This window comes from Candidatus Planktophila sp. (genome assembly GCF_044232745.1).
GTDB lineage: Bacteria > Actinomycetota > Actinomycetes > Nanopelagicales > Nanopelagicaceae > Planktophila.
This window is the reverse complement of the sequence record NZ_JBIILI010000005.1, coordinates 1-57,671: the sequence shown is the minus strand read 5'-3', so window position 1 is coordinate 57,671 and position 57,671 is coordinate 1. Positions and strand designations below refer to the sequence as shown.

The following is a 57,671-nucleotide window of genomic DNA, read 5'->3' as shown; positions in this document are numbered from 1 at the left end:
GAAAATTCTAATTCAGGCCTTAGTAGATGAGGGTGAATTCCTAGAAGTTCATGCGCTATATGCACCAAATATTGTTGTTGGATTTGCACGCATCGAAGGCGAGTCAATTGGAATTATTGCTAACCAACCTAATCAATTAGCTGGAACCCTTGATATAAATTCTAGTGAAAAAGCAGCGCGATTCTTACGTTTCTGCGATGCCTTTAATATCCCGATTCTTACCCTTGTCGATGTTCCGGGTTTCTTGCCAGGTACAGAGCAAGAATGGGATGGCATTATTCGGCGTGGTGCAAAATTGCTCTACGCGTACGCAGAAGCTTCAGTGCCACTAGTAACACTTATTACACGCAAAGCCTACGGAGGAGCGTTCATTGTAATGGGCTCTAAGTACCTTGGTAGTGACATTAACTTTGCCTGGCCAAGTGCCGAAATCGCAGTCATGGGTGCACAAGGTGCAGTAAATATCTTGTATCGAAAAGATTTAGCAGATGCAAAAGATCCTGATGCAAAGCGCGCCGAGTTAGTTAAGGATTACAACGAATCATTGGCCAACCCTTACTTAGCTGCAGAGCGCGGAACAATTGACACAGTTATCGAGCCAAGTCAGTCTCGTGCATACATAACTAAAGCATTTAGAACACTTAAGACAAAGCGGGATGTTTTGCCGGCTCGCAAGCACGGAAATATTCCTCTGTAATGAAATTTGAAATAATTAAGGGTGTTCCTACCGCTGAAGAGTTATTGGCAATTCAAGCGGTCATGTCTCAACACAAACGTGAAGAGCTCACACCAGTTATTCGACGCAGCGTGTATGGCTTGCCTCAATTGCGCCAGCCGCTTCCGCAGCAAATTACATTTGGCGCAAGAAGGTTTGGATAACTATGCCAACAATTGTTTTAGCTTCTCAATCAACTAGCCGACGCCGTTTACTAGAGTCTGCTGGATTGTCACCAAAGATTATTGTGAGCAATGTTGATGAAGAAACAGATTTTTTCAACTCGATGCACCCTGCAGACATGGTTATAGCCCTGGCAATTACGAAGGCGCACACTGTCCGCGAACAGCTTGATTTTCCAGCAATTATCATTGGGTGTGACTCAACCTTTGAATTCGACGGAGTTTCACTAGGAAAGCCAGGTACACCAGCTATCGCAACTGAGCGCGCGAAGCGAGTTCGAGGCAACTCCGGTTTGCTACACACAGGTCATTGCATAATTGATACCGCAAAAGATGTTGAAATTTCAGATCGTGTTACAACTCGTGTCACATTTGATCATATGAGCGATGAAGAAATTGCAGATTACGTTGCGACGGAAGAGCCGCTACATGTTGCCGGCGGTTTTACTCTTGATGGATTTAGCTCTCCTTTCATCCCTTCTATTGAAGGTGATTACACAAATGTTGTTGGTATTTCAATGCCATTTGTGCGTAAAGCATTTGCCCAGCTTGGATACACATGGCCGCAGGCAAAGGTGATGAAATGAAACGGGTACTTATTGCTAATCGCGGTGAAATTGCAGTTCGCATTATCCGCGCCTGTAAGGATCATGGCATCGAAAGCGTCGCCGTGTATTCCGATGAAGATCGCACATCTCTACATGCGCAGATGGCAGATGCGGCTTACTCGCTACATGGCACAACAGCCACACAAACATATTTAGATATTGAAAAACTAATCGCTGTTGCTAGAGAATCTGGCGCAGATGCTGTTCACCCTGGTTATGGATTTCTTTCAGAGAACGCACACTTTGCACAAGCAGTTATAGATGCAGGTCTTACCTGGATTGGACCACCGCCAGCTGCAATTAGAGCATTAGGTGACAAAGTTTCTGCCCGAAAGATTGCAGCAAAAGCTGGTGCGCCGCTTGTTGCAGGTACACAAGATCCTGTCGCAGGCCACGAAGAGGTAACTGCTTTTGCAAAGGAACATGGCTTGCCTGTTGCAATAAAGGCTGCTCACGGTGGTGGTGGACGTGGTTTAAAGGTTGCACGAACCATGGAAGAGATTCCAGAATTATTTGCATCTGCCGTACGAGAAGCAATCTCGGGATTTGGCCGTGGTGAGTGCTTCGTAGAGCGATATTTAGATAAACCCCGACATGTTGAAACACAGGTACTAGTTGATAAGCACGGTCATGCCGTTGTAGTTAGTACGCGCGACTGTTCTCTGCAACGTCGACATCAAAAACTTGTCGAAGAAGCCCCTGCTCCTTTTTTGACACAAGCACAAAATGATGAGCTCTACCGATCTAGTAAAGCAATCATGAAAGAAGCGGGTTATGTAGGCGCAGGAACTTGCGAGTTCTTGATTGGCGTCGATGGAACAATTTCATTTCTTGAAGTAAATACACGTTTACAAGTTGAGCATCCTGTTAGCGAAGAAGTAACGGGACTAGATCTTGTGCGTGAACAGTTTCGAATTGCAGATGGTGAAGCACTCGGCTTTGATGACCCAGTAATTCGTGGACATTCAATTGAATTCCGAATTAACGGTGAAGATCCTGGACGTTCTTTCTTACCGGCACCTGGTCGCATCACTGAATGGGCAATTCCTACCGGTCCCGGTGTGCGTGTAGATGCAGGTTTCCAAGGTGGCGACACCATTGGCGGCAACTTTGATTCACTTCTTGCAAAGTTAATTGTTACCGGCGCAAACCGCGAACAAGCTATTGATCGTGCTCGCCGCGCACTATCTGAATTCACAGTTGGTGGATTAGCAACTGCGATTCCATTTCATCGTGCAATTCTTGAAGATCCTGCATACACAGAAAATTTCAAGGTGTACACGAGTTACATTGAAAATGAGTTTGATAATCAAATCCCTGCATTCACATTTACTGTGCCGCCTATTGAAACGCATATGGCGCCTGAATATCTTGTTACCGAAGTTAATGGAAAACGATTTGAAATACTTGTTCACGCACCAAAGCCTGTTATAAAGCGACATCGCGCAAAACAAACTATGGCTGGCCGATCAAGTGGTTCTGGACTTACTAGTCCAATGCAAGGCACCGTTGTTAAAATTGCAGTAGAAGAAGGTGCCCACGTCGAAATCGGTGATCTCATCTTTGTTTTGGAAGCGATGAAAATGGAGCAGCCGTTAACGGCGCACAAGGCGGGCATAATCTCTAATCTGACAGCAGTAATTGGAACCACTGTTTCAAGTGGAACTAATCTCTGTGACATTATCGATAAATAACCTGACTTCTCAAAGCTTTGCCGCGAAGTTACTCTAAGCACATGGATCAATCATTAGTGGCCGAAGTTCAGGCCTGGATAGCAGATGACCCAGATCCAATTACAGCTTCTCAATTACAACAGTGGCTAGATACAGCTAACGAATCCGAACTTCGAACATCATTTAATGGCTTTTTGCAATTTGGAACAGCAGGATTGCGTGGTCCTAACCGCCCCGGTCCATCTGGGATGAACCGAGCGGTCGTTGGTCGTGCCGCAGCTGGAATCGTTACTTACATGAAAGAGCGCAACTTAACTTCTGTTGTTATTGGTCGAGATGCACGTTATGGATCAGAAGATTACACATTTGAAACCGCAGAAATTATGAGCGGTGCTGGGATGAAGGTTTTTGTGCTACCGCGCCCGCTACCAACACCAGTTTTAGCTTTTGCGACTAACGAGCTGGGTTGCGATGTAGGAATCATGGTTACCGCTAGCCATAACCCACCACAAGATAATGGCTACAAGGTTTATCTCGGAGGAACCGTAGATGGAATCGAATATCGCGGATCCCAAATTGTTTCACCAACCGATGTTTCAATTGCGCACGCTATTGATGCAATCACATCTTTGAAGGCTCAGCCACGTGGAAAAGCATGGACAGTCTTAGGGGAAGAGATAATTGATAAGTACATCCAACGCACCGCATCGCTTGCAACTAACCCAGGCACATTAAAAATTGTTTACACGGCTATGCACGGGGTCGGAACTGAAACACTTCAACGAGTTTTTCATAAAGCTGGTTTTTTAGCACCTATTTTGGTTGATGCGCAGGCTGCACCAGATCCTGATTTTCCAACAGTTGCCTTTCCAAATCCTGAAGAACCCGGTGCAATTGATTTAGCACTTGAAACAGCCAGAAGCTTTGATGCTGATCTAGTTATTGCAAATGATCCAGATGCTGATAGATGCGCTTCCGCAATTAAAGATCCTATTGCGGGCTGGAGAATGCTTCGAGGCGATGAATTAGGAGCAATTTTAGGCGAATCTATTGCTCGAAAAACTAGCAGCGGCATTTTTGCTAATTCGATTGTTTCCTCATCAATTCTAAAAAAGATTGCTGAGCACTACAACCTCGAATTCAAAGAGACTCTGACCGGCTTTAAGTGGCTAGCAAAAATTAAGGGTCTGACCTTTGGTTATGAAGAAGCACTTGGTTATGCTGTTGATGCAAAGACAGTCAATGATAAAGATGGAATTTCGGCAGCAATAACTTTGGCTCAAATAGCAACGGATCTTGCAGCTGATGGAAAGACTCTTCTTGATTTATTGGATGAGATTTGGGCTCGTCATGGATTCCATGCGACAGAACAGATTTCTGTTCGCCTCAGTGATCTATCAAAAGTAGATGTGATTCTTGGTGGGTTGCGTAAGAATCCACCACACACTATTGCGGGTCGTGCAGTTACATCAATTGATGACCTCGCCGCTCCAACGGATGGACTGCCACCAACAGATGGTTTAAGAATCTGGTTAGCTGGCGGAATTCGTATCATTGTTCGTCCTAGCGGTACCGAAGCAAAGATGAAGTGTTACATTGAGGTAATTGAAAAGGATTCCAAAACCGCTCAAGTAGTATTGGATCAACTGCGACCATCGCTTAAGGAATTGTTATCGTGAGTTTTTATGGTTTAGTGGATGGCACTGATGCCTCCCTAAAGAGTTACCTCGGTAATCTTTCGGGTGTAGACCAGGTCGGCGCTGAAGCTCGCGCAGCAATGCTTGCAACCAGAAGCATCAAAACAACTTCGAAGCGCTGGGCTATTGATACCGCGATTACGATGGTGGACTTAACAACTCTGGAGGGTGCAGATACACCCGGCAAAGTAAAAGCTTTGTGCACCAAAGCTGTGCGACCAGACCCAACTGATGCCACCGTTCCTAGCGTCGGCGCTGTGTGTGTTTACAATGACATGGTCGGCGTAGCTCGCAAACACCTAGATTTAATTGGTGGCCAGCATGTCCCAGTAGCAGCGGTTTCAACTGCTTTTCCATCGGGTCGCGCATCCATGCCGGTCAAGATCCAAGATACACAAGACGCTATCGATGCAGGCGCAGCAGAAATCGATATGGTGATTGATCGTGGCGCATTTCTGGCAGGTCGCTACATCGATGTTTTTAATGAGATTGTTCAGATCCGACAGGTTTGTGGTGATAAAGCACATTTGAAAGTAATTTTCGAAACAGGCGAATTAGTGACATATGACAATGTTCGCAAAGCATCATTTTTGGCAATGGCAGCAGGTGCCGACTTCATTAAGACATCGACGGGCAAGGTTGCACCGGCTGCAACTCCCCCAGTCGTCTTAGTAATGCTCGAAGCGGTTCGTGACTTCTACGAAATGACTCAGGTACGAATCGGCGTTAAACCTGCCGGCGGAATCAGAAACACTAAAGATGCAATCAAACAATTAGTTTTGGTCAATGAAACTGTTGGACCAGATTGGCTCAATCCGAAACTCTTTCGAATTGGCGCTAGTGCTTTGCTCAATGATCTATTGATGCAACGCATGAAGATGGATGATGGTTATTACACTAGCCCTCAGTATGTGACGATGGATTAATGGAGACGACTATGACCTTCGAATACGCCCCGGCGCCAGAATCTCGCGCGATTGTCACAATCAAGCCGAAGTATGGCCATTTCATCGGCGGCAAGTTTGTTGCTGGCGGCAAACACTTTCCAACAATTAATCCAGCTACTGAAGAAGTGCTTAGTCAGATCGCACTTGCCGGTAAAGCAGATGTTGATGCAGCAGTAAAAGCGGCACGTAAGGCATACACAAACACCTGGTCAAAAATGTCAGGCAAAGAGCGTGGAAAGTATTTGTACCGAATCGCTCGCATCATGCAAGAGCGTGCCCGTGAATTTGCAGTACTAGAGACTCTTGATAACGGTAAGCCGATTCGTGAGTCACGCGATACCGATATTCCATTGGCCGCAGCTCACTTTTTCTATCATGCAGGCTGGGCAGACAAGCTTGAATACGCTGGCCTAGGCACATCTCCAAAGCCACTGGGTGTTGCAGGACAGATTATTCCTTGGAACTTTCCCTTATTGATGTTGGCCTGGAAGGTTGCACCAGCACTTGCTGCTGGAAATACCGTTGTTCTAAAGCCCGCTGAATCAACACCACTGACCGCATTGTTATTTGCCGAAGTGTGCCAGCAAGCAGAACTTCCAGCGGGTGTAGTCAACATTGTCACAGGTGATGGATCAACGGGTGCATTAATTGTTAACCATCCTGGTATCGACAAGATTGCATTTACCGGATCTACCGAAGTTGGAAAAATTATTGCTCGCGCTGTGGCACCAACTAACAAGAGCGTTACTTTAGAACTCGGTGGCAAAGCAGCCAATATTGTTTTTGATGATGCCCCAATAGATGAGACTGTCGAAGGAATTGTTAATGGCATTTTCTTTAATCAAGGACATGTATGTTGCGCCGGTTCTCGCCTGTTGCTACAAGAAAATGTAGCTGAAGAGGTTTTACATAAGTTAAAGAATCGTATGGAAAAGATTCGTGTGGGTGATCCAATGGATAAAAACACAGATGTTGGTGCGATTAATGGCAAGGAACAACTTGCAAAAATTATTGAGCTCGCCGCTGTTGGCGATTCAGAAGGCGCAGAACGCTGGAGCCCAGAATGCAAACTGCCAAGTAAGGGATTCTGGTTTGCACCAACAATCTTTACTGGCGTCACACAGGCACATCGAATTGCGCGTGAGGAAATCTTCGGTCCAGTTCTATCTGTTCTGACATTTAGAACACCTGCCGAGGCCATAGAAAAGGCAAATAACACCCCCTTTGGACTATCTGCCGGCATCTGGAGTGAAAAAGGATCTCGCACACTGTGGGCAGCTCAACAACTTCGCGCAGGTGTTATTTGGGCTAATACCTTCAATAAGTTTGATCCGACATCACCATTTGGTGGCTATAAGGAATCGGGGTGGGGTCGCGAAGGCGGACGCCACGGCCTGGCTGCATATTTGAAGGGAGTAAGCCATGAGTAATCGCATTGATGTGAAGAAGACTTACAAGCTATATATCAATGGAGCTTTCCCGCGCACAGAATCCGGTCGTACCTACGAAGTTAAAAATGCCAAGGGCGTCTTTGTCGCAAACCCATGTCTTGCTTCACGAAAAGATTTGCGAGATGCAGTTGTTGCTGCACGCGCAGCACATGCCGGATGGAATAAAGCCACTGCATATAATCGTGGACAGATTTTGTATCGCATCGCCGAAATGCTCGAAGGTCGTCGTGGGCAATTTGTAGAAGAAATCGTTAACGTCACCGGTGCAACAAAGGCAAAGGCTGACAAAGAGGTAACTGAAGCTATTGATCGTCTTGTTTGGTATGCAGGGTGGACAGATAAAATTGCATCTCTTGCAGGATCGACTAATCCAGTTGCTGGTCCTTTTTACAACTTTACGATCCCAGAAAGTATGGGGGTCGTAGCTGCAATCGCACCTGAATCTCCTTCACTACTTGGGTTAATTGATGCGATTGCACCAATCATTACCTCAGGAAATACAGTTGTTGTTCTGGCAAGTACAAAAGCACCATTGTCTGCAATGACATTTGCTGAAGTCCTTGCAACAAGTGATCTGCCGGCAGGTGTAATAAATATTCTGACAGGCAAAAAGGATGAAATTGCGCCATGGATGGCATCTCATATGGATATCGATGCGTTAGATATTTCTGGATTATCTTCAAAGAAGCATGCTGAGATCAAGGTTGCTGGAGCTGAAAACTTAAAGCGAATTCATTCATTTAAGTCAGCAGATCCTGGTCGCATAATTGCCTTTATGGAAGCTAAAACTGTTTGGCACCCAATAGGCCTTTAATTAGCCTGGATTGCTACGCTTTCATAACCTCGCAAAACAAAGGTAGGGCGACGAACAGCATCGCCTGCTAATTGCATATCCGGATATTTTTCCCACAATGCCGGCAAGGAAACACTCATTTCGAGTCGAGCCAATGGCGCACCAAGGCAGAAATGAATACCTGCACCAAATCCGATATGCGGATTTGGATCACGGGTTAAATCCATCAATTCTGGGCTTGAAAACACTGTTTCATCGCGGTTTGCCGAGCCAATAAGGGCTGCAATCTTTTGCCCCTGTTTGATCTGGACTCCCCCAAGTTCGGTATCTGCCGTTGCAGTACGTTCAAACAAATGTAGTGGCGCATCAAAACGCATGAACTCTTCAAGTGCGGTGTCAGTTATTTCGCGGGCACTGGTGCGGAGCAAAGCGACTTGATCCGGTCGCTGAAGGGCGGCAACCATTCCATTTCCAAAAGCGTTCACACTTGCCTCGTGACCTGCGTTAAGAAGCAGTACACATGTCGCAACTAGTTCGTGCATATTCAACTTCTCGCCATTTTCTTCAACCGATGCAAGATCTGAAATCAAATCCGCACCTGGAGTTTTTTTACGACTTTCAGCTAAATCTCGTACATAATCTGCAAACTCGCTGGCAGCAATCTTTGCCTCGTTTTGATATTGCACACTTGGATTGACTTCATACATCTTTACAATCGCTTGTGACCAAGGTCTAAGCAAGTGCTCTTCAGACTCTGGAAAACCTAGAAGATCGGCAATGATCTTTACCGGCAATGGTTCGGCATAATCTGCAATCAAATCAAAAGTTTGACCGGATTTTACCTTTTCATCAATAGCATCAAGTAATTGAACGGTGATGCGCTCGACTGCAGGGCGCATGCCTTCAATTTTTTGACGATTAAAAGCTTTTGCAACTAAAGATCGCAGTCGAGTGTGCTTTGGTGGTTCGCTATCTAGAATCGAATCAGCGTGTAACCAATTAAAGATTTCCCATTCGAACTCTGGACTTTTTTCCTTGAAAATTCTACCGAGGGCCTTGTTGCGAAATACATCATTAGCATCACCATGGCGTGCAGCAAGAAACATCTGCATTCCTTCATGCCAGACAGGTTGTCCTGCAGCACGAAGTTCTTTCAGTGCTGGGTATGGATTAGATACAAAAGCTGGATCATTAAAATCAATCATGAACCAGCTGAAACCTTTGCATACCCTGGTTTGATTACTTGCTCGATAATTTTTAGACGCTCTGGGTATGGGATAAATGCACTTTTCATAGCGTTAATAGTGAGTCTTTGTAGCTCTGCAAAATCCCAATCAAATGCTTTTACCGCCTCTTCCATTTCAAAGGACATCGAAGTTTGGCTCATCAAACGGTTGTCCGTATTAAGAGTTACGCGAAAACGAAGTTTGGCTAACGCGCCAATGGGATGTTCGGCATAACTTGCCGCAGCACCAGTTTGTAGATTTGACGTTGGGCACAGCTCTAGCGGGATACGTCGATCTCGAACGTAGGATGCAAGTCGACCCAGCTTTGGTTCAGCACCAGAAAAATCGATGTCATCGATGATTCGAACACCGTGACCTAGTCTTTCGGCTCCGCAGAGTTGGATGGCTTCCCAGATGGAGGGGATTCCATACGCTTCACCAGCATGGATAGTAAAATGGGCATCTTCTTTACGAAGATAATCAAAAGTATCTTTTTGATCAGATGGCGGAAAACCATCTTCAGGGCCAGCGATATCAAATCCAACAACTCCTTTGTCTCGGTACTTAACAACAAGTTCGGCAACTTCTTGCGAGTTTTTATTCTGACGCATTCCACACAACAGTGAACGAACAACAATTGGATGACCTTCGGCAGCTGCCTCTTTCATTCCAATTTCATATCCTTCAATTGTTGCTTCTACAACATCTGCCATAGACAAGCCTTGTCCTGTAAATAATTCTGGCGCGCCACGAACTTCGGCGTACACAACTCCATCGCGGGCAAGATCTAGTGCGCATTCACGAGCGACACGGATAATGTCTTCGCGGCGTTGCATCACTGCAATTGTGTGATCAAAGGTTTCTAGGTAGCGAACCAATGATCCTGAATCACAGGCTTCGCGAAACCACGTCGCTAGTTCGGTTGCATCCTCAGTTGGAAGAGCGGTGTAACCAATTTCTTTGGCGATTTCAATAATTGTTTGTGGTCGCAAGCCGCCATCAAGATGATCATGAAGCAATACTTTAGGTACTAATGCGATCTGATCTTTTGTAGGAATACTGTTCATTGACATTTTTTACCCCTGTGTCCCTTAATCAACAATACGTTCAATAACTAATGGCAAGCGATCAATTCCGCCGGCAGGTACTGCTCCAATACTCACAGAGTTCTCTAGTGACTCCAAAGCCCTAGTAAAGGCGGCTGGAGTGTCTGTGTGGAGCGTGTATAGCGGCGCTCCAGCCTTGATTGCATCCCCTGGTTTAGCGTGGATTTCAATTCCAGCACCAGCTTGAACACTCTCGCCCTGACGAGATCGACCCGCTCCTAAACGCCAGGCAGCAATTCCAACCTTCATTGCATCCATGGAAAGCACAGTCCCATCGCGATCTGCGGTCACAACTGTATTTTCTTGTGCAACTGGAAGCTTTGCATCGGGATCCCCGCCTTGTGCCGAAATCATCTGACGCCACACATCCATCGCTTTTCCATTTTTTAAGGCAGCGTCGGGATCCGCGTCCTTTATTCCAACTAGTTCTAACATTTCTCGCGCCAACAAAACTGTTAGCTCCACAATATCTGCCGGTCCCCCACCAGCCAAAACTTCTACAGATTCGCGAACTTCGAGTGCGTTACCTGCTGTCAATCCCAGTGGAACATCCATCGCTGTAACAAGTGCAACTGTATTAACACCAGCACGTTTTCCAAGGCCAACCATTACGTGTGCAAGCTCTTTAGCTTTTTCTGGATCACTCATAAACGCACCTGCGCCAGTTTTAACATCTAAGACAAGCGCACTTGTGCCTTCGGCGATTTTCTTACTCATGATCGATGATGCAATAAGTGGAATTGCTTCAACCGTTGCAGTGACATCTCGCAGTGCATACAGTTTTTTATCTGCTGGTGCTAAACCGGCACCTGCTGCACAAATTACAGCGCCGCAATCTTGTAATACTTTTAGCATTTCAGCATTTGATAAAGATGCTCGCCATCCCGGGATAGATTCTAATTTATCTAAAGTTCCACCTGTATGACCAAGTCCTCGACCAGATAGTTGTGGAATTGCCGCACCGCACGCGGCAACAAGTGGGGCCAATGGCAAAGTTGTTTTGTCGCCAACGCCACCAGTTGAATGCTTATCAACAGTTGGACGTGAAAGCGCTGACCAATTCATGCGTTCTCCGCTGTTGATCATCGCATCTGTCCATCGTGATATTTCGCGATTTTCCATACCGTTAAGCAGAATCGCCATCAAGAGCGCAGACATCTGTTCATCTGCAACGGCTCCACGCGTATATGCGTCAATAACCCAATCGATTTGTGGGTCAGTTAAAGAATGGTGATCACGCTTTGCCGCAATGATTTCAGCGGCTGAAAAGGCTTCAATCATTTAGCGCTCGTTGCGGTCTAAATCTTCTGGGCCAAATGCCCACGGCAACATGGCAGACATTTTTTGTGGTCCATCATCTGTCATTAACAGCGCCTCTGGGCCACCATGCTCGAATAACAATTGGCGACAACGTCCACACGGTGCTAAATAGTTTCCTTGTCCATCAACACAAACAATTGCGATTAATCGTCCACCACCTGTTGAAATCAGATTAGAAACTAATCCACACTCAGCACACAATCCCACGCCATAACTAGCATTTTCAACGTTGCAACCAGTTGCGATGCGGCCATCACTGACCAGTGCTGCAACGCCAACAGGAAACTTTGAATATGGTGCATACGCGTTGTTCATCGCACCAATAGCTTCCTTGTGAATCTGTTCCCAATTAATCTGGGTCATCGCAAACCACCTCGGCGATATGGAATTCCATCTGCCGCAGGCATTCGCAGTCGCTGCGACGCAAGTGCCATCACCAAAATCGTTGCAATATAAGGAGTCATAGTTACCAACTGCCCTGGAAGTTCATCAACTGCAAAGTAGAACCACAAGGTAAATACAGCTGATCCAAGACTTATGGCCGCGCTTACGAGTTTGCCGCTCTTGAACTTTCTGAAAGCCACAAATGCAAGAATCACAACGATGAATAATAGAAGTGCATGGATCGCAGTCGAATCACGAAGTTGAAGAGCATCGGCAAATCCAAAGAGCCCAGCACCTGCCAATAATCCACCAGGACGGTAATTTCCAAATAGAAGTGCTGCTAGGCCAATGTATCCACGACCCGCGACCTGATTTTCTTGATAATTACTTGCTGCAACGATGGCCAAGAAACCTCCACCTAATCCAGCTAAGCCACCTGAAATAAGAACACCTGCATACTTCATCGCATAGACATTAACGCCAAGTGATTCAGCAGCTGTGGGAGCTTCGCCAGCGCTGCGCAAACGTAAACCAAATGCGGTGCGCCACAAGATGAAGTAAGCCAACGGTACAAATGCAATTGCAACAACTGTTACGTATGAAACATCTCCCGTTAAGCCTCGCAGAATCGAAGCTAAGTCAGAGATAAAGAACCAGTTGTGACTTGCTATAGAACCCAACAAATCCGGGCTCTTCCATCCAAAGTAATGACCACCGGAAAGAATAGGAAGACCATTAACGGAAATAGTTTCGATTCCTGGAGATTGTGATGGTCCAGGCCATGATCCACCTTGATACAAAAGCGTCGACAGATATCGCACAAGACCGGCAGCAATGATATTTATTGCGACACCAGAGACAACATGGTCAACACCAAATGTCACCGTTGCAATTGCATGTACCAATGCACCTAGAGATCCAAAGACTACGGCAGCTAGCAAACCTGCCCATGGTCCCTGCTGTGAACCAATATATCCACCGGCCCATGCACCCATAATCATCATGCCTTCAAGGCCAATGTTTACAACACCAGCGCGCTCTGAAAACAAACCACCTAGCGCTGCAAGCACTATTGGTACAGAAAGTAATAGCGCGGCAGATGCTGTTCCGGTGCTAGTTAGATCTGAAGCCCCTGTGATGATGCGAATAGAAGCCAAGACAAAAACCAGCATGGTTGCATAACGCAACATCTTCATAAACTTCACGCCTGCACCACCTTTGCTAACTCATTACTTTGCAGCGTTAACCTGAAGCGTCTGACAACTTCGTATGCCACTACCGAGCTCAAAAGAATTGAACCTTGCATAATCACATACGTTTCGGGTGCAATATCAATAAGTTCCAAAGAGCGCGAGCTTACTTCTAAGAATCCAAAAAGAAGTGCGCTGAAAGCCATTCCGCCAGCAGAGTTACGACCCAATAATGCAACAGCGATAGCTGAGAAACCAATGCCTGCACGGAATCCAAGGTTGTACGAGTGAGTTTGACCAAGGACTTCAGGCAAGCCCGACAGTCCTGCAATTGCGCCAGAAATAACTAGCGCCATAAAGGTCATCTTCTTTGAATTAACTCCACTGACTCGAGCAGCAATTGGATTTAATCCGGATGCTCGAAGTTCAAAGCCAAAGCGCGTGCGGTTAACAACAAACCAGAAAGTTACTCCCAAAGCAACTGCTACGAAAAACATTCCATAGATGCCGCCACCTGGTTGATCTTCTACGCCAAGTTTACGAAGAATCGGCATTAAATCTGGAATTTGTGCCGACGCTGGAAGCTCCTTGGTTTGAAGGTTGTTAGAGCCTTCTTCAATTAGTGCAAAGTGTTTCGAAAGTAAGTAAGCAGATAAACCGCCAGCCAAGCTATTAAGCATGATTGTTGAGATAACCTCATTCACGCCACGTTTCACTTTTAAATAAGCAGCAATTGCGGCCCACAATCCACCAAATGTCATCGCCACAATAAACACAGCGGCGACATGTAACACAGGTGGAAGAACAAACATTGCTCCGATATAGCAGCTAAACAAAGCGCCTAGCCGAAGCTGGCCCTCTACGCCGATGTTAAATAGTCCTGCCCTAAAAGTGACTGCAATAGCAATTGCGGCGATGTAATACGGAGTTGCCGTATTAACGACCTCCATCAAGGATCCTGCTTCAGTACCGTACTCCCACATAGTTTTAAAAGCATCAAGTGGCGATTTCTTGCTGACAATTACTGCAATACTTGAAATTACAATTGAGAAAATCGCTGCAGCCAATGGTGCTGCAATCGCTAAACCAACTTTACTGGGAGATAACTTTCTAGTGAGCGAGTTACTCATGCTGCACCCGTCATTGCTGAACCAAGCTGCTCTGGAGTGGTATTTGATGGATCAAGTTCGGCAGTTAACGTGCCACGCAACATGACCAATAATCGATCAGACATTCCGATTAACTCTTCCAGGTCAGCAGAAATCAAAACAATGGCCATCCCTTTTTCACGAGCTTTACGTAGAACATCCCAGATTGCACCTTGCGCTCCAACATCAACTCCACGCGTTGGATGAGATGCCACTAACAGAGCTGGTGCCTTACTCATTTCGCGGCCAACAATAAACTTCTGCTGATTTCCACCTGAGAGCGCAGCTGCCAATGTGTCTGGACCCGGTGCACGCACATCAAACTCTTGCATGATTGTGCGAGTGCTTTCCATCGTTGCTTTTTTATCAATAACAAAGCCACGCATAACAGGCTTGCTGCGTTGATGACCAAGAATTCTGTTCTCCCACAACGGTGAACCCATCATCAGCGCTTGACGCTGACGATCTTCGGGAATCAAACCAATACCTAAATCATGGCGATCGGCAACGCTTAATTCATCTATAGCCGAGCCATTAAATTGAATTGAACCGGTGTACTCACGCAGACCCATAATGGCTTCAACAAGTTCAGCCTGACCATTTCCTTCGACGCCTGCTATTCCAATAACCTCGCCAGCATGAAGATCAAAGGAGATATTCGTCAACAAATCACGGCTACCGGTGGTTGTTGGGAGTGAAACATTCTTAAGCGACAAGGTAATTTCTTCTCGACGTGTGTGGCCCAAGGTGGATGGCTTTGGAAGCTCACTTCCAACCATAAGTTCTGCCAATTGACGAGCGGTGACATCTTTAGATTTAACTTCTGCAACAGTCGAACCTTGTCGCACAACGGTTACTTCATCAGCTACACGTAAAACTTCATCAAGCTTGTGCGAAATAAAAATCAAAGCCATTCCTTGGGCCCGTAAACCTTCGAGTGCCTGGAATAGATCATCCACTTCCTGTGGGACTAAAACTGCAGTTGGTTCATCAAAGATCAAAATACGAGCACCACGGAATAAAACTTTTAAAATCTCAACTCTTTGGCGTTGTCCAACACCTAGCTCTTCAACAAGAACATCTGGATCAATTTCTAGACCGTACTGCTGGGCCATATCAACAATTTTTTCCCGAGCACCAGCAAAATCTATGGTAGCTCCATGATGTGGCTCTGAACCCAAAATGATATTTTCTAATACTGTGAAGTTATCAGCCAACATGAAATGCTGATGGACCATGCCGATGCCGGCATCGATTGCGTCATTGGGGGTTTTAAAGTTAACAACGTGGCCATTGACTAAAATTTCGCCAGAGTCAGGTCGCTGCATCCCATAAAGGATCTTCATTACAGTTGATTTGCCAGCACCATTTTCGCCGACAAGAGCATGGACTGTGCCAGATTCAACTTTCAGTGAGACATCTTTGTTGGCAATTACGCCAGGAAAGCGCTTACTGATGTGTCGCAGTTCTACTGCTACTGACACTTAAACTCTCCTTTGACTTAATTGTTACCGGGAAAAACATTTGGCCCAACAAGGAGATTTAACTCCATTGCTGGGCCAAACGCCACTTACTTAAGCCAAATTATGGCTTTGTTGGAACCTTGATCTTGCCTGACTTGATTGCAGCTGCAGCCTTATCGATCTGAGCCTTGTACTTTGTGATGTAACCACCAGAGTAAGAAACACCAACGCCATCAAGTGAGAGGTTGTACTGACGACCGTAGATACCGGACTCATCAAGAACATCGTTTACAGATGATCCCGCAACAGCTGTTGCAATTACATCGTAAACAGCACGGTCAACGCGCTTGATCATTGATGTGAGCATGTTCTTCTTCTCTGCAGCTGAAGCTGATAGGTACTGATCAGAGTCAACTCCGATAGTCCAAACCTTCTTGCCAGCCTTTGCAGCATCTGTTGCAGCTGCGAAGTTACCCGCACCTGATCCACCTGCTGCTGAGTAGATAACATCGATACCCTTATCGATCATTCCCTTAGCAATAACCTTAGCCTTAGCTGGGTCATTGAAACCACCGAAATCAGGTGGCTCTGTTACGTACTTGACGTCAACAGTTACTGACTTCTTTGTTGCCTTAACACCAGCAACGAATCCAGCTTCAAACTTTTGTAGTAGAGGAATACGAACTCCACCGATGTAACCAACTTTGCCTGACTTTGATGCAAGTGCTGCTGCAACGCCAGCTAGGTATGAACCTTGCTCTTCAGCGAATACAAGACCTGCAACGTTAAGAAGATCTACTGATGAATCATCGATAATTCCAAATGAAACTTTTGGATAATCTGATGCAACCTTCTTGATTGGTCCTGCATATAGGAAACCAACAGCGATGATTGGGTTGTATCCAGCCTTAGCTAGCAAACGGAGCTTGTCTTCGCGCTCTGAGTCTGAACCAGTTGTAACTGTTACTTCCTTAGCTGTAACACCAAACTTCTTCTTTGCTGCATCTAGACCAGCTGCTGCTGAATCGTTGAATGACTTATCGCCACGTCCACCGATGTCATAAGCAAGGCCAACTTTTACCTTTGATGCTGCTGTTGCTGCAGGAGCAACAAACGCTGTTGCTGCCAAAACAGATGCAGCAACAACTGCTACAAGACGAAATACTTTCTTCAATTTTCCTCCAAGGATTCAAGGGGATCTTCAATACCTACTTTTGAAGGTACATACCGAAGCTTTTGTGTAATTGGGAGCCTATTACTCACCCTTGATTAAACTCAACACGCCAGCCGTCTTTTTGATATCGAGGGTGTAACGTTTTGGAAAACTCTCAACTTGGGGTTGAGATTATTGCTTAATTACTTCACTAATCCCAGGTTTTTGTAAGTGTTTTGGAGGGTTTCAGAGGCCACAGCACGTGCTTTGTCAGCGCCTTCATGCAGAAGATCAATGAGGTGCTTTTCATCCTCTAGAAGCTCCAGGGCCTTAGTGCGAATTGGTCGGAAGTACTCGACTACTACTTCGGCAACTGCGCCTTTGAAATCACCATAGCCCTTGCCTTCAAATTGATCTTCTAGTTCTGCAATCGATGTTCCAGAAAGTGATGAATGAATCGTTAGCAAATTACTGATACCAGGCTTTTCTTTTTCATCAAACTTCACTTCACGGCCAGCATCAGTTGCTGCGCTCTTAATCTTTTTTGTATTTGCTTCAGGTGTATCCATTAGTTCTAGGACGCCCGCAGTAGAACCTGATGACTTGCTCATCTTTGCTGTTGGCTCTTGTAGATCGTAAATCTTGGCACCAGCTTTTAGAATATAGCCTTCTGGCAATCTAAAGGTTTCGCCAAATCGTGAATTAAAGCGAGTAGCTAAATCACGGGTTAACTCGATGTGTTGACGCTGGTCCTCGCCGACCGGAACATAGTGTGCTTGATACAAAAGAATGTCAGCAGCTTGCAACATTGGATATGTAAATAGTCCAACGCGAGCAGTATCGGCACCGCCTTTGGCGGACTTATCCTTGAACTGAGTCATGCGGCTGGCTTCGCCAAAACCTGCCAGACATTCCATTACCCAACCCAATTGATTGTGTTCGGCAACATGGGACTGTACAAATAGTGTTGATTTTTCAGTTGAGATACCGAGTGCAATTAACTGCGCAGCAGATGCCAAAGTGCGCTTTCTAAATAACGTTGGTTCAATCTCACCTGTTAGGGCATGCAAATCAACGATGCAGTAAAAAGCATCATTGCCCTCTTGCAATTCGACCCACTGCTTCAGTGCACCTAAATAATTGCCGAGGTGGAAGGAGTCACTTGTTGGCTGAATGCCGGACAGGACACGCTTCTTCGTCATAGCTGTAATTCTTTCACAACTATGCAGATCGCGAGATCAATAACTGCCCAGCGCGTTTACCTTCCATGGTCAACACCGTGATTCGGATGCCATTGACGTTAACCACATCATGTTCATGTGGGATTCTGCCCAAAAAGTGCATAACAAAACCGCTCGCAGTCTCATATGGGCCTTCAGGAATATCCAACTTGGTTTGCTCGATTAAATCTTCAATTGAAATAAGACCATCGACCTCGAAGTCGCCGGTGCGCTCTTCGTGTGAAATCTCAGTTTCATGATCGTCGTATTCGTCGCGAATATCTCCGATCAGAACCTCAACTAAATCTTCCAAAGTCACGATTCCATCTGTGCCACCGTATTCATCCAGAACAATTGCTAGATGTTGACCTTGCATACGCATTTCAGTTAGAGCAGGCAAAATCCCTTTAGTACCAGGCAAGTACATAATGTTTCGCGCTAGTTCTACAATTTTGGTATTTTTGCTAGCCAGTGATGTGTCCAGCAAATCGCGTACATGGATAAAGCCGACAACTTCATCAGATGATCCACGGACAACCGGGTAGCGAGAGTGCGCTTTATCAACCGCTAATTCAATAGCTTTACCAACGGTCAACGATGCATCCATGAAATCAACTTCGGTGCGGGGCACCATAACTTCATGCACTTGGCGTTCTGAGGCGTTAAACACTTCTTCAACGATGTCGCGTTCTTCAGCGGTCAAGGCGGCATGGCCAACGACTAAATCAAGCAGCTCTTCTTCAGACATCTGACTGCGTTGTTCTTTTGGATCAACGCCAAATGCGCGCACCACAAAGTCGGTTGATTTTGACAGTAACCAAATAATCGGGCGGAAAATATTTGCAACAATATTGATGGCTCCGGCTGAAGTCATTGCAATTTCTTCAGCTCTAAAAAGCGCAACTCGCTTTGGTACAAGCTCTCCAAAAACTAATGAGAAGTATGCGATCACTAATGTCACGCCAATTAGCGAAATAGTTGTACTCCATGCAGCTGAAATCCCGAAGGACTCGAGCCATGGAATTACATAATCACCTAACTGATCAGCACCTAGCGCTGCTGATAGAAATCCGCTGACAGTTACACCAATTTGAACGGCGGCCAACAGGCGGTTGGGGTGTTCTGCAAGGGCTGCAACGCGAGCGCCCCGTTTTCCACGGGTTGCGATTTGGCGCACCTGGCTATCTCGAAGTGAGATCAGGGCAATTTCGGCAGCAACGAAAAACGAGGCCAGGACTATCAGGCCAGCAATGGTTGCTAGATCAATAAATAGTGAAGCCAACGAGGGAGGTTCCATTATGTGAGAAGTATACGATCCCTGGGCATTTTGATAAAGCGGGGTCGTGGCGCTTAGCCGGATCTTCCCAATTTCGCATTTTGTGCGTAACCTAGCGCCGTTGGCCAACCGGCCATCACCTTCATCCTCGGACCGTCGGGCACGTACCTGCCCGGAGAAGGAGAGCAATCTCATGGCATCAGTAGTTTTTGATGGCGCATCACGTATCTATCCAGGAACAACAGCACCTGCAGTCGACAAACTAAGTCTCACCGTTAATGATGGCGAGTTTTTAGTTCTTGTTGGTCCATCAGGTTGCGGTAAGTCAACATCACTTCGTATGTTGGCAGGACTTGAAGAAATTGATGGCGGCCGTATTTTAATTGGCGATCGCGATGTAACAAATGTTGCACCAAAGGATCGCGACATCGCAATGGTTTTCCAGTCATACGCACTGTATCCACACATGACAGTTGCAGAGAACATGGGATTCGCATTAAAGATCGCAGGAACTCCAAAAGAAGAACGCGAACGTCGTGTTCTAGAAGCAGCAAAGTTGCTTGACCTCGAGCCATACCTAGAGCGCAAGCCAAAAGCTCTTTCAGGTGGACAACGTCAGCGCGTTGCAATGGGTCGCGCAATTGTTCGCGAACCTCAGGTTTTCCTTATGGATGAACCACTATCAAACCTTGATGCGAAGTTGCGTGTAGCAACTCGTACACAGATCGCTGCATTGCAGCGTCGTCTAGGAATCACAACTGTTTATGTAACGCACGACCAGGTAGAAGCTATGACTATGGGCGATCGCGTTGCAGTGTTGAAGGATGGCTTGCTACAGCAAGTTGATACACCTCGTAATCTTTATGACAACCCAGCAAATGCTTTCGTTGCAGGTTTCATCGGATCCCCTGCAATGAACCTACTTATCGCACCTGTCAGTGGCGGCAAGGCAATGCTTGGAGATCTAGCAATTGATGTTCCAGCTTCTGCAGGTACATCAGTAACTGTTGGTGTTCGACCAGAAGGCTTCACACCTTCATCAAAGGGCTTCCATGTCCTTGTAGAAGTTGTAGAAGAACTTGGTTCAGATGCTTTCGTATACGGAAAGCCAGCTGATTCAACAGTTAAGTTTGCTAACGCAACAGACGAAGGCGCACAAGTAATTGTTCGCTGGGACCCAAAGAATCCTCCAAAGCCAGGAGACACAATTACTGTCGAGGCAGTAAAGGGATCTGTTCACTTGTTCAACTCAACAACAGGTGAGCGCGTTTAAAGTATTAACTAAAAAAACCCGCGGTGGCCATTGGCTACCGCGGGTTTTTTAATGCTCTGTAACTATTAAGCCATTGCCTTCTTGAGGTTCTCGTCAATTGAGTTCAAGAACTCCTGTGTTGTTTGGTAAGGAGCATCCTTTGAAATCAGAAGTGACAAATCCTTAGTCATCTTCCCTTGTTCAACTGTCTCGATACAGACTCGTTCTAGCGTTGCACAGAATTTTGCAAGCTCTGCGTTGTTATCAAGCTTGGCACGGTGTGCAAGTCCTTGGGTCCACGCAAAGATTGAAGCGATTGGATTAGTTGAGGTTGCCTTACCTGCTTGGTGATCGCGGTAGTGACGAGTCACTGTTCCGTGAGCAGCCTCTGACTCACAAATCTTTCCATCTGGTGTCATCAATACTGATGTCATCAAACCGAGTGATCCATAACCTTGTGCAACGGTGTCTGATTGAACATCGCCGTCGTAGTTCTTACAGGCCCAGACATAACCACCCTCCATGCGCAATGACATTGCGACCATGTCATCGATCAAGCGGTGCTCATACCAAATTCCTGCAGCATCAAACTGTGTCTTGAATTCTGCTTGGTAAATCTCTTCAAAGATATCCTTGAAGCGACCATCGTATGCCTTAAGAATTGTGTTCTTAGTTGATAGGTAAACAGGGAACTTACGAAGAAGCCCATAATTAAGTGAGGCACGTGCAAAGTCGCGAATTGAATCATCAACGTTGTACATCGCCATAGCCACACCTGAAGATTCAAAGTTGAAAACTTCGGTATTGATTGGCGCAGATCCATCTTCAGGAACAAATGAGATTGTTAGCTTTCCAGGACCTGGAACCTTGAAATCTGTTGCACGGTACTGATCACCAAATGCGTGACGGCCAATAACGATTGGCTTAGTCCAATGTGGAACCAAACGTGGAACATTGCTGATGATGATTGGTTCGCGGAAAATTACTCCACCAAGAATGTTGCGGATCGTTCCGTTAGGAGACTTCCACATTTTCTTGAGGCCAAATTCTTCAACACGTGCTTCATCCGGAGTAATCGTTGCGCACTTGATGCCCACTCCATGCTTTTGAATTGCTCGTGCGGAATCAATGGTTACCTGATCATCCGTTGCATCGCGGTGTTCCATACCTAGGTCGTAGTACTCAAGATTCACATCTAAGTAAGGCAGGATCAATGAATCCTTGATGAACTGCCACATAATGCGTGTCATTTCATCGCCATCTAGTTCAACGACTGTGCCTGTAACTTTGATCTTGCTCATAATGACTCCCTTATGTGTAAAGATGGAACTAATTAGAGTGTTTGGACATCTGCTTGTTTTGCACGTACCGCTTCTGCTGCCTCTTTAAGGGCTGCAACTTCTGAATCAGTCAATGTACCTTCAACAACTTTCTTAATACCTGTGCGTCCGATCTCGGCTTCAACGCCTAGATAAACACCAGAAATTCCGTACTCGCCATCAACCCACGCACACACAGGCATTACAGCACCTGAATCTTCGATGACAGCTTTTGCCATACGAGCTGCTGCTGCAGATGGTGCGTAGTAAGCAGATCCAGTTTTCAGTAGTGCAACTACTTCAGCGCCGCCATTGCGTGTGCGATCAACAAGATCTGCAATATCTGCTTGTGACAATAGATCAGTTAGCGGCTTGCCATCAACTGTGCAACGACTTGGGACTGGAACCATGGTGTCGCCATGTGATCCAAGTGTTAATGTCTTTACAGATGAAACCTTTACGCCTAATTTCTCTGCAACAAAGTTTGTAAAGCGAGCGGTATCTAGCATTCCTGCTTGACCCATTACGCGATTCTTTGGAAAGCCTGTTGCAATCTGTGCAAGCGCAGTCATTTCATCAAGTGGATTTGAAACTACGATAATCACAGCGTTTGGTGAATGCTTTGCAATATTTTCAGCAACTCCACGAACGATTCCGGCGTTTACGCCAATTAAATCCATCCGGCTCATACCAGGTTTACGAGGAAGTCCAGCGGTAATGACAACTACATCTGAATTAGCTGTTGCCTCGTAACCAGCACCTTCGGCGGTTGTTGTTGCGCCAATTATTTTTGTTTCAAAACCTTCGATAGAACGCGATTGGTTCATATCTAATGCCAAGCCTTCAGGCTTTCCTTCGACAATATCTGTCAAAACAACGGTGTCGAAAAGATCGTATTCAGCTAAACGAAGAGCTGTAGTTGACCCGTAGAAACCTGCACCGACTACTGTGACTTTGCCACCCATAGTGACTCCATTCATGCGTGTGTGAATAGGTAAACCCTATCGCCCGCGAGGAAGTGCAATCGCCAGCGCGAAAAGGGCCACTGCGATAACAACAGGTAAATAAAACTCGATGCGGCGAAAATTACGAGATTTAACTGCGATTCCCAAGGTTCCGGCAGCGATAAATAGTGACCCACCTCGCACTATGCCTGAAGCCCCAAGAACCACCCCGACCAAGACTGCGGCGTAGCTGATTATCGAAAGCAGGCGATTATTTAGCTGCACGCATCAACCACATTTGTCAGCAACATTGCACGAGTCATTGGGCCAACCCCGCCAGGCATCGGTGAAACAAACGAAGCTTTCTCAAATACTCCGGGACAAACATCTCCTTCTAAACCTGCTGAAGTTCGCGAGATACCAACATCAATTACTACTGCACCCTCTTTAATCATTTCTGCTTTTAAGAAATGTGACTGGCCGATTGCGGCAACGATAATGTCAGCATTTTTTGTGTGCGTAGTTAAATTCTTTGTACCAGTGTGAGTCAAGGTAACTGTTGCATTTTCTTGCTTTCGGGTCAGCAACAAGCCAAGTGGGCGCCCAACAGTTAAACCACGGCCGATCACAGTTACTTCAGCGCCTTTGGTTGAAATTTTGTAATGTTCAAGTAAAGCCACAATTGCGCGCGGCGTGCATGGCAATGGTGCGTCATACCCTGCGACTAGCCGACCAAGATTTAGTGGATGCAAACCGTCAGCATCTTTACTAGGATCAATTGCTTCTAAAACTCTTTGAGTGTTAATTCCAGACGGTAGTGGGAGTTGCACAATGTACCCGGTGCATTCCTTTGAAGAATTCAGATCTGCAATTGCCGCCAAGACATCTTTTTCAGTTGCACTCTCTGGTAGATCAACCCGGATTGAGTTAATTCCAACTTCTTTGCAATCGCGATGCTTTCCACCTACATATGAATGTGAACCTGGGTCATCGCCAACTAAAACTGTTCCAAGGCCTGGAGTTATTCCCTTTGCTTTCAGCGCAACTACACGTGTTGCTAACTCAGCTTTGATGGCTGAGGCAAGTGCTTTACCATCGAGAATCTGTGCGCTCATGAGCCAAGCCTATCTAGTCGACTATGCGTGAGAGAAATGTCGGGTTCCGGTGAAGAACATTGCAATACCTGCAGCCTGCGCTGCTGCAATAACCTCTTCATCACGCACACTTCCGCCAGGTTGAACGACCGCTGTAACGCCGGCATCAATCAGAATTTGAAGACCATCGGCAAATGGGAAAAATGCATCACTTGCTGCAACTGATCCATTAACGCGGTCTCCGGCACGAGAAACAGCTAAACGCGCAGAATCAACACGGTTGACCTGTCCCATTCCAATTCCAACCGAGGCAGTTGATTTAGCCAACAAAATTGCATTGCTTTTTACTGAACGAACGCTGCGCCACGCGAATTCCAAATCCTTTATTGTTTGCGCATCAACTGCTTCTCCACTTACTTGCTTCCAATTAGCTGGTGAATCACCATCGGCATCGATTAAGTCTGTTGCTTGCAGCAGTACTCCCCCAGACACCGGGCGCAATTCAAGAGGATTAATCTCGGTTACATCGCATTTAAGAATACGTATCGATGGCTTCTTCATTAAAAGTTCAAGCGCATCAGCATCATAATCTGGTGCGATTATAACTTCAGTAAATATCTTTGATAGTGGTTCGGCCATGGCAAGATCTACTGTGCGGTTAGCAGCAACAACACCACCAAAAGCAGATACTGGATCACATTCATGTGCGTGCTGATACGCAACAGCCACGCCCAATTCACAAACAGCAACACCACACGGGTTTGCATGCTTCATGATTGCAACAGCAGGATCGCGATGATCTAGTACTGCGCGCCATGCCGCTTCTGCATCTGTGTAATTATTAAAAGACATTTCCTTGCCATGTAATTGTTGCGCCCCAACAATGCCCGCAGGGCCACCTGAATAAATCGCAGCAGCTTGATGTGGGTTCTCCCCATATCGCAAAGAATTCTCGCGCTGCCAGATTCGGCCAAACCAATCAGGCAAATCATGAGTGCCCGATTGACCCAACCAAGTTGCGATTGCTAAGTCGTATTCAGCGGTGGTGCGGAAAACTTCTAATGCCAATGTGCGTCGCTCTGCCTCAGTGAATCCTCCAGCTTTAATTGCATGTAGCAACTGGTCGTATTGTGAAGTCTGGCAAATAACAGCGACAGAGCCATGGTTTTTGGCAGCTCCACGAAGCATCGATGGACCGCCAATATCTATTTGCTCAATACTTTCTTCAAAACTAGCACCAGAAGCAATAGTGGCTGCAAATGGATACAGGTTAATTACTACTAGATCAAAAGGTGCAATATCTAATTCGGCAATTGCAGCTACATGCTCTGGATTATTCTGATCAGCCAAAATTCCGCCATGAATCCGAGGGTGCAGCGTCTTTACTCGCCCGCCCATAATTTCAGGAAAGCCCGTGTAAGTACCGACTTCAGTAACTGCAATGCCCGCTTCAGCTAGATTCTTCGCTGTAGACCCAGTTGACACTATTTCTACACCAGCCGAAGATAACGCCGTACCAATTTCAATCAGGCGAGCTTTGTCATAGACACTTACAAGTGCACGGCGAATAGGTTTTCTCATCGTGAATTAGTCTCCAGTGTTGGCGTAATCAAAGCGATGGTCGCAACTATGAGACCGCGTTCTACTTTCTTAATTCTCTCATGAAGTGTTGCTTCATCATCTCCGGGCAACACCGGAACCTCCATTTGAGTAATGATCGGACCGGTGTCTACGCCTGCATCAACCCAGTGAACAGTTGTTCCGGTGATCGTGACACCAGCTGCTAATGCATCGCGGACCGCGTGCGCGCCGGGGAAATCTGGGAGTAAAGCTGGATGGCTATTTATTGTTGGAAAGTAATTCACAAATTCAGGTGAAAGAATTTTCATGAATCCAGCACTGATGACTAAATCTGGCTGGTACTGATCAACTTGGTCAAACAATTGACGATCCCATGCCGCACGATCACCTTTCAAGGGTATGACGGAAGTATTGACTTGTGCTTTCTTGGCTAATTCCAAAACTGGTGCACCTTCGGTATCTGAAACAACCGCAACTACTTGAATATCAAGCTCGGTTGCATCCAAGATTGCTTGTGTCAGCGAACCTGCTCCAGATGCAAGAATTACAACGCGTTTTCTCATGTCCGCTTAAACAATCGAGGTAAATACAGGGCTAAAGCAGCCCCCGCTACTAACTCTGCACCTATTGCTAGCGTGAACTTCCAGGTTGAAACTCCAACTGCAGACATAGCATCTGTAATCAATGCACCACTTGCGGAATAGCCAACAAATGCTGCAATTGCAATTGCAACTATCATGCTTTGATGTAAAACCTTAAGATTAAGTGCAACCGTCCAACTGGCAAGTAGGGCTCCAGCAAAAATTATGAATGCGATTCCGATTAGCGCGATTGTTGATTTTCCTTCAGGTAATGCGCCCAACAATGGCATCGCGGGAATTTTGTTTAAGCGATGGGAAAATGGTGAAACTAATGTCCCTGATCCGACCGCAAATCCAACTCCTGAAAAATAAGCAAGGGTGGCAACAATTGCATTTGGTATGTACAAAATATTGAGCAGCAATAAAAGTAGACCACCAAAAATACCTGGTTGTAGAACAATGGTTAAATCCTTAACCATTGAAATATTAAAAAGTAATGATAAGCCGAAGATTATTGAGGAAACGCCTAACAACAAGGCGATGATACGTGAGCCAAATAAGAATCCTTGACCCACGGCCACTTTGCGTCCAACCGTAGCTCCAACCAAAAGTGTGAATGGCAGAACGTACAAAATCGCGAAATACCAGACTGGTTTAATTGATTCAGTCTTTGAAAAAAATGATGCAAGTAGCGCAAAGAGTGTGTATCCGATAGCAAAGACTGCTCGAGCAGAACCAACTAGTGAAGAATCATTATCTAAACGTTCAATTGTGCGTGAAATGCCATTTCGAATTGCAAGCACCGGAAAAACAAGTGCTCCGAGTGGAAGATAGGAAAGATAACCATCTAATCCAGAAGGCGGTAAGGCTAAGGAAAAAGGAATCTGGTGGGCACCGATCCAGATCCACAGCGCTGCACGCAACGGATCTCCGGTATTTCCTGTTGCGCTACCCGCAGTAGCCCAGGCAAGTAGTGCGATAAAAGATGTCGGAAGTAAAAGCCATGCAACGCTACGCAGGACCTGGGGCAATGCAGCTCCAAGTACCCGCGTCATCATTGTTATCGACCCAGAATTGCGCGTAACAAACGCGCGGTTTCGCTGGGGGTTTGACCAACCTTTACGCCGGCTGCTTCCAAGGCATCTTTCTTTCCTTGCGCAGTTCCTGATGAACCAGAAACGATCGCACCTGCGTGACCCATTGTCTTGCCTTCTGGAGCAGTGAACCCAGCAACATAACCAACAACTGGTTTCGTTACATATTCAGCAATAAATGCTGCAGCGCGTTCTTCGGCATCTCCACCAATTTCACCGATCATTACAATCGCTGTTGTATCTGGATCATCCTGAAATGCGCGCAAGCAATCGATATGAGTAGTTCCAATTACTGGATCTCCACCAATGCCTACAGCTGTACTAAATCCGATGTCGCGAAGTTCGTACATCATTTGATATGTAAGAGTTCCGGACTTGGATACCAAACCAATTGGACCAGCGCCAGTGATATCTGCCGGAATAATTCCAACATTTGATTTTCCTGGGCTTATTAATCCTGGGCAGTTAGGGCCAATGATTTGTGTTGTGCCCTTGGTCTGCGAATATGCATAGAAGCTTGCCGAATCATGTACCGGAATACCTTCGGTAATGACAACAACTAATGGCATCATTGCATCAATTGCATCTATTACGGCAGCTTTTGCAAACTTAGGTGGCACAAACACAACTGAAACATTTGCACCTGTTGCAGACATTGCTTCGGCAACTGTGTTGAAGACAGGAAGTTGGTGGCCATCGATATCGACAACCTGTCCGCCCTTGCCAGGCGTAACTCCGCCAACAATCTTTGTTCCTGAAGCCAACATACGGCGGGTGTGCTTGGTTCCTTCAGAACCAGTCATTCCCTGCACGATTACCTTACTTGCATCATTAATAAAGATAGACATTACTTCGCCGCCAATTCTGCAGCGCGATTTGCTGCTCCATCCATAGTGTCTGCCTGCTCAACCAATGGGTGAGCAGCCTTTGCCAAGATTGCGCGACCTTCGACAACATTGTTTCCATCGAGGCGAACAACAATTGGCTTTGTTGCCTTTGAACCAAGTAATTCAAGGGCTTGCACAATTCCACTTGCCACGGCATCACACGCTGTGATTCCACCAAATACATTCACAAAAACACTCTTAACGTCGGCATCTCCCAAAATAATGGAAAGGCCGTCGGCCATGATCTGCGCAGATGCTCCGCCGCCAATATCCAAGAAGTTAGCTGGACGTACTCCACCATGCTTTTCTCCTGCGTATGCCACAACATCAAGTGTGCTCATTACAAGTCCAGCACCGTTACCGATGATTCCAACCTGTCCATCAAGCTTTACGTAGTTAAGTCCTTTTTCTTTTGCTGCCGCTTCTAAAGGATTTTCTGCATCTTGGTCAACTAGTGATTGGTGATCTGGCTGACGGAAATCTGCGTTGTCATCGAGAGTTACCTTGCCATCTAGGGCAATGACTTTTCCATCTTTAGTTTTTACCAATGGATTAACTTCTACAAGAGTTGCATCTTCACCTTGAAAAACATCCCACAACTTAAGCAAAACCTGTACAACCTGATCTGCGACATCTGCAGGAAATGCTGCTGCTGCAACTATCTCTTGTGCCTTAGCAAGTGAAATACCGTCAACTGCAGATACTGGAATCTTCGCAAGCTTTTCAGGTGCAGTGTGTGCAACCTCTTCGATATCCATTCCACCCGATACAGATGCCATCACTAGGAAAGTTCGATTTGAGCGATCTAGCAAAATTGACAGGTAGTACTCGGCTTCAATTGGAGCTGCTGCTGCAATCATCACTGTGCGAACAGCGTGGCCTTTAATGTCCATTCCAAGGATTGCGCCTGCTTTTTCACGAGCATCCTGTGGGTTTTCTGCAAGCTTCACACCGCCTGCTTTTCCACGGCCACCGACTTTAACCTGAGCCTTTACTACTACTTTGCCACCAATTGTTGTTGCGGCGGCTTCTGCTTCATCAGCTGTTGTTGCAATCGCTGCGGCCAAAACAGGTACGCCATGCTTTTCAAAAATATCTCGGGCTTGGTATTCAAAGAGATCCACTGGGGCTCACAATCTATTGGCCGGCTATATACGGGGTAATCCTATAGTTTCTCAACAGGTGCATAACGCAGCAGTAAGCGCTTCTCGCCGTACTGGCCGAAGTTAATTGTTGCTTCGGCTTTGTCTCCAGCCCCAGCAACAGCTACAACGGTGCCTAATCCGAATGTGTCATGTGACACACGCTCGCCAACTGCTAACTCCATTGCAACACTCTTCTTGCCGGTGGCACGTGGTGGCGGTGTCGTGGCGACACGAGAGCGAGTAACAAGTGAAGGTGATGATGATCGTCCTTGATTACGCCACTCGATTACATCTTCTGGAATTTCATCGAGAAAACGTGACGGTGGATTGTAATTTGGCGCACCCCATGTTGAACGATATTCCGCACGTGAAATATAAAGGCGCTGGCGTGCGCGGGTTAATCCGACATAAGCAAGTCGACGTTCTTCTTCAATCTCATCTTTTTCGCCAAGGGTTCGTGAGTGTGGAAATATTCCATCTTCCATTCCTGTAAGAAATACAGTTGGAAATTCCAATCCCTTTGCAGTGTGAAGAGTCATCATCGTAACAACTCCCCCATGATCTTCGCCTTCAGGAATTTCATCAGCATCTGCAACTAAGGAAACTTTTTCTAAAAATCCAGCAAGTGAAATTTCTTCATCTTCGCCAAGCTCTTCAAATGGACGTTCTTCGTACTCCATAGAAACTGCAACTAACTCCTTTAAGTTTTCTACACGAACTTCATCTTGAGGATCGGTGCTATCTGCCAACTCCTTTAATAACCCTGATTGCTCAAGGGCTGCTTCTACTATTACTGAAGGCTTTGTTTTCGCTTCTACCAAGACCGCTAATGCGCTAACCATCGAAGTAAATTCATGTATTGCTTGTGCTGCTCGTGATGGAACGGATCCATTCTCCCCAACCCTTAACAAGCCTTGCCAGAATGAAATGTTGTTGTTTCGGGCAAACTCATCTACATAATCCAAAGATGTGTCACCGATGCCTCGCTTGGGTACATTAATGATTCTTCGAAGCGATATCTCATCTTCTAAATTGGCCAGAACACGCAAATAGGCCAGTAAGTCCTTTACTTCACGGCGTTCGTAAAATCGCAATCCCCCTACGACTTTGTAAGGCAGGGCGTTGCGCATGAAAACCTCTTCAAACACACGTGATTGTGCATTTGTTCGATAGAAAATTGCGGTGTCCCCTGGTGTTGAGACCCCTTCACGTTGCAGAGATCGAATTTCATCTGCAATGAAGCTAGCCTCGTCATGCTCGCTTTCAGCTACATAGCCCGTTAGCGGTGAGCCAGATCCTGCATCAGACCACAGATTCTTTTCTTTACGGCTTTCATTTTTTGTGATGACCGCATTGGCTGCATTTAAAATATTTTGAGTCGAGCGATAATTCTGTTCAAGCAAGACAGTGCGTGCATTTGGATAATCAAGCTCGAACTGCAAAATGTTACGAATAGTTGCGCCTCGGAAGCCATAAATTGATTGATCGGCATCACCTACTACGCACAACTCCGCTGGCATTTGGCCTTCAAGTTCAGTCCCAACTAGCTCTTTTACCAATATGTATTGTGCGTGATTTGTGTCCTGATACTCATCTACTAAAACGTGGCGAAAGCGAGACCTAAATCGAGCTTTTGCTTCTGGAAAGCGTTGCAGAACTTCAACTGTCTTTAAAATCAAATCATCAAAATCCATTGCGTTAGCGCGGATTAGTCGCTGCTGATACACGGCATAAACATCGGCTACAACCTGTTCAAACTGATTACTTGCTGCATTTAAGTAATCTTGCGGTCCCAGCAATTCATTTTTAGCGTTAGAAATCATGGATTGAAATTGACGTGCGGGATATCTCTTTGGATCTAAGTTCAATTCTTTAGCAACAATAGTTATTAGACGCTGCGAATCGGCAGAGTCATAGATACTAAAAGAGTTGCTGTACCCCAGTCGGGTAGCTTCTTGGCGCAAGATGCGAACACAGGCAGAATGGAATGTGGAAACCCACATAGATTTAGCTATTGGGCCAACCAAATCTGCAACTCGTTCTTTCATTTCGCCCGCTGCTTTATTTGTAAAGGTAATTGCCAAAATTTGGTAGGGGGCTACATTTCTTCTTGACATTAAATATGCGATGCGACGAGTTAATACTCGAGTCTTTCCAGATCCAGCACCTGCTACAACCAATAGTGGGCCGCCCGCATGTGTGACCGCTTCGGATTGCTGAGGGTTTAACCCCTCGAGCAATGGATCGATTTCAGTCATGAGGGTGAGTCTATTAGGCTTCATGCATGGAACCGATTGCAGATAACGAGATCAAGCGCGTCTTGGTCGTCAATGCCCACCCCGATGATTCAGATTTTGGGGCATCCGGAACTATCGCCCAATGGGTGAAAAAGGGAATTGAAGTTGCCTATGTGTTTTGTACCAATGGCGATCAAGGTGGCGAAGAATCTGGTTTCACAAAAGAGGAAATGCCTGCAATTCGTCAACGCGAACAACGCGCAGCCGGTGCAGCAATCGGTGTCACTGATATAACTTTCTTGAATTATGTTGATGGTCACTTAGTTGCAACCATTGAATTACGCAAAGATATTGTCCGACAAATTCGAATCTCAAAACCAGATCGCATTGTGTGCCAGAGTCCAGAGCGCAATTGGGATCGGATCGGTGCGAGCCACCCAGATCATTTAGCTGCAGGTGAAGCAACTATTCAAGCTGTTTATCCTGACTCTCGTAACCCTTTTGCCTTTACCGATTTGCTAGAAAAGGAAGGGTTACAACCGTGGCGTGTAAAGGAAATTTGGGTATCTGGATTTGCTCAACCTGACCACTGGGTTGATATCACCGACACTTTTGATTTGAAAATGGCTGCGTTGCATGCGCATGCTTCTCAAACTGCTCATAACAAAGAGTTAGAAAATATGGTTCGCGAGTGGGGTCAACGTAACGCTGGAATCGGTGGTTTACCAGAAGGACGAATTGCTGAAGCCTTTAAAATCGTGAACACCAATTAAGCCTGAGAAAATAAAGATCTAGTTTGAAACAGTTACGCGATGAATTGCAATAGCTTGTTTTGGTGTTCCATCTGCCCCGCCGCCCTTTACTCCAGCTTTTGCGATCGCCTTTACGATATCTAGACCTTGAGTAATCGTGCCCCAAATTGTGTAGTTAGCCCCAAGAGTCGTATCTGCAAAAACTAAGAAAAACTGACTTCCGTTTGTTCCTGGACCCGAGTTAGCCATTGCAACAGTTCCAGCTGGGTAATTATTAAAAGTTGTAGTGGGTAAATTCTCATCTGGATACGTAAAGTTTGGTCCCCCAGAACCAGTTGCGGTTGGGTCTCCACATTGCAATACATATAACCCTTGCGTGGTTAAACGATGGCATAAGGAATTATCGAAGTATCCACCCTTGGCTAAAGTGCTTAATTGCGTAATTGTGATTGGTGCTTTTGCACCAACAGTTGTGACCACAATATTTCCGCAATTTGTTTCAAAGGTAAAGGTGCGAGCCAATTTCTTTGGAAGTTTTTGAGCAGGAGCAACATCTTTAGGGTCATGTCCGGAAGCTTTAGTTGGCCAGCATTTAATCGCTGCAACTTTTACATTCTTTGCAGATTTGCTTTTTGTTTCTGCAGATGCGGATGGAGAAAGAAGTACTGAGATTGCAATTGCTGCAATCACTGTCCGCTTCATAAATACTCCCCGTTTCATGTCTGAAATGATAAATCCAAATCCTGTGAAAACCCTTAATTTATTCCCATTCAATGGTGCCAGGTGGCTTGCTCGTTATGTCTAAGACCACTCGATTTACCTCACGGACCTCATTTGTTATGCGGGTAGAAATCTTCTCAAGAATTTCATAGGGAACACGTGACCAATCGGCGGTCATGGCATCTTCGGATGAGACGGGTCGCAAAACTATTGGGTGACCATAGGTACGCCCATCGCCCTGAACACCAACACTTCGTACATCTGCCAGCAGTACAACTGGGCACTGCCAGATTTCACGATCAAGTCCAGCTAATTTTAATTCTTCTCGAGCAATCGCATCTGCTTCACGCAAAAGATCTAACCGCTCTTGTGTCACTGAACCAATGATTCGGATACCAAGTCCTGGTCCAGGAAAGGGTTGGCGCCAAACAATTTCTTCTGGCAAACCAAGTTCTAATCCAACCTGGCGAACTTCATCTTTAAACAAAGTGCGCAGTGGCTCGATTAAGGTGAACTGCAAATCATCAGGTAAACCACCTACATTGTGATGAGACTTGATATTGGCCGTACCGGTTCCGCCACCTGATTCAACAACATCTGGATACAAAGTTCCTTGCACCAAGAACTCAACATCTCCCCCTGCTGCAATATCGCGGGCTGCGGATTCAAATGACCGAATAAATTCGCGACCAATAATCTTTCGCTTTTCTTCAGGGTCTGTAACATCTTTTAGGGCGTTAAGGAATTGTTCCTTTGCATCAATAACAACTAGCTGCACACCTGTTGATGCAACAAAGTCTCGTTCTACTTGTTCTGCTTCGCCTTTGCGCAAAAGGCCATGATCCACAAATACACATGTCAGTTGATTACCGACCGCTCTTTGAATAATCGCTGCAGCAACTGCTGAATCAACTCCGCCAGATAGGCCACAGATAACTCGCTTATCACCAATTATTTGTTTAGCTTTTGCGATCTCGATCTCTGCGATGTTCGCAGTGGTCCAGGTTGCATCGCACTTTGCGATATTGACTAACCAGTTGTGCAAAATTGCCTGGCCATGTTCGCTATGTAAAACCTCTGGGTGAAACTGAACTCCAGCTAACTTCCCTGTTGCATCCTCAAAAGCAGCAATCGGCGTATCTTCTGTTTCTGCGGACACTACGAATCCTGCAGGTGCTTGCGTTACCGCATCGCCATGTGACATCCAGACTTTTTGCTGTGCAGGCAGTCCACTAAAAACCTTTGATGCAGTTTGAACTTTTGTTTCCGTGCGACCGAATTCTGATTTTCCGGTGCGGCTTACGACGCCGCCAAGTGCTGCCGCCATTGCCTGAAAGCCATAACAAATTCCAAATACCGGAATCCCCAAGGAAAATATCCCAGCATCAACTGTTGGCGCGTTGTCTGCATACACGCTGGAGGGTCCGCCAGATAAAATAATTGCGCTGGGATTTTTAGCTGTGACTTCGGCAGCTGTTATTGATGATGGAACAATTTCGGAGTAAACATTAGCTTCGCGAACTCGACGGGCAATTAACTGCGCGTACTGAGCACCAAAATCAACAACTAGGACTCCGCGCGATTCAACCACGATGAATAAGAACCTCTACGCGCTGGAATTCCTTTACATCTGAATAACCACATGTAGCCATGGCGCGACGAAGTGCACCAAACAGATTCATTGAGCCGTCAGATGTATGTGAAGGTCCAAGCAAAATCTCTTCAAGAGTTCCAACAGTTCCAACATTTACACGTTCACCGCGTGGAAGAACTGGGTGATGAGCTTCAGATCCCCAGTGCCATCCAAGGCCAGGTGCCTCAATCGCCTTTGCAAGTGGAGATCCCATCATGACTGCATCTGCTCCGCAGGCAATTGCCTTTGCAATGTCACCACTGCGTCCAACCGCACCATCAGCAATCACATGGACGTAACGTCCACCTGATTCATCAAGGTACTCACGACGAGCAGAAGCAACTTCAGCAACTGCAGAAGCCATCGGTACTTCCACACCCAATACCTTGCGTGTTGTGTGCGTTGCACCTCCACCAAAACCAACCAACACTCCTGCAGCACCCGCGCGCATTAAGTGCAGCGCCGCAGTTGATGTTGCCACTCCGCCAACAATTACGGGTACATCTAATTCGTAAATAAACTTTTTAAGGTTCAGCGCTTCATTTTCTGCAGCAACATGTTCGGCTGAAACAGTTGTTCCACGGATAACAAATATGTCTACACCTGCTGCAATAACTGCTTTATGAAATTCGGCAGTTCGTGCTGGTGATAATGAAGCAGCTACCGTCACACCGGCATCACGTATCTGCTGAATGCGTTCCTTGATTAACTCGGGACGAATTGGGGCGGTATAAATCTCTTGCATGCGCTTAGTTGCATGCTTGTCCGGCATTGATGCGATCTCTCCTAGTGGAATGCGTGGATCTTCATAACGGGTCCACAATCCTTCGAGGTTCAAAACGCCAAGTCCGCCCAGCTTGCCGATTGCAATAGCAGTTTCAGGCGACACAACTGAATCCATTGGAGCAGCCATCATCGGTAGATCAAACTTGTAGGCATCGATCTGCCATGCAGTGGAGACATTTTCCGGATCACGTGTACGGCGGCTCGGCACTATCGCGATGTCATCAAATGAGTATGCGGTGCGGGCACGCTTTCCAGGTGCGATTTCGATGTTATTCATTAGCGGCCCTTCTTCTGGTAATTCGGTGCATCAGCAACATGTGCCACATCATGTGGGTGGCTTTCCTGCAATCCTGCTGCAGTAATTTGAATCAATCGTCCTTCACGGCGCAAAGTTTCGATATCTGGTGCGCCGGCATATCCCATTCCTGACCGCAAGCCACCTACAAGTTGATGAACAACTTCTGCTACAGAGCCGCGGAGTGCGACCTTGCCTTCGATGCCTTCGGGAACAAGTTTGTCTTCAGATAAAACATCGTCCTGCATGTAACGATCTTTTGAATACGATTTTTGTTCTCCGCGTGATTGCATCGCACCAAGAGAACCCATTCCGCGATAAGCCTTGTACTTGATGCCGTTGATCTCAATTAGTTCACCAGGAGATTCTTCACAACCGGCAAGAAGTGATCCAAGCATTACAGAATTTGCACCAGCGACGAGCGCTTTAACAATGTCACCTGAATACTGCAATCCACCATCTGCAATTAATGGGATCCCTGCTTTGTTACATGCCTTTGATGCTTCAAGAATTGCTGTTAGCTGAGGAACGCCGACACCTGCAACAATGCGCGTTGTACAAATTGATCCAGGACCAACGCCAACTTTTACAGCGTCTGCACCAGCGTTGATCAGTGCTTGTGCGCCGGCACGTGTTGCAACATTGCCACCAATAATTTCGGTTGTTGGAGAAAACTTTTTAATTCGAGCAATTGCATCTAAGACAGCGCGGTGGTGACCGTGTGCTGTATCAACGACAACTACATCGACCCCAGCTTCGATTAATGCTTGGGCACGAGCAAAACCATCATCGCCAACACCAACAGCGGCACCAGCAAGACCAACGTTTTTAACCAATTTAACGTGAGTTACTTGGGCATCAATTGGAAGATTGCGGTGAATGATTCCGATTCCACCGGCCTTTGACATTGCAATTGCCATTTCGGATTCTGTAACAGTGTCCATCGCCGAAGAAACCAGCGGAACCGCGATTGAAATATTGCGAGTTAATTGCGTAACGGTGCTGACTTCAGATGGAACTACATCGGATGCATCTGGGAGCAAAAGCACATCGTCATAGGTCAGGCCAAGCATTGCGACCTTATCTGTATCGCTCACTTGGCCCCCTTGTGTGTATCGAAGGGCAAAGTCTATCGGGGCTTTAGAGGCCTACTGCACGCTCAATTTCAGCACAGGCTTGGGATAAATCGGTGACATGGGCTACTGGACAATCAGATCCAATGCTCCAGCCGGGCCCTCCAATGATTACACGAGGCGCAGGTCGTATCGCTGGAATATCTGTATAAAAACGAGGATCACCGTTATGGGGTAATTGCGCCCACAGGAAAATTGCCGGTGGCGCAGAACGTGTAATCACGCCATTGAGAGCTTCCAACGGTGTTCGTGCTCCAAGAAAATATGTTGAAATATTTTTCTCTGCCAACGCCGAAGCCAAGGCATGCAAGGCTAACGAGTGCATCTCTTCACCCACAGATGCCAGTAAAACTGGTCGCGGATTACAGGGTTCAGAAGGTGTCGAGGCTTTCTCACGTAAAACAGATTTCAGAATCTCTGTCAATAAATGTTCCACTTCAATACCGGTCTGATTCTTCTCCCACTCATCACCAACTAAAAACAAAAGCGGAACAATAACTTCAGACCAGGAGGCTATGACTCCATGCTTTTCAATGTCTCTTTTGAGGGCATCTTCCATAAATTTTTTATCCAACGACTTAGATGCAGCATGCAGTGCTTCAACCAGATCTTCACGAACTTCGAAATCATCAATAATTTGTTCGACTGAAATCTTGCCTTTGAAATTTTTTGCTTGCTGCGCAGCTTCTGCTGGTGAAACTCCGGCGGTAATCAACCTACGCATCGCGGTCAGAATGGCTAGATCCTTTGGGCAGTAACGGCGATGCTCGCCTGCTTCATGACTAGAAGGACCAAGCCCGTACCGTCGATCCCAGGTCCGAAGCGTCGCAGGCGCTACGCCTATCCGGCGGGCGACCGCGGCCACCGTTAACAACTCCTGCTCCATGGGGTAATCGTGGCGTGAAGTGGCCTAACTCACCACCCGAAAACACCTTCTGAACAACCTTTGGAGCGTTGCTACTTGAACAACTTATGGCGCGGTTGTACAGTCCTGCCATGGCCGAAATTTCACGCTTACCCCGTCCCGTCGCTGATGAATGGGAATGGCAGTACCAAGGTTCGTGTCGCGAGCTTCCATCAGAGATGTTTTTCCATCCTGACGGAGAACGTGGTCCTCGCCGACGCAACCGTGAAAACACCGCTAAAGCTGTCTGCGCATCATGTCCGGTAATTGCCGCATGCCGCGCACACGCGCTCGCTGTTCAAGAGCCATACGGAATTTGGGGAGGCCTATCTGAAGATGATCGCCTCGCCATTATTGGCAAGGACAGCACACCAGATATTTCACACGCTTCATAAGGTTCCTTCTCATCGAGGATAAGAAAAAGCCCCGCAGATAATTCTGCGGGGCTTTTTTCTTTTTAATTAGTGAGAGTGTCCACCTGGGCCATGTGAATGTCCGTGTCCACCTGCAGCATCAGCTGCAGCTTGCTCAGCTGGCTTGTCATATACAACTGCTTCAGTTGTAATAAACATTGCAGCAATTGATGCAGCGTTTGCTAATGCAGAACGAGTTACCTTGACTGGATCGATAACACCATCAGCGGCTAAATCGCCATACACATCTGTCGCCGCATTGAAACCTTCGTTGTGCTTCATTGCGCGAACCTTTGCAACTACTACGTAGCCTTCAAGTCCTGCATTTTCTGCAATCCAACGAAGTGGTTCGTCGCATGCCTTGCGAACTAAACGAACACCAACAGCCTTATCGCCAGTGAATCCAAGATCGCCTTCTAGAACATCGGCTGCATGCACAAGTGCTGCGCCTCCACCAACAACGATTCCTTCTTCAACAGCGGCGCGAGTTGCAGAGATTGCATCCTCGAGACGGTGCTTCTTTTCATTCAATTCAACTTCAGTATGCGCGCCAACTTTAATTACGCACACTCCGCCGGCAAGCTTTGCTAGACGCTCTTGTAGCTTTTCCTTGTCCCAGGATGAATCACTGTTTTCGATTTCCTTACGGAGTTCAGAAACACGTGCAGCAACAGCAGTCTTATCGCCTGCTCCATCAACGATGGTTGTTGCATCCTTTGTGACAACGATGCGACGAGCCTTACCTAGATCTTCAAGAGTTACGCTTTCAAGTTTCATTCCGAGTTCGGAAGAAATTACTTGTCCGCCAGTAAGTACTGCGATGTCTTGCAGAGTTGCCTTACGGCGATCTCCGAAGCCAGGTGCCTTAACAGCAACTGATGCAAAGACTCCGCGCATACGGTTAACAACTAGCGTAGAAAGTGCTTCACCTTCGATGTCTTCAGCGATGATCAATAGTGGCTTTGAAGCCTGAGCAACCTTTTCAAGCAATGGCAGTAGATCTGACAGAGCTGAAATCTTGTTACCTGAAATCAATACGTAAGCATCTTCAAGAATTGCTTCCATGCGATCCTGATTGGTTACGAAGTACGGAGAAATGTAGCCCTTGTCGAACTGCATTCCTTCAGTGAATTCAAGATCAAGTCCAGTTGTTGATGCTTCCTCAACTGTAATAACTCCATCTTTACCAACACGGTCCATAGCTTCTGCAATGAGTTCGCCAATTGCACGATCTTGGGCAGAAATAGTTGCAACATCTGCAATCTGTGGCTTTCCATTAACTGGAGTTGCCTGCGAGCGCAATTTTTCGGAAACCGCTGCTACGGCTGCTTCGATGCCCTGCTTGATATCCATTGGCTGCGCGCCAGCTGCAAGGTTACGAAGTCCTTCTTTAACCATTGCTTGTGCCAAAACAGTTGCTGTCGTAGTTCCGTCACCTGCGACATCATTTGTCTTTGTCGCAACTTCTTTAACTAACTGAGCACCCATGTTTTCAGCAGGATCGCTTAGTTCAATTTCCTTTGCAATTGTTACACCGTCATTAGTAATGATGGGTGCACCAAAAGATTTACCGATAACAACATTGCGACCCTTAGGTCCAAGAGTTACCTTTACTGTGTCAGCAAGAATGTTGACACCGCGCTCCATGGCACGGCGTGCTTGCTCATCAAATTGAAGACTCTTTCCCATTTACTTCTCGATTACAGCGAGAATGTCGCGAGCTGAAAGAACAAGTAGATCTTCTCCACCATGCTTGATTTCAGTTCCGCCGTACTTGCTGTAAAGAACTACATCGCCAACTTTGACATCCATTGGAACGCGTACGCCATCATCAAAGCGACCTGGGCCTACTGCAATAACAGTGCCTTCCTGTGGCTTCTCTTTTGCTGTATCTGGAATAACAAGACCTGATGCTGTTGTTGTTTCAGCCTCATTTGTCTTGATAACAATGCGATCTTCTAGTGGCTTAACTGCCATGGTGTGCTCCTTCTAGTTTTTTAGGCTATGTAATTCCTCGTTCGCCCCGAATTAGCAGACTCGGGTCGTGAGTGCTAACGCAAACTCTAGGCGTGGCCATGGCACACGGCAAATTGAGGATTTAGAGCGAAACCGTGGTCACTGGCAGGCTGGAATCAGCGTCAAAAGCCACTGGGCTGGGCGTACGGCCTGCTGAAACCATGAGCGCGCCCAAGGCAGCGACCATCGCCCCGTTATCGGTGCACAACCCAGGGCTTGGCACCCGCAGTTGGATCCCCGCCTTTTCGCACCGTTCTTGGGCAACTGCCCTAAGTCTCGAATTCGCCGCGACCCCACCTGCAATGACAAGTGAATCAATCCCTGATTGCTTACAGGCTGCAACAGCTTTTAATAAAAGAACATCAACGATTGCTTCTTGGAATGAAGCTGCAACATCGCCCTTTTTGTAATCAGGTGTGGCTTCTAGATATCTAGCAACCGCGGTCTTTAACCCTGAAAATGAGAAATCAAATGGTCTGGTCTGCCAATCATTGGATGTTGTCAAACCGCGTGGAAAATCTATTGCACTCGCACTGCCATCGTGCGCTAATTTATCGATTGCAGGACCACCTGGAAAACCTAATTTCATAACGCGTGCAATCTTGTCGAAGGCTTCACCTGCTGCATCATCCATGGTTTCCCCAAGTTTAGTAATTGAGCCAGTAATGTCATCTACCTGCAACAGTGATGAGTGTCCACCACTAACTAGTAAAGCAATAGTTGGTTCTAAGGGATTGCTATGCGTTAAGGAATCAACGCTAACGTGAGCAGCTAAATGGTTGACCGCATAAATTGGTTTGTTCAAACCAAGTGCAAGACCTGCAGCAGATCCGACGCCCACCAATAGCGCGCCAACTAAACCTGGTCCACCAGTTACTGCTACCGCGTCAATATCTTTCAAAGATAACTTTGAGTCTTTGAGTGCTTGGTGCAATGTTGGAATCATTGCTTCTAAATGAGCACGGCTTGCAATTTCAGGTACGACTCCCCCAAAACGTGCATGTTCTTCAACGCTAGATGCAATGACGTTAGCAAGTAAGGTGCGGCCACGAACAATCCCAACCGCGGTTTCATCACAGGATGTTTCGATTCCTAAAACAATTGGTTGGCTCATGAAAGCTCCAATCGCATTACTTGGGCATCTAGGCCAGCACCGAAATAATCTTTGCGGATATTGAGTTTTGAATACCCCAAAGCTTCGTAAAGACCGATTGCATCGGCGTTATCTGTCTTAACTTCCAGCATCATCGCCGTTGATCCTTGCGCTGTGGCCCAATCGGTAAGCAAAGCCATAAGCGCTTTCGCTATACCTTGGCCACGATGTTCGGGTACAACTCCCACCGTCAAAATGTCGGCCTCGGCAGCCCCAGGCACGAAAACCCCTGCGTAGCCAATGATGCTTTCTTGTTCATCAAGTGCCACAACAAAGTGGCGGGTTGGGCTTGAAAACTCTTCTTTGTATTGCGCTGCAGACCACGGTGAGTATGGAAACAACTCTTTATCGAGTGAGACGAACACTGGCAGATCAAATGCATTTGCTTCGCGATAAACAATCATGTTCGATCCGCCGTTGCAATCGCATCTGGCCTGCGTAAATAAATTGGCTCTGTGATGTTTCCGGGCAATGTAACAAGTGCCTGCAAGTCCACAAACAAATCTGCATGTATTGAGGCACCCGAAACATCTGCCGGGAAATTAACCGCTGGCTCACCAACTCGAACTCCGTCTGTGTAACGAGCCCAATAAACTTCTTTGCGCCGTGCATCAACAGTGATTATGAAATCTTTTTCATTAATCTGAGCAGCGATTGCATCTAACGAACACACTCCGCGTACCGGTATCTGACGAGCTAAGGCAAAACTTTGTGCAAAGGCAATGCCAACTCGAAGTCCTGTAAATGGGCCAGGGCCCATGCCAACAACAACCTCATCTACTTCGCTAACCGCTAAGGCTTCTTGTACTAATGCTGGCAAAGAGGGACCGTGGGCGGTTGCGCCATCTCGAAAACCGCTAAATACAACGGTGTCACCATCGATGATGGCAACAGATGTGCGAGAAGTTGAAGTATCAATCGCCAAAACTTTACTCATAAGGAAAACCCGGCCCAACGTGCCCCAACTGGTGTGATCTCAACTTTTCTAACATCTTCGCTTCGATCAATTGTGATCTCTAATCGATCTTCGCTAAGGCGCGCAGATTCAGTTCCACCCCATTCAATTAAAGTGATTGAGCCAGCGATATCTAGATCTAAATCATCTAAATAAAGGTTGGGATTTTCAGAATCAACTAAGCGATATGCATCAACATGAATAAAAGGCACAGCTGCCTTATGAACTCGTGAAATTACAAAAGTTGGTGAGGTAATTCCGGTGATTCCAAGGCCTGCTCCAACGCCTTGCGCTAAAACTGTTTTACCCGCCCCCAGCGGCCCATTTACCAACACTAAATCACCGGTACGCAAGTGTGCTGAAAGCTTTATTCCCAACTGATGCATTTCATCAGCGGTATTAACGGAGATCATTGCTCAAGGATAAAGTAAAAGCAGGGCCAGGATTACCTGGCCCTGCTTTTTACTACCCTCGATTTATAGAGAGCGATGTATTAGTTATCGCCGTATGACTTTAACCATGGAGCACGGATGCCCTTATCAATTGAAAGGTTGCCAGCTTTACGTACCGCTGTGTACAACGCTCCACCTGATGTGAACTTACCTGTGCTTGAGGCTTGAACCAATTGCTTCGCTACCAACACTAATTGTGCTGATGTGAAGTTACAGTGGTTGGTTCCTTGTGCCGCAGGTAGCGATGTGTCTGGTAATCCTGCAGCGCTAAACTTTGTATAGCCTGCTGGAGTTGGATTCCAGAGCATCAAAAGTTTGTTTGTAGGTGTCTTGTACTCGCGAGTTGTCTGGTACGCCTTGATAGCTGCCGCCTTTTCAGCTGCATACTGCTCGGCATATAGATCAACTAAGCGCTGTGAAGCACCTGCAGGAGTAATTGGATCTGCCATTCCAACCATTAACACTGTAGGAACATTGATCTTTCCAGTGTTTGTGTGAAGAGCATTCATCTTTGCAACTGCTGCTGCATCTGCCTTTGCACGAGGTGCACCTGGGTTTGCAGCTGATAGTGCGCCCAAGAGAGCGTCAATCACTGTGTTACCAGAAAGTGCCGCGTTAAAAATAACGCGCTCGCCATCAACGCGGGCTGCGTAATCAGTCTTTGTGTTATCAAAGATTGCGCCTCCTACTTGGCTCTCAACATCTTGTGTTGCAAGAATTGCAAGTGCGGCAGCATTTGTTCCATTTTCAAGGATTGCAAGTGCTGGGCTAACAGCCAATGGGAAGGTCAACTTCAATGCACCCTCAGGACCTGAGATTGAATCAAAGTGTGCTGACTGAGTTGGAATTCCTGCCATCAAACCAAGAAGCAACAGTGCACTTCGTAGTGGCACTCCTGCTGCAGCTAATGACTTACCTGTTGCAGATGAGGTATCTGGCCAAGCTCCAGTGGTGAGCATTGTTGCCTGAATCTTGCCCATAACTGTAAAGACCTTACCTAGATCAACGTATGACTCGCCAATACCTGCAGCACCAGCTGAGTAGTTTCCAGCTTTGATCGATGGATCAAAGAGAACCTTTACTCCCCATAGGAAGTCTCCAGCCATTGTTAACTGTGGTGCAATGTTGTCTGCCATACACATTGGAGCAACTGCGCTCACAAGGTTTGGATACTTTTCAGCTAGGCCTTGAGTAATAACTCCACCAAGTGATGATCCCCATGCAACAACCTTGGTTGTCTTTGGGAACTGCTTCTTGAACGTGTCAATTAGCTCAACATTTGTCTTGATCGCTGAATCTGGATTCCACCCTTGACGAGCAAAACCTGAACCAACGATTGCAATACCTTGGCTAAAGAAGTACTGCGCAACTGCAGCGTTTCCACCAGGAACTGGCTCTGGAGTATTAGTGATCTTGTATCCACCAATTAGCGGAATTGCTGCAGGAATATCAACGTTGTAGCGATATCCGTGTGAGTACAAAGCAACAGTTCCGTTGAAGTTTGCTGGAACCTGCATTGCATACGGTGCGCCATCTGATGTAACACCAACGCATGACTGAATTGGGCTCTTGCCATCACACGCAGGTGCTGCATTAGCAACTGTTGGTGCTGTGACCAGAACTGTTGTTACAAGTGCTGTTACTGAAAGAAGCGAAAGTAATCTTACTTTTTTCATTAGTTAGGTAATCCCTTCGCTGGCATTGCAGGACGCTTGTATGTTGATTTAACAACCGCGCCTGCTCCTGAATCAGTTGTGTATGTGACATATTTGCCACCAAGTGGAGAAAGATCACCTGTTGGCAAATACTTTCCAACCCAGTAACCAGTTAGGCCAACGTGGCTTGTCTTTGAGTATCCAGCTGGAACTAATGCAGAGTTTGCAAATGTTGCACCCTTGCTATCAATAGCAGCCATCAAAGACTTACGTGTTGGATTTGTGCCTGCAGCCTTTAGAGCTTGGGCGGTCATAAATGCTGTGTTCATTCCAAGCAGTACGTTGAGATCAAATGCTGATCCTGGAACTGCCTTTGCGTAGATATCTGAGAAGAACTTGATGTATTCATCAGTCATGTCAGTAGTAGCTGGAACTGGTGAGAATCCAATTGCGTTGTATAGAACGCCTGCTGGAACGCCAGTTGCCTTGATTGTTGTTGCATCTCCACCAACTGAACCAAGCATCCACTGTGGTGCGTACTTCAACTGCGCTGCTACACCGAGCATTGCAGATGTCGCACTTGATACACCAAAGAGAATTACAACGTCGGCTTCTGCAGCCTTAAACTTTGTAATCCAACCTGCAGCAGCTGCTGCACCTTGTGAACCTGATGCATATGGAACCTTGACTGCAAAAGTTGTACCGGCAGTTTTAAATCCTGCAAGTGCATCTGATCCGAAGTCGTCATCCTGGTATAGGAGACCAATCTTCTTGCCAGCAAAATTTTCCTTAATGTATTCGCCCATAATTTTTGCTTCCATTACATAAGAAGGCAAAACTGTATAGGTCGTTGGGTACTTCTTTGTGTCTGCAAATCCGCTAAATCCTGTGTTAACAAACAACACTGGAACACCGCGACGGGCAGGGTTAACAGATGATGCAACTGCCTTTACATTTGCAGTTCCAAGAGGTGCCATCAGAGCCATGACCTTGTCCTTCAGGATAAGTTCATTAGTCTTTGAAACCGCTTCAGTTGGAACATATCGGTCATCTTTAACAACAAGAGTTACCTTGCGGCCGTTGATTCCACCATTTGCATTGAGGTAATCGAAGTACGCCTTTGCTGCACCTGGAATCTTGTTGTATCCAAGTGATGCGGTACCTGTCATTGGCAGAGTCATACCCAATTTAATCTGAGTCGAGCTCACACCAACTTCAGCCGCTTGAGCAGGAATAGCTGTTGCAGCTAAACCAACTGTGGCCAGTACCGCTGTTGCTGCTAGCAACGTACGGCGTTGTAGTGCTTTCATGTGTTTCCTTCCATCGAGGGTTTTATTGCTATAGGAATTGCTGTACTGCTTTTACTTCTTTGTACTGTCCGACTTTTTAGAACTTGTGTGCTGTGCTTCGTGCTTTGCTTTGCGAGCGCGATGTTGCTCAACAGGACCGTTTGGAACAAACAGAACTGTCAGAATCAACAACCCACTAACAATCAAACCTGGCAGATTTGTAGTAACACTCTCAGAACTACCAAGGCGGTGTGCGACCACATCGGCGATCTCTGGGATGGCTACCAAAACCACTGCCCCAATAATGACGCCTCCGAGGGTAGTTATGCCAGCGAGAACCGCGCCTGTCAGCAGGGAAAATGAGAGGGCAAGCGGAAACGCGCTTGGGGAAACGGTGCCTATGGTCATGGCAAGCAGCGCTCCAGCCAGGCCAGCGATGCCAGCGCTGATTGTGAAGGCTAGGACCTTAGAACGGGCTGTGTTGATCCCCGCTAACTGGGCTGCGACCTCGTTGCCACGACCGGCTCTCCAAGAACGTCCATATGCCGAGTTCAAAATATTTCTAACTGCCCACATAGACATTAGCGCGGCAAGAGCTGCAATCCAGAAGAACCATTTGTACTGAGTGAACTCTTCGCCTAAGGCAAGTGGCGGAAATCCAACATCGAACAGCAAACCTTGTTCTCCACCTAAAACTGTAAATTGATTAGCAAGTGAAGGCAATCCAACTGCGAGAGCCAAAGTTGTGCCAGCTAAATATGGACCAGACAATCGTGCTGCTGCTGCACCTAACAAAGCACCACCTATTGCGGCAGCTAACACTGCGGCAACAAAACATAAAACAATCGGAACATTAAATTCAATTCGAAGAACAGCCGCTGCATATGCGCCTAAGGCCATTAATGCGCCATGTCCCAATGAAACCTGACCTGAATATCCTGTTAGTAAAATGATTGAAGAAATCGCAATTACATACACAGCAATGGATGCGCCTTGATATACCCGAAGTTCATCGACCATTCCGCTGAGGAAGTACAGAACGACTCCACCAAGAATAAAGAGTGGAAGATGCGTGCTTTCTTTTTTGCTCTTATGCACGACGACCCGCCTTTACTCCAATAATTCCCTGTGGGCGTATAAACAAAACTAGAAGCAAAATAACAAATGGCGCAATGAAGAAGAGTCCGCTGCTTACATACATGAGGACAAATGAGATTGCTATTCCAAGGAATAGGCCGCCTAGTACAGCGCCGAGCAAACTATCTAATCCACCAATAACTGCTGCGATGAATCCTGAAACAAGTAGAAGCGAGAACTCAATTGAGTCTGGTGAGAAGTTTCCATTTCCATTGACGGTTTGGAATAAACCTGCAACCGCACCTGCCGCACCTGCTAGCGCCCAGCCAAGAGTGCGAACTGCATCGACTTTAACTCCCGAAAGACGCGCTATTTCAGGTGCATGTGCAGATGCACGCAGTGCCAGCCCAAGGTTAGTTTTTTGGAAAAGAATAGAGAGAATAAGGAGCAAAATTACGACAACAACTAGTATCAAAAGTTTTAATGGTGAGAAAACCAATGTGGAACCATTGATTGTGAATCCATTGTTGGAAGTTGGGGCAACGATACGTAGATCCTGTCCGCCCCAAATCATGCTTATAACTGAGCGGATAACGCCAAGTAATCCAAGTGTTGCAATAATTGGAGCGACGCCTGCGATTGGACCAGTAGATGCATGCTTAACCAATAACCGCATCAAAATCAGTTCGACAAGTGCAGCAAATAAAGCCCCGCCAATCATGGCAACGGGAAGAGCGACCCAAAATGAACCAATTCGCGAAACAGCTTCATAACCAAAGTAGGTAGATAGAAGCGCCATACCTGCTTGAGCGAAGTTAACGACTCGGGTACTACGCCATACCAAGACAAATGCAATAGCCATTAATGCATAGATAGATCCAGCAGTGACTCCAATTAAAAGTGTATTTAATAGTTGCATGATTAGTACCCCAAATATGCAGCGCGCACTGCAGGGTCTTCGATCAACGCTTGTGCGTGATTGACGGCAACAACTTTTCCTAAGTTCAAGACAATTCCAAGATCTGCAATCCTTAATGCACCCATTGCGTTTTGTTCGACAAGTACAACCGTCAACCTCAATTCGTTGGTCAGATCTCTAATTGTTTGAAAAATCTGCTCTACAACCAGTGGCGCTAAACCTAAAGAAGGTTCATCTAAAAGTAGTAACTTAGGTTTTGACATGATCGCTCTGCCGATTGCCAACATCTGTCGTTCACCGCCAGATAAAGTGTCAGACCGTTGCGTAATGCGTTCACCTAAACGAGGAAAGATAGTAACTACCTGATCAAGTGACTCTTTCATCTCTTTGCCATCTTTGCGCCAAATAGCACCCAGCTCAAGATTTTCTCTAACAGTTAATTCGGGTATTACTGACTTACCTTCTGAAACATGCGAAACTCCCATGCGCACTAACTTTTCAGGTTTTACCCCTGTAATTGTTTCGCCCATCCAATTAACAACACCACTAGTTGGTTTGTTTAGACCAGATAAGGCGCGCAGCAACGTAGTTTTTCCCGCACCATTTGAACCAATAATCGCTGCTAATTTTCCAGTTGGAACAGCCAATGAGACTTGATTAACGGCGCAGATTGCACCGTGGTGCACAGTTAAATTGGAGACATTAAGCGACATGGTTGCTACCTGTACCTAAATACGCCGCCATAACCGCTGGATCGCGGCGGACAGTTTCGGCGTCACCACTTGCAATTACTTCACCAAAGTTAAGAACATAGAGCTTGCTACATACCGACATAACAACATCCATGTGGTGTTCTACAAGCAACACCGACATATCAACACTCAAATTGCGGATAAGTGCGTTCATCCACTCGATGTCTTGCGAACCCAAACCACCTGCAGGTTCATCAAGCATTAAAATTGTTGGCTCGCTTACAAGTGCGCGCGCAATTGCTACACGCTTAGTATCCGGGTAAGACAAGGTGTCAGCACGACGATGAGCGATACCACCAGCGTAGACACGTTCTAATGCAACTCGTGCCTTATCTCGGATTCGGTCTTCATCTTTTCTATTTCTTCCAAATGCAGCAGAAATTAATCCTGTCTCTGACAAATGCTGGGCACCAACCATGACATTTTCCAAAACAGTTAAATCACCAAACAAACCAACACCTTGCAAGGTACGGGCAATTCCTAAATCAACAAGTTCATGCGGTTTTGGAAAATCACTCTTCTTGCCATTCAAATGAAAGTCGCCAGAATCTGGCGTGACTAAACCGCACAACGCATTGAATAAAGTTGTCTTGCCAGCGCCATTAGGACCAATTAATCCAACAACCTCGTTCTTGCCAACTTCTAGATAAACATCATGCAAAGCCCGAAGACCGCCGAAAGAGACATTGACTCTCTCAACGTGCAGCGCTGCATTATTAGTAGACATGAGGTGCATAAATTCTAGGCACTCGGGGGCCTATTCGTGTCACAATTTCATAATTAATTGATAACGATGCGGTACCCCAATCATCTGCGGTGTATTCACCGTGTGATCCATCACCGAAAACAATCACCCAATCCCCAGAAACCGCTGTGGAATCCGCCCCTAAATCAACGACAAATTGATCCATAGAGATCCGCCCAATAATGGGTGCTCTTTTGCCGTTTACAAAGACGCCTGCATTTTTTGCAATGCGTGGAATTCCGTCGGCATATCCGATGGAGACAATTCCCAGTTTTGTCTCGGCGGTTGTGTGCGCCGTTGCTCCATAACCAACTGGTGAATTGGCTGGAACTGTTTTTACTAGGTGCAGCTTTGCGCGCAACTGCATCGCTGGTTTCAACCCAAGCGCTTGCGAAGTACCAAGATTTATAACATCGGGTGTTAAGCCATAAATTGAAATACCTGCACGCACCATATCAAAGCGAGAATTTTCATCGGTAAGCGTCGCTGCAGAGTTTGAAAGATGCCGAGTAATGTTTGTATAGCCAAATGATTCTAAAGTGGCAACCATTTCCTTAAAGCGAGCACGTTGTTGCTCATTTTGTTCTTGCTCGGGTTCATCTGCTCGGGCAAAGTGCGAGAAAATTCCGACAATGTCAATATTAGAAACATGATGTGCGTCTAATTTGCCCCATTCAATTAAAAATCCGCCGCGGCTCATCCCAGTATCAACTTCTAAATGAACGCGAGGACGGTTTACAGATTTCACGGCTCCTATTTGTTCAAGTGCGATGATCGAAGAGGCCGCTAACTCGATTTCATTGTCTACAGCCAACTTAAAATCAGATCCAGGAGGAACTAACCAAGCAAGAATTGGTGCAGTAATCCCTGCTTCCCGCAACGTTAAAGCTTCTTCCAGAAGAGCGACTCCCAGTGATGTTGCACCTGCTTCAATTGCTGCGCGTGCGACGGGCACTAATCCGTGACCATAGGCATCAGCCTTAACAACTGCCATAACTTCAGTACCTGAAATGTGCTTTAGATGCTTTACGTTTGCTGCAATTCGTTCGAGATCAATACGAGCCTCTGCGCGATTCATGTGCGCTCCACAATCACCATGGCAGATGCGATGCCTGCATCATGTGAAAGAGAAAGGTGCACATCAGCGCCGACAATAAGATCTGCAATTTCACCTCTAAACAAAAAGACAGGTTTACCGCTCTCTAAATTAACTACCTCTGCTTCTTGCCACGATAATCCCTTACCCGCGTTTAGTGCCTTTGCGAGCGCCTCTTTGGCAGCAAACCGCGCAGCTAGCGAAGCGATTGGCTTACTTCGCTCTGCGGGAGTGAAGAGCTTTTCTGAGAGACCGGGGGTGCGTTCGAGGGATGCTTTAAACCGATCGATGTCTACGACATCAATTCCGATCCCATCAATCATTGACTCAGTCTAGTGCAACTGGCTTTTAGAGGGAACATACCTATCTATTGCAATGATGGTGACTAGCAATGCGCTACCTATGAATAAACCACCTAATAGATCGCTAAACCAATGTGTATGACGGATCAAAGAAACTACACAGACGGTAAGGCTAATTAATACAACGCCTGCACTAGCTAATCGGCCTTGATACCGATCGACTTTGGCATATCGATAGATTAAATATGCCAATATTCCCCAGGACAAAACAGCATTCGATGCATGTCCGCTTGGGTAGGACATGCCACCGGCATGCAACAAATCAAATCCGTCACGTGGCTTGGTGCGACCTAGCAATATCTTTACCGATCCAACAACTAAGTTAAGTGAAATCAATGATAGAAATGCAAGATTAAGTGGACGCCATGTTTTAAATTTATACGCAATAAAGGCGGCGGCAAGAATCAAGACTGTTGCCGTCAATGAACGTAGACCTAAGTCATCTAGGCGGCGCAAAATGAAACCAGAGAAACCCTCAAACTGTGGTTTTGGTTGGCTGTTGATTTCCTTGTCATAGCTAACTAGTGGTCCATAGCTATAAACTTGTTGAGTTACAAATAAAAATCCTGCAAACAATAGAACCGACCAACGTAGTGCGCGATCCATTTGCCTACGGCGATTTTGTGCCACATCAATCATTATTCAACCGTTACAGATTTAGCTAGATTTCTAGGTTGATCAACATCATTACCTCGGACAACGGCCATTTCATAGGCAAAGACCTGCAATGGGACTGTTGCTAAAACCGGCTGGAATAAGGCAGGTGCAACTGGAATTCGAATCACATGTTCAGCACCCTCAACATGTGCTCCTTCTTCGGCAATTACGATCACGCGTGCACCACGGGCTTTTACCTCTTGAATATTGCTCAGCATTTTTTCATCCAAAGAGTGCTCATGACCGGCCGGCAATATTGCAATAACAGGAGTTCCCTGATCAATCAGTGCAATCGGTCCGTGCTTAAGTTCTCCCCCGGCAAAGCCCTCAGCATGAATATATGCAAGTTCTTTTAACTTCAACGCACCTTCGAGTGCAACTGGATAACCAATGTTTCTGCCCAAGAACAGAACAGTGTTGTTGTGCGCAAAAGTTCTTGTTAGCTCTCGAAGCGGTTCGACCGTTTCTAGAATTTGTTCGATCTTGCCTGGCAATTCAAGTAATTCTTTGTAAAGATCACGAACTTCGGTGTCCTTTAAAGAGCCGTTTACTTGACCAAGGTGAAGTCCAATTAAATAGACCGCAATTATTTGAGTTAGTAAGGCTTTGGTGGATGCCACTGCAATTTCGGGTCCTGCGTGCGTATACAAAACCGCATCTGATTCGCGAGGAATTGTTGAACTATTTGTATTACAGATTGCCAAAACTCGACCACCTGCAGCTTTTGCATGTCGAACAGCCATCAAGGTATCCATCGTTTCACCCGATTGTGAAATCGCAATAATCAAAGTACTTGGATCGATAATCGGATCGCGATATCTAAACTCGCTAGCAATCTCCACATCTACTGGGATCTTTGCCCACTTTTCAATCGCATACTTTGCCACCATGCCTGCGTGATAGGCGGTTCCGCATGCAATAACCGTAATCTTCTTCAATGATCTAATCTCATCTGCGCTCATGTGTAGTTCGTCAAGCAGAATCTGATTGTTGTCACTTAAGCGACCGATCAAGGTATCTGCCACAGCTTTGGGTTGTTCAAAGATTTCTTTCAACATGAAGTGCGCAAAGCCACCTTTTTGAGCTGCACTTGCATCCCACGAAATTTCATACTCTTTTGCCTTAACTGATTTTCCAGCAAGGTCTGTGATTTCAATACTCGTCGGCGTCATCGTGACAATTTCGTCTTGACCTAGTTCAATTGCATGCTTTGTGTACTCAATAAATGCTGCCACATCAGATGCCATAAAGTTTTCACCTTTACCGACGCCGACAACTAGCGGAGAATTGCGACGAACTCCCACAACTACATCTGGCTGATCTGCATGGATAGCCAGCAATGTGAAAGAACCGCGAAGTGCTTTAACAGCTTCGCGCATAGCAGCGGTTAAATCTCCTTTGTGTTGTTTACGAAGATCGCTGAGCAGGTGAGCAACTGATTCTGTATCCGTTTCAGATGAAAACTTGTGTCCTTTGGCTTCAAGTTGTGCACGAAGCTCGGTGTAGTTTTCAATAATTCCATTATGGATCACAGCAAGCTTTTCATCATTATCAACGTGTGGATGTGCGTTGGTATCTGTTGGTCCACCATGTGTTGCCCAACGGGTGTGTCCAATACCTGAATGAACATTAGGCAGGGTTGCATCCAAAGCATTTTCTAAATTTGAAAGCTTGCCCGCCTTCTTTTCGATAAAGAGTTTGCCCGGAGTCCCCAGAGCGATTCCCGCTGAGTCATAGCCGCGATATTCAAGACGGCGCAGTCCTTCGATGAGCGGAATGGATGCAGATTGTGGTCCTGTGTAACCCACAATTCCGCACATAACTATTGGCTCCTAGCTCTTTTAAAGAGAGATTTCTTTTTTAACCACATCCGCAAGCTGCTGTGCAACTTCTTGCGCAAGGCTATCACTGGCAGCTTCAACCATGACTCTTACCAGGGCTTCGGTGCCGGATGCGCGCAATAAAACACGGCCAGAATCGCCTAAACGTTCTTCTGCGGATTTAACCGCTGAAGCGATAACTGTCGACTGTGTCAACTTATCTTTTGCAACATCTTTGACATTGATTAGGACCTGAGGGAAGCGCACCATAGTGGCCGCTAATTCTTGCAATGTCTTTCCGGTGCGAACAACCTCTTGCAGCACAGCAAGGGCGGTAAGAATTCCATCACCTGTGTTTGCAAGATCTCGCATGATTACATGGCCAGATTGCTCGCCGCCAAGCGAATAATCATTTGCGATCATATTTTCCAATACATAACGATCTCCGACCGGAGTCGTCACAACATTAATACCAGCATCTTTCATGGCATGCATAAATCCAAGATTGCTCATTACTGTGCCAACAACCGTGTCACTCTTTAGAACACCACGAGCTTTAAAGCCACGAGCCAAAATCGTCAGAATATGATCTCCATCAATTTCATTACCAGCAGCATCAATTGCTAAGCAACGGTCTGCGTCACCATCGTGTGCGATACCAACATCGGCACCTTCTTTAAGAACTGCTGCACGCAATTGATGTAGATGTGTTGATCCACAGTCATCATTAATGTTCCAACCATCTGGTTGGTTAAAGATTGCCACTACCTCTGCGCCCGCTCTGCGATATGCCTCGGGTGCTACCAATGATGATGCGCCATTTGCGCAATCAACAACGATCTTCAAACCCTTTAATGGAGTTTCGACAGAGGCCAGCACATGCTTTAAGTAACGTTCGGTCGCTGTGTCGTCATTGATTGCACGGCCAACATTTCGACCAGTTGGACGTTCCCAATCCTCGCCCATTCGCGCCTCGATACGGGCTTCAATTGCATCATCTAACTTGCCGCCGCCACGAGCAAACAACTTGATGCCGTTATCTGGCATTGGATTGTGAGATGCCGAAATCATTACGCCTAAGTCGGCTTTTGATTCAGCAACGAGATGTGCAATTGCAGGTGTAGGTAATACTCCAACGCGATACACATTGATTCCGGCACTGGTTAATCCAGCAACAACCGCTGCTTCTAGGAACTCGCCAGATGCCCGTGAATCTTGCCCGACTATTGCAGTAGGTCTGTGATCCTTATTTGATGAGCTTTCAACCAATATATGCGCAGCGGCAACAGAAACATCTAGAGCAAGTTCTGCGGTGAGATCACGATTGGCTAAGCCACGGATTCCATCGGTGCCAAAAAGCGCCAATTGAACTCCTTTGGTAAAAGTGAATTAACGCTTTGAGTATTGTGAACGCTTACGTGCCTTCTTAAGGCCGTACTTCTTGCGCTCAATAACACGTGCATCACGTGAAAGGAATCCAGCTTTCTTAAGTGCTGGACGGTTTGCTTCTTCATCAATTTGATTGAGTGAACGTGCAACACCTAAACGAAGTGCGCCAGCTTGACCTGAAACTCCACCACCGTTGATACGTGCAAAAACGTCGTACTGATTTTCAGCACCAACTGTGCGGAATGGTTCAGAAACTAATTGCTGGTGAACCTTGTTTGGGAAATAATTTTCTAGTGTCTTACCGTTAACAACCCAGCGGCCTGTCCCTGGAACAAGGCGAACACGTGCAACAGCTTCTTTACGACGACCTGTACCGCCACCTGGTGCCTTGATTGCTGGACGGTTAGTCGCTGGTGCTGGTGTTGATGAAGAGTATGAAGTAGGAGCTTCTTCGTTGTCGATTACTTCTAGATTCTCTGACATTTACAGTTCCTTTACTTCACGATTTGTGAAACTTGAGTGAATACATATGGCTTTGGTGCTTGTGCAGCATGTGGGTGTTCTGGACCTGCGTACACCTTTAGCTTTGATCCGATCTGACGACCGAGTGAATTCTTTGGAAGCATTCCCTTGATTGCTTTTTCAACAGCGCGTGTTGGGTGCTTTTCAATAAGCTCGCCGTACACAGTAGAAGTTAAACCGCCTGGGAAACCTGAGTGATGGTGAGACCACTTCTGAGTTGCCTTGTTTCCTGACAATGCGATCTTTTCTGCATTGATAATTACGACGAAGTCACCCATGTCCATGTGTGGAGCAAATGTTGGCTTGTGCTTTCCACGAAGTAGAACGGCAGCATGTGTTGCAAGACGGCCCAAGACCACATCTTGTGCATCGATGATGTGCCAGTTACGGACCGCATCACCAGCTTTTGGACTGTATGTACGCACGCTTTTGCCTACCTTCTTGTAGAGTCTTTTGACGGTGCTTTTGTGAAGCACAGAGGAGTAAGGGTACCCGCGTCAGGCTGTGGGGTCAAAATGACGCTTATACGCTCCTACTCATCTCCCTGGGCTTCACGACGCGCCACAGTTTTTGCAGCCCGATCTAGTAGCTCGGAATCTGATGGGTAATCCACTTGGCGAAGGGTGAGGCCGCTGGCAGGAAAGACCAAACTGTCAGATATTCGCACCTTGTTGGCCAAAGTCTCGGCGATCCATTCAGGACCAAAGCGACCGTCAGCAACACAGACCACCGCACCTACCAAATTGCGGACCATTGAATAACAAAATGCATCTGCCACTACATCGCCAATTAAATATCCTTCAGAATCCCGCACCCAATCAAATTTTTGCAGCTGGCGAATAGTTGTAGCACCTTCGCGGAATTTGCAGTACGCCGCAAAGTCATGATCGCCCAGTAATAAGGCGCTCGCCTGGTTCATGGCATCAATATCCAGTGGTCGATACCAAGAAGTGACATCAAATCGGTGTAGTGGAGAAATGACTTGGTTGGCGTCCAAAATTTTGTAGCTGTAATGGCGGCGCAAGGCTGAAAATCGCGCATGGAATGCGACGGGTGCAATCGAGACATTCAATATGCGAACATCGGTATCCAAAATTCGATTTAATTTATATCCGAGTTCATCCAGATTAACTGAATCTGGAACATCAACATGGATTACTTGGCCACTTGCATGCACGCCCGCATCGGTGCGGCCAGCGACGATGCTGTCAATTTTAGATTGCGTAATTGTGCCAATCGCTTTTTCAACTTCTTCTTGAACAGTTCTGCGATCAGGTTGCTTGCCCCACCCAAAAAAGTTTGTACCGTCGTATGCAAGATCAATCCTTAAACGAAGAAACCCACTCTCAGGGTAGAGAGTGGGTTCCGTCATGAGAATAATTTCTAAGAAATAAAGACTTAGTTGGCTTTCTCTGTTACTAATTCAATTACTGCCATAGGTGCGTTGTCACCCTTGCGAGGACCGACCTTAGTAATACGTGTGTAGCCACCTTCGCGTGTTGCGAAGTTTGGACCGATTTCCGTGAACAGAGTATGTACAACGCTCTTGTTCTGAATCTGTGCCATGACCTGACGACGTGCAGCTAGATCACCCTTCTTAGCGAAAGTAATTAACTTCTCCGCTAATGGACGCAGGCGCTTAGCCTTTGCCTCGGTTGTTGTGATCTTGCCGTGCTCGAACAACTGCTCTGCAAGTGTGCGTAGGAGTAGTCGCTCATGTGATGGGCCTGAACCCAGACGAGGACCTTTGCTTGGTGTTGGCATTTCTTATCTCCTAGGCCTGCTCTGCATCGACGAAATCATCGTCGACTGATGCGTTGTAGTTCTGATGTTGTGTTGGATCGAAACCAACTGGGCTGTCCTTAAGAGACATTCCCATTGAGACAAGCTTTGCCTTGACCTCATCAATTGATTTTGAACCAAAGTTACGGATATCTAGCAAGTCAGCCTCTGAACGGTTAACTAGCTCTCCAACTGTGTGAATGCCTTCGCGCTTCAAGCAGTTGTATGAACGAACTGTTAGATCTAGATCTTCGATTGGAAGAGCAAGATCTGCAGCGAGGGCAGCATCCATAACAGATGGCCCCATCTCGATACCTTCAGCATCAAGATTTAGTTCGCGTGCAAGTCCGAAAAGTTCTACCAATGTGCGACCAGCTGATGCAACAGCATCGCGTGGCTTCATTGATGGCTTTGTTTCTACATCTACAACAAGGCGATCGAAGTCTGTGCGCTGTTCAACGCGAGTTGCTTCTACCTTGTATGTAACCTTCAAAACTGGTGAATAGATTGAGTCAACAGGAATGCGACCGATCTCTGCGCCAGCCTGCTTGTTTTGTACAGCAGTTACGTAACCACGGCCACGCTCAACTGTAAGTTCAATCTCAAGATTGCCCTTGCCGTTAAGTGTTGCAATGTGAAGCTCAGGGTTGTGAACTTCTACGCCTGCTGGAACTGCAATGTCTGCACCAGTAACAACACCGGCACCTG

The 57,671-nt window shown here is 46.4% G+C and carries 57 protein-coding genes and 1 pseudogene (1 of these 58 running past the window's edge); 11 read left to right on the top strand and 47 right to left on the bottom strand.

The genetic code is table 11. The annotated features are described in order from the left end of the window. The 8 genes in view from AC9UGD_RS04530 to AC9UGD_RS04495 are tightly spaced (at most 41 nt apart) and all read left to right on the top strand, a layout consistent with a single transcriptional unit that may run on beyond the window. Nucleotides 1-697, top strand: the 3' end of a protein-coding gene (locus AC9UGD_RS04530) for an acyl-CoA carboxylase subunit beta (protein WP_509570152.1). It extends 875 nt beyond the left edge of the window; the window shows 697 of its 1,572 coding nt (coding positions 876-1,572); its start codon lies off the left edge, out of view; the stop codon is at nucleotides 695-697. After that, nucleotides 697-879: a hypothetical protein gene (locus AC9UGD_RS04525; RefSeq protein ID WP_509570150.1), complete on the top strand. Its 183-nt coding sequence runs from the start codon at nucleotides 697-699 to the stop codon at nucleotides 877-879. Before AC9UGD_RS04530 ends, AC9UGD_RS04525 begins: the two co-directional genes overlap by 1 nt. 2 nt (nucleotides 880-881) lie before the next feature. Continuing rightward, nucleotides 882-1,484 carry a Maf family protein gene (locus AC9UGD_RS04520; RefSeq protein ID WP_509570147.1) on the top strand — a complete coding sequence of 201 codons (603 nt, stop codon included), beginning with the start codon at nucleotides 882-884 and terminating at the stop codon, nucleotides 1,482-1,484. Further along, a complete protein-coding gene (locus AC9UGD_RS04515; protein WP_509570340.1) occupies nucleotides 1,481-3,199 on the top strand; it encodes an acetyl/propionyl/methylcrotonyl-CoA carboxylase subunit alpha in 1,719 nt (572 codons plus the stop codon). The genes AC9UGD_RS04520 and AC9UGD_RS04515 overlap by 4 nt, the downstream gene beginning before the upstream one ends. A 41-nt stretch (nucleotides 3,200-3,240) precedes the next feature. After that, entirely contained in the window at nucleotides 3,241-4,857 is a 1,617-nt protein-coding gene (locus AC9UGD_RS04510) for a phospho-sugar mutase (protein WP_509570144.1), read from the top strand. After that, nucleotides 4,854-5,801, top strand: coding sequence for a deoxyribose-phosphate aldolase (gene deoC, locus AC9UGD_RS04505; RefSeq protein ID WP_509570141.1), 948 nt, complete (start codon nucleotides 4,854-4,856; stop codon nucleotides 5,799-5,801). Before AC9UGD_RS04510 ends, deoC begins: the two co-directional genes overlap by 4 nt. 11 nt (nucleotides 5,802-5,812) lie before the next feature. Further along, nucleotides 5,813-7,252: an aldehyde dehydrogenase family protein gene (locus tag AC9UGD_RS04500; RefSeq protein ID WP_509570138.1), complete on the top strand. Its 1,440-nt coding sequence runs from the start codon at nucleotides 5,813-5,815 to the stop codon at nucleotides 7,250-7,252. Continuing rightward, on the top strand, nucleotides 7,245-8,087 hold the full coding sequence (locus AC9UGD_RS04495; protein WP_509570135.1) for an aldehyde dehydrogenase family protein: 843 nt from the start codon (nucleotides 7,245-7,247) through the stop codon (nucleotides 8,085-8,087). The genes AC9UGD_RS04500 and AC9UGD_RS04495 overlap by 8 nt, the downstream gene beginning before the upstream one ends. Here the strand turns inward: AC9UGD_RS04495 and AC9UGD_RS04490 are convergent. From AC9UGD_RS04490 to AC9UGD_RS04445, 10 genes are all read right to left on the bottom strand, one after another. Continuing rightward, on the bottom strand, nucleotides 8,084-9,271 hold the full coding sequence (locus tag AC9UGD_RS04490) for a cytochrome P450 (protein ID WP_509570132.1): 1,188 nt from the start codon (nucleotides 9,269-9,271) through the stop codon (nucleotides 8,084-8,086). The genes AC9UGD_RS04495 and AC9UGD_RS04490 overlap by 4 nt on opposite strands. Beyond that, nucleotides 9,268-10,365 (bottom strand): adenosine deaminase, encoded by a 1,098-nt coding sequence (locus tag AC9UGD_RS04485; protein WP_509570129.1) that lies wholly within the window; start codon nucleotides 10,363-10,365, stop codon nucleotides 9,268-9,270. The genes AC9UGD_RS04490 and AC9UGD_RS04485 overlap by 4 nt, the downstream gene beginning before the upstream one ends. Nucleotides 10,366-10,383: 18 nt before the next feature. Further along, entirely contained in the window at nucleotides 10,384-11,679 is a 1,296-nt protein-coding gene (locus AC9UGD_RS04480; protein ID WP_509570126.1) for a thymidine phosphorylase, read from the bottom strand. Next, complete coding sequence (locus AC9UGD_RS04475) at nucleotides 11,680-12,081, bottom strand: cytidine deaminase (protein WP_509570123.1); 402 nt, start codon at nucleotides 12,079-12,081, stop codon at nucleotides 11,680-11,682. It abuts the gene before it with no gap. Then, complete coding sequence (locus tag AC9UGD_RS04470) at nucleotides 12,078-13,298, bottom strand: ABC transporter permease (RefSeq protein ID WP_509570337.1); 1,221 nt, start codon at nucleotides 13,296-13,298, stop codon at nucleotides 12,078-12,080. Before AC9UGD_RS04470 ends, AC9UGD_RS04475 begins: the two co-directional genes overlap by 4 nt. Before the next feature lie 5 nt (nucleotides 13,299-13,303). Then, nucleotides 13,304-14,422, bottom strand: a complete 1,119-nt coding sequence (locus tag AC9UGD_RS04465; protein ID WP_509570121.1) for an ABC transporter permease — start codon at nucleotides 14,420-14,422, stop codon at nucleotides 13,304-13,306. Beyond that, nucleotides 14,419-15,924, bottom strand: a complete 1,506-nt coding sequence (locus AC9UGD_RS04460) for an ABC transporter ATP-binding protein (protein WP_509570118.1) — start codon at nucleotides 15,922-15,924, stop codon at nucleotides 14,419-14,421. The genes AC9UGD_RS04465 and AC9UGD_RS04460 overlap by 4 nt, the downstream gene beginning before the upstream one ends. A 100-nt stretch (nucleotides 15,925-16,024) precedes the next feature. Further along, nucleotides 16,025-17,077 carry a BMP family lipoprotein gene (locus tag AC9UGD_RS04455; RefSeq protein ID WP_509570115.1) on the bottom strand — a complete coding sequence of 351 codons (1,053 nt, stop codon included), beginning with the start codon at nucleotides 17,075-17,077 and terminating at the stop codon, nucleotides 16,025-16,027. Nucleotides 17,078-17,259: 182 nt separating this feature from the next. Further along, on the bottom strand, nucleotides 17,260-18,258 hold the full coding sequence (gene trpS, locus AC9UGD_RS04450; RefSeq protein ID WP_509570112.1) for a tryptophan--tRNA ligase: 999 nt from the start codon (nucleotides 18,256-18,258) through the stop codon (nucleotides 17,260-17,262). Between the two features lie 19 nt (nucleotides 18,259-18,277). Continuing rightward, nucleotides 18,278-19,573 carry a hemolysin family protein gene (locus tag AC9UGD_RS04445; protein WP_509570110.1) on the bottom strand — a complete coding sequence of 432 codons (1,296 nt, stop codon included), beginning with the start codon at nucleotides 19,571-19,573 and terminating at the stop codon, nucleotides 18,278-18,280. 172 nt (nucleotides 19,574-19,745) lie between these two features. On the opposite strand from AC9UGD_RS04445, the gene AC9UGD_RS04440 reads away from it, so the two are divergent. Further along, a complete protein-coding gene (locus tag AC9UGD_RS04440; RefSeq protein ID WP_509570108.1) occupies nucleotides 19,746-20,825 on the top strand; it encodes an ABC transporter ATP-binding protein in 1,080 nt (359 codons plus the stop codon). Between the two features lie 65 nt (nucleotides 20,826-20,890). On the opposite strand, the gene AC9UGD_RS04435 is transcribed toward AC9UGD_RS04440, so the two are convergent. From AC9UGD_RS04435 to pcrA, 10 genes are read right to left on the bottom strand one after another with little or no spacing between them, the layout of a single operon-like run. Beyond that, nucleotides 20,891-22,105, bottom strand: a complete 1,215-nt coding sequence (locus AC9UGD_RS04435; protein WP_509570106.1) for an NADP-dependent isocitrate dehydrogenase — start codon at nucleotides 22,103-22,105, stop codon at nucleotides 20,891-20,893. 32 nt (nucleotides 22,106-22,137) lie between these two features. Beyond that, nucleotides 22,138-23,088, bottom strand: a complete 951-nt coding sequence (mdh, locus tag AC9UGD_RS04430; RefSeq protein ID WP_509570103.1) for a malate dehydrogenase — start codon at nucleotides 23,086-23,088, stop codon at nucleotides 22,138-22,140. A 36-nt stretch (nucleotides 23,089-23,124) separates the two neighbouring features. After that, the gene (locus AC9UGD_RS04425; RefSeq protein WP_509570100.1) at nucleotides 23,125-23,352 is read right to left on the bottom strand and encodes a hypothetical protein; all 228 of its coding nucleotides are present in this window, start codon (nucleotides 23,350-23,352) and stop codon (nucleotides 23,125-23,127) included. Continuing rightward, nucleotides 23,343-24,182 (bottom strand): bifunctional methylenetetrahydrofolate dehydrogenase/methenyltetrahydrofolate cyclohydrolase, encoded by an 840-nt coding sequence (locus AC9UGD_RS04420; protein ID WP_509570097.1) that lies wholly within the window; start codon nucleotides 24,180-24,182, stop codon nucleotides 23,343-23,345. Before AC9UGD_RS04420 ends, AC9UGD_RS04425 begins: the two co-directional genes overlap by 10 nt. Nucleotides 24,183-24,203: 21 nt before the next feature. Next, nucleotides 24,204-25,742 carry a bifunctional phosphoribosylaminoimidazolecarboxamide formyltransferase/IMP cyclohydrolase gene (gene purH, locus AC9UGD_RS04415; RefSeq protein ID WP_509570094.1) on the bottom strand — a complete coding sequence of 513 codons (1,539 nt, stop codon included), beginning with the start codon at nucleotides 25,740-25,742 and terminating at the stop codon, nucleotides 24,204-24,206. After that, nucleotides 25,739-26,305 carry a phosphoribosylglycinamide formyltransferase gene (gene purN, locus AC9UGD_RS04410; protein WP_509570091.1) on the bottom strand — a complete coding sequence of 189 codons (567 nt, stop codon included), beginning with the start codon at nucleotides 26,303-26,305 and terminating at the stop codon, nucleotides 25,739-25,741. The genes purH and purN overlap by 4 nt, the downstream gene beginning before the upstream one ends. Next, nucleotides 26,302-27,381, bottom strand: coding sequence for a cell division protein PerM (locus tag AC9UGD_RS04405; RefSeq protein ID WP_509570088.1), 1,080 nt, complete (start codon nucleotides 27,379-27,381; stop codon nucleotides 26,302-26,304). The genes purN and AC9UGD_RS04405 overlap by 4 nt, the downstream gene beginning before the upstream one ends. A 2-nt stretch (nucleotides 27,382-27,383) precedes the next feature. Beyond that, the gene (sucD, locus tag AC9UGD_RS04400) at nucleotides 27,384-28,265 is read right to left on the bottom strand and encodes a succinate--CoA ligase subunit alpha (protein ID WP_509570085.1); all 882 of its coding nucleotides are present in this window, start codon (nucleotides 28,263-28,265) and stop codon (nucleotides 27,384-27,386) included. Continuing rightward, on the bottom strand, nucleotides 28,265-29,428 hold the full coding sequence (sucC, locus tag AC9UGD_RS04395; protein WP_509570082.1) for an ADP-forming succinate--CoA ligase subunit beta: 1,164 nt from the start codon (nucleotides 29,426-29,428) through the stop codon (nucleotides 28,265-28,267). Before sucC ends, sucD begins: the two co-directional genes overlap by 1 nt. 41 nt (nucleotides 29,429-29,469) lie before the next feature. Further along, on the bottom strand, nucleotides 29,470-31,707 hold the full coding sequence (gene pcrA / locus AC9UGD_RS04390; protein WP_509570079.1) for a DNA helicase PcrA: 2,238 nt from the start codon (nucleotides 31,705-31,707) through the stop codon (nucleotides 29,470-29,472). Between the two features lie 26 nt (nucleotides 31,708-31,733). Here pcrA and AC9UGD_RS04385 point away from each other — a divergent pair, with 26 nt between their 5' ends. After that, nucleotides 31,734-32,459: a PIG-L deacetylase family protein gene (locus tag AC9UGD_RS04385; protein ID WP_509570076.1), complete on the top strand. Its 726-nt coding sequence runs from the start codon at nucleotides 31,734-31,736 to the stop codon at nucleotides 32,457-32,459. Between the two features lie 18 nt (nucleotides 32,460-32,477). Here the strand turns inward: AC9UGD_RS04385 and AC9UGD_RS04380 are convergent, their stop codons facing one another. The 5 genes from AC9UGD_RS04380 to AC9UGD_RS04360 all read right to left on the bottom strand — a co-directional run bounded on the left by AC9UGD_RS04380 (nucleotide 32,478) and on the right by AC9UGD_RS04360 (nucleotide 37,891). Beyond that, entirely contained in the window at nucleotides 32,478-33,158 is a 681-nt protein-coding gene (locus AC9UGD_RS04380) for a peptidylprolyl isomerase (RefSeq protein WP_509570073.1), read from the bottom strand. Between the two features lie 40 nt (nucleotides 33,159-33,198). Continuing rightward, a complete protein-coding gene (gene guaA / locus AC9UGD_RS04375; protein ID WP_509570070.1) occupies nucleotides 33,199-34,749 on the bottom strand; it encodes a glutamine-hydrolyzing GMP synthase in 1,551 nt (516 codons plus the stop codon). Further along, a complete protein-coding gene (locus AC9UGD_RS04370; RefSeq protein WP_509570066.1) occupies nucleotides 34,742-35,854 on the bottom strand; it encodes a GuaB3 family IMP dehydrogenase-related protein in 1,113 nt (370 codons plus the stop codon). The genes guaA and AC9UGD_RS04370 overlap by 8 nt, the downstream gene beginning before the upstream one ends. Beyond that, complete coding sequence (guaB, locus tag AC9UGD_RS04365; RefSeq protein ID WP_509570334.1) at nucleotides 35,854-36,945, bottom strand: IMP dehydrogenase; 1,092 nt, start codon at nucleotides 36,943-36,945, stop codon at nucleotides 35,854-35,856. The genes AC9UGD_RS04370 and guaB overlap by 1 nt, the downstream gene beginning before the upstream one ends. 67 nt (nucleotides 36,946-37,012) lie before the next feature. Then, nucleotides 37,013-37,891 carry a MerR family transcriptional regulator gene (locus AC9UGD_RS04360; protein ID WP_509570063.1) on the bottom strand — a complete coding sequence of 293 codons (879 nt, stop codon included), beginning with the start codon at nucleotides 37,889-37,891 and terminating at the stop codon, nucleotides 37,013-37,015. A 110-nt stretch (nucleotides 37,892-38,001) separates the two neighbouring features. Between AC9UGD_RS04360 and AC9UGD_RS04355 the strand changes: the two genes are divergently transcribed. Further along, nucleotides 38,002-38,304: a WhiB family transcriptional regulator gene (locus AC9UGD_RS04355; protein WP_509570060.1), complete on the top strand. Its 303-nt coding sequence runs from the start codon at nucleotides 38,002-38,004 to the stop codon at nucleotides 38,302-38,304. Between the two features lie 66 nt (nucleotides 38,305-38,370). Here AC9UGD_RS04355 and groL read toward each other — a convergent pair whose 3' ends face one another. The 22 genes and pseudogenes from groL to rpoA form a co-directional block, all read right to left on the bottom strand. Then, nucleotides 38,371-40,011: a chaperonin GroEL gene (gene groL / locus AC9UGD_RS04350; RefSeq protein ID WP_509570057.1), complete on the bottom strand. Its 1,641-nt coding sequence runs from the start codon at nucleotides 40,009-40,011 to the stop codon at nucleotides 38,371-38,373. Further along, nucleotides 40,012-40,299: a co-chaperone GroES gene (gene groES / locus AC9UGD_RS04345; RefSeq protein WP_445822238.1), complete on the bottom strand. Its 288-nt coding sequence runs from the start codon at nucleotides 40,297-40,299 to the stop codon at nucleotides 40,012-40,014. Nucleotides 40,300-40,420: 121 nt separating this feature from the next. After that, complete coding sequence (gene tsaD, locus AC9UGD_RS04340; RefSeq protein WP_509570054.1) at nucleotides 40,421-41,452, bottom strand: tRNA (adenosine(37)-N6)-threonylcarbamoyltransferase complex transferase subunit TsaD; 1,032 nt, start codon at nucleotides 41,450-41,452, stop codon at nucleotides 40,421-40,423. Then, nucleotides 41,449-41,895, bottom strand: a complete 447-nt coding sequence (rimI, locus tag AC9UGD_RS04335; RefSeq protein WP_509570051.1) for a ribosomal protein S18-alanine N-acetyltransferase — start codon at nucleotides 41,893-41,895, stop codon at nucleotides 41,449-41,451. The genes tsaD and rimI overlap by 4 nt, the downstream gene beginning before the upstream one ends. After that, nucleotides 41,892-42,428 carry a tRNA (adenosine(37)-N6)-threonylcarbamoyltransferase complex dimerization subunit type 1 TsaB gene (gene tsaB, locus AC9UGD_RS04330; protein WP_509570048.1) on the bottom strand — a complete coding sequence of 179 codons (537 nt, stop codon included), beginning with the start codon at nucleotides 42,426-42,428 and terminating at the stop codon, nucleotides 41,892-41,894. The genes rimI and tsaB overlap by 4 nt, the downstream gene beginning before the upstream one ends. Then, nucleotides 42,425-42,859, bottom strand: coding sequence for a tRNA (adenosine(37)-N6)-threonylcarbamoyltransferase complex ATPase subunit type 1 TsaE (gene tsaE / locus AC9UGD_RS04325; RefSeq protein ID WP_509570045.1), 435 nt, complete (start codon nucleotides 42,857-42,859; stop codon nucleotides 42,425-42,427). Before tsaE ends, tsaB begins: the two co-directional genes overlap by 4 nt. Before the next feature lie 80 nt (nucleotides 42,860-42,939). Beyond that, nucleotides 42,940-44,574, bottom strand: a complete 1,635-nt coding sequence (locus tag AC9UGD_RS04320; RefSeq protein WP_509570042.1) for an alpha/beta fold hydrolase — start codon at nucleotides 44,572-44,574, stop codon at nucleotides 42,940-42,942. Continuing rightward, nucleotides 44,574-45,863, bottom strand: a complete 1,290-nt coding sequence (locus AC9UGD_RS04315; protein WP_509570039.1) for an ABC transporter substrate-binding protein — start codon at nucleotides 45,861-45,863, stop codon at nucleotides 44,574-44,576. The genes AC9UGD_RS04320 and AC9UGD_RS04315 overlap by 1 nt, the downstream gene beginning before the upstream one ends. A gap of 51 nt (nucleotides 45,864-45,914) precedes the next feature. Next, complete coding sequence (locus tag AC9UGD_RS04310; protein ID WP_509570036.1) at nucleotides 45,915-46,940, bottom strand: branched-chain amino acid ABC transporter permease; 1,026 nt, start codon at nucleotides 46,938-46,940, stop codon at nucleotides 45,915-45,917. Continuing rightward, a complete protein-coding gene (locus AC9UGD_RS04305) occupies nucleotides 46,933-47,838 on the bottom strand; it encodes a branched-chain amino acid ABC transporter permease (RefSeq protein ID WP_509570035.1) in 906 nt (301 codons plus the stop codon). Before AC9UGD_RS04305 ends, AC9UGD_RS04310 begins: the two co-directional genes overlap by 8 nt. A 2-nt stretch (nucleotides 47,839-47,840) precedes the next feature. Continuing rightward, entirely contained in the window at nucleotides 47,841-48,551 is a 711-nt protein-coding gene (locus tag AC9UGD_RS04300; RefSeq protein ID WP_509570032.1) for an ABC transporter ATP-binding protein, read from the bottom strand. Beyond that, nucleotides 48,541-49,317, bottom strand: a complete 777-nt coding sequence (locus AC9UGD_RS04295; protein ID WP_509570029.1) for an ABC transporter ATP-binding protein — start codon at nucleotides 49,315-49,317, stop codon at nucleotides 48,541-48,543. Before AC9UGD_RS04295 ends, AC9UGD_RS04300 begins: the two co-directional genes overlap by 11 nt. Continuing rightward, nucleotides 49,307-50,413, bottom strand: a complete 1,107-nt coding sequence (gene alr, locus AC9UGD_RS04290; RefSeq protein WP_509570026.1) for an alanine racemase — start codon at nucleotides 50,411-50,413, stop codon at nucleotides 49,307-49,309. The genes AC9UGD_RS04295 and alr overlap by 11 nt, the downstream gene beginning before the upstream one ends. After that, nucleotides 50,410-50,754, bottom strand: coding sequence for a holo-ACP synthase (locus AC9UGD_RS04285; RefSeq protein ID WP_509570024.1), 345 nt, complete (start codon nucleotides 50,752-50,754; stop codon nucleotides 50,410-50,412). Before AC9UGD_RS04285 ends, alr begins: the two co-directional genes overlap by 4 nt. A gap of 9 nt (nucleotides 50,755-50,763) precedes the next feature. Next, the gene (locus AC9UGD_RS04280) at nucleotides 50,764-51,432 is read right to left on the bottom strand and encodes a phosphatase PAP2 family protein (RefSeq protein ID WP_509570021.1); all 669 of its coding nucleotides are present in this window, start codon (nucleotides 51,430-51,432) and stop codon (nucleotides 50,764-50,766) included. Continuing rightward, nucleotides 51,432-53,270 carry a glutamine--fructose-6-phosphate transaminase (isomerizing) gene (gene glmS, locus AC9UGD_RS04275; protein ID WP_509570018.1) on the bottom strand — a complete coding sequence of 613 codons (1,839 nt, stop codon included), beginning with the start codon at nucleotides 53,268-53,270 and terminating at the stop codon, nucleotides 51,432-51,434. Before glmS ends, AC9UGD_RS04280 begins: the two co-directional genes overlap by 1 nt. A gap of 21 nt (nucleotides 53,271-53,291) precedes the next feature. Beyond that, nucleotides 53,292-54,635: a phosphoglucosamine mutase gene (glmM, locus tag AC9UGD_RS04270; protein WP_509570015.1), complete on the bottom strand. Its 1,344-nt coding sequence runs from the start codon at nucleotides 54,633-54,635 to the stop codon at nucleotides 53,292-53,294. A gap of 24 nt (nucleotides 54,636-54,659) precedes the next feature. Next, nucleotides 54,660-55,142 carry a 30S ribosomal protein S9 gene (rpsI, locus tag AC9UGD_RS04265; RefSeq protein ID WP_509570012.1) on the bottom strand — a complete coding sequence of 161 codons (483 nt, stop codon included), beginning with the start codon at nucleotides 55,140-55,142 and terminating at the stop codon, nucleotides 54,660-54,662. Nucleotides 55,143-55,153: 11 nt separating this feature from the next. After that, the gene (rplM, locus tag AC9UGD_RS04260; protein ID WP_509570009.1) at nucleotides 55,154-55,606 is read right to left on the bottom strand and encodes a 50S ribosomal protein L13; all 453 of its coding nucleotides are present in this window, start codon (nucleotides 55,604-55,606) and stop codon (nucleotides 55,154-55,156) included. Nucleotides 55,607-55,713: 107 nt separating this feature from the next. Further along, on the bottom strand, nucleotides 55,714-56,553 hold the full coding sequence (gene truA / locus AC9UGD_RS04255; protein ID WP_509570006.1) for a tRNA pseudouridine(38-40) synthase TruA: 840 nt from the start codon (nucleotides 56,551-56,553) through the stop codon (nucleotides 55,714-55,716). 38 nt (nucleotides 56,554-56,591) lie between these two features. Further along, nucleotides 56,592-56,945: pseudogene (rplQ, locus tag AC9UGD_RS04250) on the bottom strand (50S ribosomal protein L17); the annotation flags it as partial. A gap of 10 nt (nucleotides 56,946-56,955) precedes the next feature. Beyond that, nucleotides 56,956-57,671 (bottom strand): DNA-directed RNA polymerase subunit alpha (gene rpoA / locus AC9UGD_RS04245; protein ID WP_509570003.1); only part of this gene is annotated, 716 nt, incomplete at its 5' end.

Bases quoted from the DNA above. Each gene is read 5' to 3' on its own strand.
- AC9UGD_RS04490 (WP_509570132.1), bottom strand. From the start codon at position 9,271: ATGATTGATTTTAATGATCCAGCTTTTGTATCTAATCCATACCCAGCA.
- pcrA (WP_509570079.1), bottom strand. From the start codon at position 31,707: ATGACTGAAATCGATCCATTGCTCGAGGGGTTAAACCCTCAGCAATCC.
- AC9UGD_RS04480 (WP_509570126.1), bottom strand. From the start codon at position 11,679: ATGATTGAAGCCTTTTCAGCCGCTGAAATCATTGCGGCAAAGCGTGAT.
- truA (WP_509570006.1), bottom strand. From the start codon at position 56,553: ATGACGGAACCCACTCTCTACCCTGAGAGTGGGTTTCTTCGTTTAAGG.
- purH (WP_509570094.1), bottom strand. From the start codon at position 25,742: ATGAGAAAACCTATTCGCCGTGCACTTGTAAGTGTCTATGACAAAGCT.
- AC9UGD_RS04440 (WP_509570108.1), top strand. From the start codon at position 19,746: ATGGCATCAGTAGTTTTTGATGGCGCATCACGTATCTATCCAGGAACA.
- AC9UGD_RS04380 (WP_509570073.1), bottom strand. From the start codon at position 33,158: ATGAAACGGGGAGTATTTATGAAGCGGACAGTGATTGCAGCAATTGCA.
- rpsI (WP_509570012.1), bottom strand. From the start codon at position 55,142: ATGTCAGAGAATCTAGAAGTAATCGACAACGAAGAAGCTCCTACTTCA.
- alr (WP_509570026.1), bottom strand. From the start codon at position 50,413: ATGAATCGCGCAGAGGCTCGTATTGATCTCGAACGAATTGCAGCAAAC.
- AC9UGD_RS04305 (WP_509570035.1), bottom strand. From the start codon at position 47,838: ATGCAACTATTAAATACACTTTTAATTGGAGTCACTGCTGGATCTATC.
- AC9UGD_RS04510 (WP_509570144.1), top strand. From the start codon at position 3,241: ATGGATCAATCATTAGTGGCCGAAGTTCAGGCCTGGATAGCAGATGAC.
- AC9UGD_RS04360 (WP_509570063.1), bottom strand. From the start codon at position 37,891: ATGGAGCAGGAGTTGTTAACGGTGGCCGCGGTCGCCCGCCGGATAGGC.
- AC9UGD_RS04385 (WP_509570076.1), top strand. From the start codon at position 31,734: ATGGAACCGATTGCAGATAACGAGATCAAGCGCGTCTTGGTCGTCAAT.
- AC9UGD_RS04320 (WP_509570042.1), bottom strand. From the start codon at position 44,574: ATGAAAAAAGTAAGATTACTTTCGCTTCTTTCAGTAACAGCACTTGTA.
- tsaB (WP_509570048.1), bottom strand. From the start codon at position 42,428: ATGAGTAAAGTTTTGGCGATTGATACTTCAACTTCTCGCACATCTGTT.
- groES (WP_445822238.1), bottom strand. From the start codon at position 40,299: ATGGCAGTTAAGCCACTAGAAGATCGCATTGTTATCAAGACAAATGAG.
- AC9UGD_RS04405 (WP_509570088.1), bottom strand. From the start codon at position 27,381: ATGATGACGCGGGTACTTGGAGCTGCATTGCCCCAGGTCCTGCGTAGC.
- AC9UGD_RS04500 (WP_509570138.1), top strand. From the start codon at position 5,813: ATGACCTTCGAATACGCCCCGGCGCCAGAATCTCGCGCGATTGTCACA.
- AC9UGD_RS04485 (WP_509570129.1), bottom strand. From the start codon at position 10,365: ATGTCAATGAACAGTATTCCTACAAAAGATCAGATCGCATTAGTACCT.
- AC9UGD_RS04295 (WP_509570029.1), bottom strand. From the start codon at position 49,317: ATGTCTACTAATAATGCAGCGCTGCACGTTGAGAGAGTCAATGTCTCT.
- tsaD (WP_509570054.1), bottom strand. From the start codon at position 41,452: ATGAGCCAACCAATTGTTTTAGGAATCGAAACATCCTGTGATGAAACC.
- rimI (WP_509570051.1), bottom strand. From the start codon at position 41,895: ATGATTGTTTATCGCGAAGCAAATGCATTTGATCTGCCAGTGTTCGTC.
- glmS (WP_509570018.1), bottom strand. From the start codon at position 53,270: ATGTGCGGAATTGTGGGTTACACAGGACCACAATCTGCATCCATTCCG.
- AC9UGD_RS04445 (WP_509570110.1), bottom strand. From the start codon at position 19,573: ATGGAACCTCCCTCGTTGGCTTCACTATTTATTGATCTAGCAACCATT.
- AC9UGD_RS04280 (WP_509570021.1), bottom strand. From the start codon at position 51,432: ATGATTGATGTGGCACAAAATCGCCGTAGGCAAATGGATCGCGCACTA.
- AC9UGD_RS04370 (WP_509570066.1), bottom strand. From the start codon at position 35,854: ATGAATAACATCGAAATCGCACCTGGAAAGCGTGCCCGCACCGCATAC.
- sucD (WP_509570085.1), bottom strand. From the start codon at position 28,265: ATGTCTATCTTTATTAATGATGCAAGTAAGGTAATCGTGCAGGGAATG.
- AC9UGD_RS04495 (WP_509570135.1), top strand. From the start codon at position 7,245: ATGAGTAATCGCATTGATGTGAAGAAGACTTACAAGCTATATATCAAT.
- AC9UGD_RS04515 (WP_509570340.1), top strand. From the start codon at position 1,481: ATGAAACGGGTACTTATTGCTAATCGCGGTGAAATTGCAGTTCGCATT.
- AC9UGD_RS04525 (WP_509570150.1), top strand. From the start codon at position 697: ATGAAATTTGAAATAATTAAGGGTGTTCCTACCGCTGAAGAGTTATTG.
- AC9UGD_RS04470 (WP_509570337.1), bottom strand. From the start codon at position 13,298: ATGAAGATGTTGCGTTATGCAACCATGCTGGTTTTTGTCTTGGCTTCT.
- AC9UGD_RS04435 (WP_509570106.1), bottom strand. From the start codon at position 22,105: ATGAGCAAGATCAAAGTTACAGGCACAGTCGTTGAACTAGATGGCGAT.
- AC9UGD_RS04315 (WP_509570039.1), bottom strand. From the start codon at position 45,863: ATGAAAGCACTACAACGCCGTACGTTGCTAGCAGCAACAGCGGTACTG.
- AC9UGD_RS04420 (WP_509570097.1), bottom strand. From the start codon at position 24,182: ATGAGCGCACAGATTCTCGATGGTAAAGCACTTGCCTCAGCCATCAAA.
- groL (WP_509570057.1), bottom strand. From the start codon at position 40,011: ATGGGAAAGAGTCTTCAATTTGATGAGCAAGCACGCCGTGCCATGGAG.
- tsaE (WP_509570045.1), bottom strand. From the start codon at position 42,859: ATGATCTCCGTTAATACCGCTGATGAAATGCATCAGTTGGGAATAAAG.
- AC9UGD_RS04520 (WP_509570147.1), top strand. From the start codon at position 882: ATGCCAACAATTGTTTTAGCTTCTCAATCAACTAGCCGACGCCGTTTA.
- AC9UGD_RS04465 (WP_509570121.1), bottom strand. From the start codon at position 14,422: ATGAGTAACTCGCTCACTAGAAAGTTATCTCCCAGTAAAGTTGGTTTA.
- trpS (WP_509570112.1), bottom strand. From the start codon at position 18,258: ATGACGAAGAAGCGTGTCCTGTCCGGCATTCAGCCAACAAGTGACTCC.
- purN (WP_509570091.1), bottom strand. From the start codon at position 26,305: ATGAGAAAACGCGTTGTAATTCTTGCATCTGGAGCAGGTTCGCTGACA.
- AC9UGD_RS04300 (WP_509570032.1), bottom strand. From the start codon at position 48,551: ATGTCGCTTAATGTCTCCAATTTAACTGTGCACCACGGTGCAATCTGC.
- AC9UGD_RS04475 (WP_509570123.1), bottom strand. From the start codon at position 12,081: ATGACCCAGATTAATTGGGAACAGATTCACAAGGAAGCTATTGGTGCG.
- AC9UGD_RS04355 (WP_509570060.1), top strand. From the start codon at position 38,002: ATGGCCGAAATTTCACGCTTACCCCGTCCCGTCGCTGATGAATGGGAA.
- AC9UGD_RS04285 (WP_509570024.1), bottom strand. From the start codon at position 50,754: ATGATTGATGGGATCGGAATTGATGTCGTAGACATCGATCGGTTTAAA.
- guaB (WP_509570334.1), bottom strand. From the start codon at position 36,945: ATGCTTGGCCTGACCTATGACGATGTGCTTTTGCTCCCAGATGCATCC.
- mdh (WP_509570103.1), bottom strand. From the start codon at position 23,088: ATGGGTGGCAAAGTCACAGTAGTCGGTGCAGGTTTCTACGGGTCAACT.